Source organism: Ralstonia sp. AU12-08 (genome assembly GCF_000442475.1).
GTDB lineage: Bacteria > Pseudomonadota > Gammaproteobacteria > Burkholderiales > Burkholderiaceae > Ralstonia > Ralstonia insidiosa.
The window spans coordinates 1-57671 of the sequence record NZ_ASZV01000018.1; the positions used below are offsets into that span (position 1 = coordinate 1).

The following is a 57671-nucleotide window of genomic DNA, read 5'->3' on the forward strand; positions in this document are numbered from 1 at the left end:
TTTCTTTTGCTTACTTTTCTTTGGCAAGACAAAGAAAAGTGAGTCGGCCCCGGCAGGGGACGATACCGGGGATGGACCACCGCACCCAGCATCGCGCGGGGACCTATCAAAACATCGCCGCAAGGACCCCAAACCTCGACCCATAGACCTTTTAGCTCCACAGCCGACGGTCTGATCTCCATCATTGAACCTCAGACCCTCACAAGCGCACCTTTTAGGTGCACCGTTGGGCCTCCCGACCTCCACCGTCGGACCTTTGAGGTCCAGCGTTGGCGCTCGGAGCCCCAACGTCGGACCTCCAAGCTCGGCGCATGGGCTTTTTTGCTCCATCAATGGACCACTAGACGTCCAGCGGTGGACCTCTGAGACCCGAGAATGGACCTCGGACCTCCACGCATGACAGTTCGAGGTTCTTACAGGAACATCCCACCCGAAGCCTCGATGCGCTGCGCATTGATCCAGCGGTTATCCGGCGACAGCAGCGACGCCACCACACCACCAATATCATCCGGCACGCCCGCGCGGCCCAGGGCCGTGTTGGAGGCCACCATGGCGTTGAGATTCGCGTTGTCACGCACTGCACCGCCACCAAAGTCCGTCTCGATGGCGCCCGGCGCGACCACGTTCACCGCAATGCCCCGCGCGCCAAGCTCCTTCGCCAGGTACTTGGTCAGCACCTCGATCGCGCCCTTCATCGCCGCATACGCGCCGTAACCCGGCAGCGCAAAGCGCGCCAGCCCCGACGAGATATTGACGATGCGTCCACCGTCGGCCATGAGCGGCAGCAGGATCTGGGTGAGGAAGAACACGCCCTTGAAGTGCACGTTCATCAGTTCATCGAACTGGGCTTCGGTCGTCTCGGCCACGGCGGCGTGCACGCCGACGCCTGCGTTGTTGACGAGGTAATCAAAGCGCTCGGCCTTCCATTGCACCAGCACACCGCGCACGGCATCCGCAAAGGCCGGGAAGGTGGCGATCTTGCCGGTGTCGAGTTGCAGCGCGGCGGTGCGACGGCCCTGGGCGGCGAGCTCGGCGACCAGCGCGTCGGCCTCGGCTCGGTTGCTGCGGTACGTGAAGATCACGTCGGTGCCGCGCTGGGCCAGTTTCTGCACCATGTTCTTGCCGAGGCCGCGGCTGCCGCCGGTCACGATGGCGATGGGGGTGTGGGATTGGGTCATGTCGCTCTCCAGTGAGTTAGTGGTGCGGGTTGTCGTACTGCGCACCGTGAGAGCATGGTATTGGGCGATCAAAGCAGAATAAATCTCGCCTATCCTATTGCTGTGTTTGCCCACAAATAACAATCCACCCGCCACTGCCATGTCCACCAACCGACTCGAAGCCATGCAGATTTTTGTGCGCGTGGCGGAACTCGCCAGCTTCACGCGCGCCGCCGAGGCCCTGAGCATCCCCAAGCCGGCCGCCTCGGTGGCGGTGCAGCAGCTGGAAACGATGCTCGGCACGCGCCTGCTGCATCGGACCACCCGCAAGGTGCAACTCACGCAAGACGGCCAGACCTTCTACGAGCGCTGTCAGGACCTGCTGGCCGACATGGACGAGCTGCAGACCATGTTCCGCCAGAGTCCGCAGGCCCTGCGCGGCCGCTTGCGTGTTGATATGCCGGTGGGCGTGGCACGCCGCATCGTCATCCCTGCCCTGCCCGACTTTCTGGACGCGCATCCCGATCTGGAAATCGAGCTCTCCAGCACCGACCGCCGCGTGGACCCGGTGCGCGAAGGCTTCGATTGCGTGCTGCGCATCGGCACCCTCACCGACAGCAGCCTGATTGCCCGCCCGCTCGGTCAACTGCATCAGGTCAACTGCGCCAGCCCCGGCTATATCGCGCGCTACGGCACGCCAAGAACGCTGGAAGACCTCGACCACCATCGCATCGTGCATTACGTGCAGACGCTGGGGACGAAATCGCCGGGGTGGGAATACACGGTGGATGGCCGATCCGCTTTCCGCCCGATGCAGGGGGCGGTGACGGTCAGCTCGGCAGAGAGCTATGACGCAGCGTGCCGCGCGGGGCTGGGGATGATTCAGGCGCCGGTATATGCGGGGCTCTCATCGGCCATTGCAGATGGCACGCTGGTGGAGGTGATGCCCGATTTCCGCCCGCCGCCGATGCCGGTGTCGCTGGTGTATCCGAACCGGCGAAACCTGCCCGTACGGGTACAGGTGTTCATGCATTGGATGGAGGGGTTGTTGGGGCCGTTTCTGGAGGCGCGGCCTTCGGGTTCGTTGTAAGTCGCCCGTCAAATGACCTGTTTGCTTCGAACAGGTCAGTTCCTTTCCATTTGAGACGCCGCTGAACCTATAAAATACGGCTTCGCCGCGATTCCCGTGGCAACCGCACTCAGCACCCATGTTACGTTTAAGCGAAGTCAAACTCCCTCTGGACCATGCCGAAGACGATCTTGACGCCGCAGTTCGCGCGCGCCTCAAGGATCTCGGCGTTGCGGCAGATGGGCTCGTCCGTTACACCGTATTCCGCCGTGCCCACGATGCACGCAAGCGCTCGGATATCAAGCTGACCTATATCGTCGACGTCGAAGTCAAGAACGAGGCGGCCGTGCTCAAGCGGATCGCCGGCAAGCCGCATTGCGGGGTGACGCCGGACATGACCTACCGCTTCGTTGCGCAGGCACCCGAGCACACGACGCGCCCGCGTCCGGTGGTGATCGGCATGGGGCCGTGCGGCCTGTTCGCAGGGCTGATCCTCGCGCAGATGGGGTTCCGCCCAATCATCCTCGAACGTGGCAAAGCCGTGCGCGAGCGCACCAAGGACACCTTTGGCCTGTGGCGCAAGAGCGTGCTCAATCCCGAATCCAACGTGCAGTTCGGCGAAGGCGGGGCCGGAACGTTCTCTGACGGCAAGCTGTACAGCCAGATCAAGGATCCGCACCACTACGGCCGCAAGGTGCTCGAGGAGTTCGTCAAGGCGGGCGCACCGGAAGACATCCTGTATCTGAGCCGGCCGCACATCGGCACGTTCCGCCTCGTCAGCATGGTGGAAAAAATGCGCGCCACCATCCACGAACTGGGTGGCGAAGTGCGCTTTGAAACCCGGGTGGACGATATCGAAATCGATCAGGGCAAGGTGCGCTCGCTCAAGCTCTCGAACGGTGAAACGCTGCGGTGCGACCACGTCGTGCTGGCCGTTGGCCACAGCGCCCGCGACACATTCCAGATGCTGCACGATCGCGGCGTTTATATGGAAGCGAAGCCGTTTTCACTGGGTTTTCGCATCGAACATCCGCAGGGGCTGATCGACCGTGCCCGCTTCGGCAAGTTTGCGGGCCACAAGCAACTCGGCGCGGCTGACTACAAGGTGGTCCACCACTGCAGCAATGGCCGGGCGGTCTACAGCTTTTGCATGTGCCCAGGCGGCACGGTGGTGGCGGCAACCTCCGAGCCGGGCCGCGTCGTCACCAATGGCATGAGCCAGTATTCCCGGGCCGAGCGCAACGCGAATGCAGGCATCGTCGTCGGCATCACGCCGGAAGACTATCCCGGCGGGCCGCTGGCGGGCATCGCGTTCCAGCGCAAATGGGAAGAGCGGGCATTCGAGCTCGGCGGCGGCAACTACCAGGCGCCCGGTCAACTGGTCGGGGACTTCATCGCCGGCCGGCCGTCGACGTCGCTTGGCTCCGTCATCCCGTCGTACAAGCCGGGCGTGCACCCGACCGATCTCAGCACCGCGCTCCCGGACTATGTGATCGAAGCCATCCGTGAAGCACTCCCCCAGCTCGATAAGAAGATCGCAGGCTTCGCGCTGCACGATGCCGTGCTCACCGGCGTGGAGACGCGTACTTCTTCACCGCTTCGGATTCGGCGCAAAGACAATTACCAAAGCATGAACGTCGAAGGTCTGTATCCGGCCGGCGAAGGTGCCGGGTATGCCGGTGGTATCTATTCGGCAGCTATCGACGGCATCGAAGTGGCGCAAGCGGTGGCACTCAATCTGACATCGACGCACGCGTCCTAATGTGTGGGAGTAAGGGCGGCTGGTGAGCCGCCGCACGACGTGAACGCGCAGTCTCCTGAAGCCAGCAAATCATGCATGCGTGCGCTCGGCAATCAGTCGACGTCGTCCGAGTTGCTTCTTGCCTTGCGTGCGATCGTGTCGTTGACCCGGTGCGCGAAGGCTTCGATTGGGTGCTGCGCATCGGCACCCCCACCGACAGTAGCTTGATCGCCCGCTCGGCCAGTTTGCTGCAGATCAGCTGCGCCAGCCCCGGCTATCTCGCGCGCTATGGCGCGCCGCAGCTCGGCAGCGTAGGAATGTCGCCTCGTCAGAGGATCTGCCTGCCGACAAGAAGCACGGCAAGTACCCAGAAAACCATGCCAAGTATGGCGACGCCGCTCTGCCCCACCTCCCGTGGGTTGCGACGGTTGAAGGTGAATATCTTGATCAGGATGGCACCGGTTCCCCATAGGAACCCCCAGAGAAAGGCCTCCAGAATAAAATCTGCGATCAGTTCGAGCATATGTGGTCTCTCTTTGGTGCCACCATTATCGTGTGCTGTTTGTACAGATCGCAGACCTTATTGTTGGGTTCCGAATCTCGCTGTTATCTTTTCGAAATCGGACACTTAACTACCAAGCCGCGCGATGTATTACTGGAACAAGGACAACTTTGAAGGACTACTCCAGCTTGCGGAGAGCTTTGAGGCACAGGACCAACTCCAGCCGCTCGCGGCCTACTGCCGTTTTCGCGAACTTGGGCTACGCCGCGACGCTTTCAACGCGCTGGAGCAATACCTTGATGCAGCCCGCTCGTTCGAGCGTGCAACGGCTCGCTCTGCGGCAGTGCAGATACTGGAGGCAAACGCACGAACCAAGGGCGTACACCAGTTTCTGACGCAACCCCTGATAAACCGATTTCTATTGCCGACACTCACTGCGTGGATGCACGAGGATGGCAACGCCAACGTCCCTGTTCGCTGGCTTGGGATTCTGGGCCACGACCGCGATCTCCTGGCTAAGGCGCTCGCTATGTGTCCCGAAGACACTCCCGTGCGAAAGCGATTGATTGATTACGCGCTCGGCGACGTAGAGTACGCAACCCATCACCTCGATGAATCCCGATTCATCGGCAGCGTTGAAGGGGCCATCTCAGCTTTGGAGCGCGCCAAACACCTCATTGCTCACGCACCGAACCAGGAAGGGTTAGCTCAGCTCGCGGCTGAGTTGATGCACTTCGATCGTCTCATCGAAGATTGGAAAGCTTACTTGGAAGACAGGGTCGGCTCGTTCCCCGAATGGTGTGCATTGCGAGGTCGGAACTACCGCTACCCCATCAAGGTGTATTACGGATAAGCCAATGCCCCCCGCCGCAGCCCGAGTCAACGACGGTGTGCGTGCAGCAATGCGCCCGCAAATGAAAACGGCGCCGAGGTAACCCCGGCGCCGTTTGCCATGCTGCCCGCGAGTGCTGGGCCAGTCCGCATCGTGATGCGCCTGCGGCTCACGCGCTGGCGTTGCCCTCACCGACCTCGCGCCAACGACGTAGCGACACCAACGGCGCAGGCACCCAACGGTCCAGCCCCTTGAACAGCAAGACCAGGACACCCGCCCCACCCAACACCGCCACCGTATTCGCCAGCGCAGCCGGATACCCGATCTTCGCCACGTTCAAGAACGGATAGGGATACCATCCACTCAGCGCGCCGTGCACGAAGGTGTACGCCAGCCACACCGCCGGCCACATCAGCGACAGCGCGACGGTCGACCACCCGATGCGTGGCCGGGGGCCGAACAGCAGCCAGCCGACAAGCGCCATCCACGGCGAGACGTAGTGAAAGCCGTTTGACGCCAAAAACGCCAACCCCGTTGCCTTCGAGATCGGCGCAAGCACGATGTGAAACACTAGCCCCGTCGTCGCGATGCCGAGCAAACCATCCAGCCTGAGTACGCGCCACCATGTGCTATCGCGCGCAGGGTCCATCACGAGAGAGATGGCAGCCGCCGCAACCAGCAGGTTGCTTTGGATGGTGAAGTAGCTGAACAGCCGGACAAGCCGCGTGACAAGCGAGACCTGGCTACCCACACCGCTGACGGTCACGCTGAGCTGCACGATCAGTGCAACGACAATGACGGCGGCCAACAGGGCATGCCATGCCCGTGCCGGCCGCATCGCTGATGCATCGATCGGCTCAGCCATGCATCAGGCCATCCACTTGCGTGCGTTGCGGAACATGCGCATCCACGGGCTGCTGCCGTCACCGGCGGCTTCCCATTCCTTCGGATGCCAGCTCATCTGCACCGCACGGAACACACGTTCCGGGTGCGGCATCAGCGCAGTGAAACGACCGTCGTGCGTCGTCACCGAGGCAATGCCTTGCGGCGAGCCGTTCGGGTTCAGCGGATACGTCTGCGTGACTTCGCCACGGTTGTCGACGTAGCGCAGGCCCACGGCCACCTTGTCGATGTCACCTTGCTGCGAGAAGTCGGCATAGCCCTCGCCGTGCGCGACGACGATGGGGATACGGCTGCCTTCCATGCCCGCGTAGAAGATCGACGGGGACGCTTCCACCTGCACGGTCACCAGACGGCCTTCGTACTGCTCTGACTGGTTACGCGTGAATTTCGGCCATGCGCCAGCGCCCGGGATGATCGGGGCAAGGTTCGCCATCATCTGGCAGCCATTGCACACGCCCAGCGCGATCGAGTCGGTGCGATTGAAGAAGGCTGCAAACTGCTCGGCCAGCATGCTGTTAAAGAGAATCGTCTTCGCCCAGCCTTCGCCTGCACCCAGCACGTCCCCATAGCTGAAGCCACCGCAGGCGACGAAGCCTTTGAAGCCTGCCAGGTTCGTGCGGCCAGCCAGCAGATCGCTCATGTGGACGTCGTAGGTGTCGAAGCCAGCCTTGTCCATCGCATAGGCCATTTCGATCTGCGAGTTGACGCCCTGCTCGCGCAGGATCGCCATGCGCGGGCGAGCGCCCGTGGCGATGAACGGCGCGGCCACGTCTTCTGCAATGTCAAACGTGAGCTTGGGCGAGATGCCCGGGTCTTCGGCATCCAGGAGGATGTCGTATTCGCTCTGCGTGCACTCGGGGTTGTCGCGCAGGCTGGCGATGCGCCAGGAGACGTCCGTCCAGGTGCGTTGCAGTTCGATGCGCGAGGCGCTGAAGACCTTCTTGGCGTCGCGCCAGATTTCGATGTGGCCGTTGGCGTTGGGGGCGCCGATCACGTGGCTGCAGCCGGACAGGCCGTGCTCGCGCAGCACTGCAAACACAGCATCGCGCTGGGCCAGCGGCACTTGAATGACGGCACCGAGTTCTTCGGAGAACAGTGCGCGCAGCGTCAGATCGGCACGACGACCGGAGACTTGCTGTGCCCAGTTCTTGGCGTCGCCATGATCGGCGGCATCGTCCAGTGTGAGCATGTCGACGTTGATCGACACGCCGCAGTGGCCGGCAAACGCCATTTCGCAGACGGTCGCCCACAGGCCGCCGTCGGAGCGGTCGTGATACGCCAGCAGCGAACCTCTGGCGTTCAGTTGCTGGATGGCTGCGAAGAAGCGCTTGAGGTCTTCCGCGTCGTCGACGTCCGGCACGCTGTTGCCAATCTGCTGCGTGACCTGCGCCAGGATGCTGCCGCCCATGCGGTTCTTGCCGCGGCCCAGGTCGATGAGGATCAGCGTGGTGTCGGCCGGCGCATTGGCCGATTCGACTTGCTTCAGTTGCGGCGTGAGCGTCTTGCGCACGTCCGTCACGGGCGCGAAGGCCGAGACGATCAGCGACACCGGCGCCACGACTTCCTTAGCCTGACCGTCGTCTTCCCACTTGGTGCGCATCGACAACGAATCCTTGCCGACCGGAATGCTGATGCCCAGCGCCGGGCACAGGTCCATACCGACGGCCTTGACGGTGTCGTACAGGCGGGCGTCTTCGCCGTTCACGCCGCAAGCGGCCATCCAGTTGGCCGACAGCTTCAGCTGCGTGAGCGAGTCAATCGGTGCGGCAGCGATGTTGGTGATGGACTCGCCAATCGCCATACGGCCCGATGCCGGTGCGTTGATGACGGCCAGCGGCGTGCGCTCGCCCATCGTCATCGCTTCGCCGGTATAGCCCTTGTAGTCGAGCGTGGTGACGGCCACGTCCGCCACCGGCACTTGCCACGGGCCGACCATCTGGTCGCGCGTGTTCAGGCCGCCGACGGTGCGGTCGCCGATGGTGATGAGGAACGACTTGCTGGCGACGGTCGGGTGGCGCAGCACGTCGCGCGCAACAACTTCCAGATCCAGGCCGGTGACATCGACTTCCGGCAGTTCCTGCGAAACGCGGCGCACGTCGCGGTGCATGCGCGGCGGCTTGCCGAGCAGCACGTCCATCGGCATGTTGACCGGGAAATGGTCGGCGCTATCGACCGGGGCATCGCTGTCGACCACTTGCAGTTGCTGTTCGTCGGTGGCGAAACCGACCACCGAGAACGGTGCGCGCTCGCGCTCGCACATGGCCTGGAAGCGCGGGAAATCGCCCGGGGCGATGGCCAGCGTATAGCGCTCTTGCGATTCGTTGCACCAGATTTCGGCGGGGCTCAGGCCCGACTCTTCCAGATGCACCTGGCGCAGGTCGAAGCGTGCGCCCTTCTCTGCGCCGTCCACGATTTCCGGGAAGGCGTTGGAGATGCCGCCCGCGCCCACGTCGTGGATCGACAGGATCGGGTTGTCTGCGCCCAGCGCCCAGCACGCGTTGATGACTTCCTGCGCGCGGCGCTGCATTTCGGGGTTACCGCGCTGGACGGAGTCGAAGTCCAGGTCAGCGGTGTTGGTGCCGGTGGCCATCGAACTGGCGGCGCCGCCGCCCATGCCGATGCGCATGCCGGGGCCGCCCAGTGCAATCAGCAGCGTGCCGGCCGGCAGGCCGTGCTTGTGCGTGTGGCCGGCGTCGATGTTGCCGATGCCGCCGGCAATCATGATCGGCTTGTGATAGCCGCGCACCGTGCCGCCCACGTTCTGCTCGTAGACGCGGAAATAGCCGCCCAGGTTGGGCCGGCCGAATTCGTTGTTGAACGCGGCGCCGCCGATCGGGCCTTCGATCATGATCTGCAGCGGCGAGGCGATGCGCTCCGGCTTGCCGATGGGGCCAGCGGCAGCTTCGTCGGGATTGCGGTGTGCCACGGGCTGTGCGGTGTCGCGGGCGTTTTCCCACGATTGCACGGCTTCGGGCAGCAGCAGGTTCGACACGGTAAAGCCAGTCAGGCCCGCCTTCGGCTTGGCGCCACGACCGGTCGCACCTTCGTCGCGGATCTCACCGCCCGCGCCAGTCGATGCACCCGGGAATGGGGAGATGGCCGTCGGGTGGTTGTGCGTCTCCACCTTCATCAGCGTGTGCGTGAGCGCCTCGCGACGGTTGTATTGCGGCACGCCCGTTGCGGCTTCGGTGCCAGCGTGCGGGAACCAGCGCTCGGCCATGCCGCCTTCCATCACGGCGGCGTTGTCCGAATACGCGACGATCGTGCCCTGCGGCGCGAGCTGGTGCGTGTTGCGGATCATCGCGAAGAGCGACTTGTCCTGCGTTTCGCCGTCGATGGTCCAATCGGCGTTGAAGATCTTGTGGCGGCAGTGCTCGCTGTTGGCCTGCGCGAACATCATCAGCTCGACGTCGGTCGGGTTGCGTTCGAGCTTGCGGTAGGCGTCGACCAAGTAGTCGATTTCGTCGTCGGACAGGGCCAGGCCCATTTCGACGTTGGCGGCTTCCAGAGCCTGGCGGCCACCGGCAATATCGACAAAGCGCAATGCCTTGGCGGGCAGCACGTCGAACAGGCCATAGCCGGCTTCGCGCGAGTCGATCACCACTTCGGTCATGCGGTCGTGCAGGTGTTCGGCCACGGCGGCGCGGGTGGCGTCGTCCAGATGTTTGCGGCTGCCGGTGAGCGCCCCCAGGAGGCCCTTCTTGCGGGTGACGGTGAACTCCACGCCGCGTTCGATGCGGTGGATCTGCGGCAGCGCGCAGTGGCGGGCGATTTCGGTCGCCTTGCTGGCCCACGGCGAAATCGTGCCGAAGCGCGGGATGACCACGAAGCGGTCGCCCTCGACATCCGTCGGTGCGGGCGAGCCGTAGGTCAGCAGCGCCTGCACACGGGCAGACTCATCGGCCGACAGCGGCGTGTCGGCAGCGACGAAGTGCAGGTACTGGGCACTGACGGCTTCGATCTCCGGATCGATGCGCTTGAGGGTGGAAAGCAGGCGTTGCTGGCGGAAGGCGGACAGCGCGAGAGCGCCGGGAAAGCACGAGAAATGCGCCATGGTGGGCAAGGCAGGCAGTAGCTGGAAGGAGGGTTTCCCGGCATGCGCGGGAAAACCGCTATTGTACCTTGCTCAGCCCGTCTTACCGAGCCTCAAAGCGCCTGGAAATGCCCTTGCCGAGGCTGAAACCAGCGCTTTACAGCGAAGTTGCCGAGCGGGCGGCTTGCTCATACAGCCCCGTCAGCACGCGCAGCAGGCGCGCCAGCTCGCCAATCTCAGCATTTTCTTCGCCACTGGGCGAAATATTGCTGGTCAGGCACTGCTCGCGGATCTCGCGGTAGCGGGCGCAGGCCTTTTCGCCAGCAGCCGTGGTGGTATAGGTGACTTCCTTGCCGCTGCGCGTGCCCTCCACCAGCTCCATTCCCTGCAGTTTCTTAAGGGAATACGTCACCAGATGGGTGTCTTCCACATTCAGCACGAAGCAGATGTCGGCCAGCCGCTTGGCGCGGCCCCGATGGTTGACGTGATGCACCACCAGCACATCGAGGAAGGTCAGGTCGCGCACGCCGGCGGCGGCCATGCAGCGCACGCACCAGCGGTTGTAGGCGTTGTAGGCGGTGTTGAGCGCAAATTCGAACTCCGACAACTCCGGGCTGCGCGCCGACACCAGATGCGACGAAGACACGATCGGCCCGCCCTTGCTTCCTTCATTGGCAGCGACTTCCGGCAGATCGGCTTTCGGGGTGGAGGGCGATTTAGACATGCGCAACTCGGGGAAAAAGGATCGAAAACAGTCGGAGACGCGGGCTATTGTAAGAGAATAGATCGTCATGTCTGCCCTGGTTAGACCCATCATGTCCGCACATCCGACCTGGCGCGAAATCCTCATCAACGGCACCTTAGCCGCGCACCACGGCGCCGACCTGCTCTTCGGCACAGCAGGCGTTCGCGCACTGGAAGCCGCTGCTTACCGCTCCCTCGCCCCGTTCACCCTGATGGCCCGCGCCGGCGAGGCCGCCGCCGACTGGCTTCAGACCCGGGCGCCACACGGCCACCTGCTCTTTGTCGCCGGCCCTGGCAACAATGGCGGTGACGCCCTGGTCGCAGCCACTGTGCTGCACCTGGCGGGCCGCGCCGTCACCGTGTGGCTGGCAGCCGATCCAGCCAAGTTGCCCGACGATGCCCACCGCGCGTGGACCGAGGCGCGCGCTGCCAACGTGCCGATCGAACTTCTGCACACACCGGCCTCCGTGCCAGCTACGACCACGGCCATCGTCGATGGGCTGTTCGGCATCGGGCTGGCGCGGCCGCTGACTGGGCTGCATGCAGCGCTGGTCGACACGCTCAACGCCAGCGGCCTGCCGGTGTATGCGCTCGACATTCCCTCTGGGCTGAATGGCGATACGGGCCAACCGCCGGCACCGGGATCGCCCGTCGTGCGTGCACGTACCACGCTCACGTTCCTCGCGGCCAAACCGGGCTTGCTGACCGGCTGCGGTCGCGATGTTGCCGGCGACATCGCACTGGCTGACCTGCAGGCCGCGCAGCCTGCGTACGACGGTGTGATTGAAGCAGAAGCGCTCGTCAACACGCCCGCACGCTGGCTCGCCCATCTGCCGCGTCGCAGGCACGATGGTCACAAAGGGTCGTATGGCAGCGTGGCGATCATCGGGGGCGCACATGGCATGGTGGGCGCCCCACTGCTGACTGCACGTGGGGCGCTATACCTGGGTGCGGGCAAGGTGCACGTCGTGTCGCTGGCGGCGGATGCACCGCGCGTGGATTCCGCCCAGCCCGAACTGATGCTGCATACGTGGGGCACGCTCGACCTGGGCAGCATGCAAGCGCTGGCGGTGGGCCCAGGCATGAGTACCGCCAAGGATGCCGAAGCGGCGCTCGACCATCTGCTGGATCGGATGCTGTCGTCGCGCATCCCCGCGGTGTTCGATGCCGACGCACTGAACCTGTTTGCCAAGGTGCCCGCGCTGCTCGCACATCTGACGCAGTTGGCGCAGAGCGGCGTGCCCGTGGTGCTGACACCGCATCCGCTTGAGGCCGCGCGCCTGCTTCAGCTCGACGCACCGACCGTCCAGCGCGACCGTCTGGCCGCCGCCAAGGCACTCGTCAACCGGACGGGTGCCGTCGTCGTACTTAAGGGTTCAGGCACTGTGATTGCTGCCCCAGGCATGACACCCGCCGTCAACCCGACGGGCAACGGCGGTCTGGCCTCGGGTGGCACGGGCGACGTGCTCACTGGCATGGTGGGCGCATTGCTTGCGCAGGGCGTGCCTGCACGCGAGGCGGCGCTGTCCGCCGTCTGGCTGCATGGCCGGGCGGCGGACGATCTAGTCGCCTCGGGCGAGGGCCCGATCGGCCTGCACGCAAGTGAACTGTGCGCCCCGGCGCGGCGCGCACTCAACGCACTGCTGGCGTCAGACACGCGCGGATAGAAAAACGCCATGTTGCGCCGTTATACTGCACATTCGTTTTTGCTACTCAATGTCATACCGCATGCCCACAGCCTTTCCTGCCTGGCAATCCCTGACGCAACATGCCCAAACCATCCGCGCCGCGCATATGCGCGACTGGTTTGCCGCGCCGGACGCCGAGGAACGGGTACGCGCCTTCACGCTTGAAGCCGCAGGCCTGACAGTCGACTACTCAAAAAACCGCATCACCTCCGACACGCTCGCCCTACTGCTGCAATTGGCCGATGAAGCGGGCGTGCTCACATTGCGCGACGCCATGCTGCGCGGCGACTGCATCAACAACACCGAGCACCGCTCTGTCCTGCATGTTGCCCTGCGCGGCCGCGCAGAAGACGGCTACCGCGCCGACGGCGAACCCGTCATGCCCGAGGTGCTGCGCGTGCGCGCCCAGATGCATGACTTTGCCAACCGCGTACATAGCGGCGCCTGGACGGGCCACTCCGGCCAGCGCATCACGGACGTTGTCAACATCGGCATTGGCGGCTCGGATCTTGGCCCCCGCATGGTGTGCCGCGCGCTCGAACACCTGGCTGTGCCGCAGGTGCGCGTGCATTTCGTCTCGAACGTCGACGGCACGGATCTGGCTGAGACGCTCGACCACCTGAACCCTGACACCACGCTTGCAATCGTCTGCTCCAAGACGTTCACCACGCTTGAGACGATGGCCAACGCGCACAGCATGCGCCGCTGGTTTGTCGAGCACGGCGTGGCGGAAGATCAGCTCAAGCACCACTTCGTCGCCGTCTCCACCAACCGTGAAGCCGTCGCCCAGTTCGGCATTGACCCAGACCACATGTTCACCTTCTGGGACTGGGTGGGCGGGCGATTCTCGCTGTGGTCTGCCGTGGGCCTGTCGATCGTGCTGGCGATCGGGCCGCAGCAGTTCGAAGCGATGCTTGACGGCGCGCGCGCAATGGACCGCCATTTCGCCACGGCAGCACCGCGCGAGAACCTGCCGCTCATTCTCGGGATGCTGTCGGTCTGGTATCGAGGCTTCTTCAATGCGGCGAGCGCCTGCACGGTGCCCTACTGCGCGCCGTTGGAGCTGCTGACCGATTTCATGCAGCAACTGGAGATGGAGAGCAACGGCAAGTCGGTCCAGCGCACCGGTGCTGCCATTGATACCGACACCGGCCCCATCGTCTGGGGCACGGCGGGCACCAATGGCCAGCATGCGTATTTCCAACTGATCCACCAAGGCTCGCAGATCGTGCCGGTGGATTTCATCACCACGCTGGAGCCGGTACGCAATCTGCCCGGCCACCATGCCAAACTGCTCGCCAACTGCTTTGCCCAAGGCGAAGCACTGCTGCGGGGCCGCACCGCGGATGAAGTCCGCGCGGGCGGTGTGACCGACGAGGCGTTGGTGCCGCACATGGTGTTTGAAGGCAACCGCCCAAGCACCACGATCCTGATGGAGCGACTCGACGCCGCATCATTTGGCGCGTTGATCGCCTGCGCCGAGCACCGCACCTTCGTGCAAGGCGCGGTGTGGAACATCAACTCGTTCGACCAGTGGGGCGTGGAGCTTGGCAAGAAGCTCGCCAAGCCGATTCAAGCAGAATTGGAAGGCGCACCCGCCTCGGTGGCACATGACGCATCGACGGCCGCGCTGATCCGTCGCGCCAAGACAGCGCTCTAAACGATCAAAGCTCGGTGACGGTTTCGTCGCCGACCAAGTGACCCGCTTCAATGGTGAGGATGCGGTTGCAGCGCGCCGCCACAGAGCGGTCATGCGTGACCAGCACGAGCGTGGAACCTGCACTCTGATTCAGCTCGAACATCAAGGCGATCACAGCCTCGCCGGTAGCGGTGTCTAGGCTACCCGTCGGTTCATCTGCAAAGAGGATGTCCGGCTCGGTGACGAACGCCCGAGCCAACGCCACGCGCTGCTGCTCACCACCTGACAGTGTCTTCGGATAGTGGGAAAGCCGCGCGCCAAGACCAACACGTTCCAGCAGCGTTGTGGCGCGACGGCGCATCTCTGCAGTGCTTACATCGCCCTGCAGTTCGAGCGGCAGCATCACGTTCTCCAGCGCGGTCAGATGCGGCAGCAACTGAAACGACTGAAACACGAAACCCACGTGACTGCCACGGACGGCTGCACGGCCATCCTCATCCAGCCCAAACAAGTCGTGACCCAGCAGTTTGACCTTGCCGGCGCTCGGCAGGTCCAACCCTGCCAGCAGCCCAAGCAACGTCGATTTGCCCGAGCCCGACGCGCCGACGATGGCCAGCATCTCGCCCGCTTCCACACGGAAGCCAACATCGCTCAGAATAGGCAACTCACCGGTGGCATCGCGCACGGTCTTGTGCAGCGAATCGACTTCAATCACCCAGGTAGCGGAAGACGACATGATTGGACAGGTAGGTAGTAGAAGGCGCAGCTTGAAGGCACTGGCAGCGGCACTCGGCTGCGCCATGATCGGCATGCTGCTCGTCACGCAGGCCGCGGCACAAGGCACGCCCGCTGCGCATCGCGTGGTGGTGCTGGGCGATAGCCTATCGGCGGGATACGGCCTGGCGCAAGGCACCGGCTGGGTCGCACTGCTCGACAAGCGCCTCAAAGAACGGAAGCCCGATTATAGCGTCGCCAATGCAAGCATCAGCGGCGATACCACGGCCGGTGGCCGCTCACGCCTGCTCGCTGTGCTGGCGCGCGAGAAGCCCTCCGTGGTGATCCTGGAGCTGGGCGGCAACGACGCATTGCGCGGTCTGTCACTCGCCGCCAGCGAGGCCAATCTGAAGGCGATGATCGATGCATCGCAGGCAGCGGGAGCCAGGGTGCTGCTGATCGGCATGCGCATCCCGCCCAACTATGGCCCCGACTACAGCGACCGGTTCTTCGCCATGTACGGCAAGCTGTCGCAGCAGTACAAGCTGCCACTGGTGCCCTTCCTGCTTGAAGGCGTGGCCCAACGTCCTGACTGGTTCCAAGAAGACCGCATCCACCCGATTGCCGCGGCCCAACCGACGATGCTGGATAACGTGTGGCCCAAGCTGGAGCCGCTACTCAAACAACGCACAGGCAGTTAATCGACATCGCCGTCATCGACAAAAAAGCCCGTCGCGATGACGGGCTTTTTTCATTCAAACACGCGATCCATCAGGACCCATCGTCTGCCGTGTTGGCGGGCTTGCTGGCGTCAATCACGCTGCTGTTGATCTTCACCTTTGCACGGGCCTTCAGCGCTTCGTAGTAAGCGTTGAACTCGGTCTGGCCTGCAGCTTGCGCCAACTGCTGAGCATCGGCGGTACGGCGGGCTTCATCCACGTTGGCCGGCGGCAGCATCTTGTTGATGCGATACAGCGCATAGCCTTGGGCGCCCAGGTCGACACCAATGGTGGTCGGCAGCTTCGTGGCATCGGCACGCAGGATGGCCGTGAGCGCCGGCACCGGCGTGCCCTGAGCCTGCTGACGCGACACCGTCTGCGCAGCGCCGAAGCCATCGGCACTGTTGCTCTGCTTCACCGCAGCCAGCTTCTCTTCACCGGCCTTCTTGGCCAGCGCAGCCGCTTGCTCAGCAATCACCTTGGCCTTGACCTGCTCACGCACGTCGGCCAGCTTCTTTACCGTCGCCGGGCGATATTCCGCCGCACGCGCTGCCACCAGGGTGGTCGGACCAACCTGGATGGCCGCCGTATTGCGATGGTTCTTGATGACGTCATCGGCAAACAACGCCTTGAGCACCTTCTCGTTGCCGATCGGGCTGTTGGCCAGCGCCGGGTTCAGCGTGCGCGTCACGTTGTCGATGGTCTGGATTTGCAGCTTCAGCTTGTCGGCCACCGGCTTCAGGCTCTCAGACTGATCTTCAACCGCGTTAGAGAACGCGTCGGCCAACTCGGTGTACTTCTTGTTGGCCAGCTGGGTGCGCACTTCGCGTTCCAGTTCGGGCTTGACGGCTTCCAGCGGTTGCACGCCACCACCCTTCACTTCCTCAAGCTTGATGATGTGGAAACCGAAGTCGCTCTGCACGACATCGCTGATGTCGCCCGGCTGCTTGAGCGCAAACAGTGCATTCTCGAACGGCGGAACGGTCGCGCCTTTGCCCAGGAAGCCCAGTTCACCGCCCTGCGCTGCCGAGCCCGGATCGCCCGAGTACTTCTTGGCCAGCTCAGCGAAGCTCGCCGGGTTCTTTCGCACCTCGGCCAACACTTCTTCAGCCTTCTTCTTGGCGGCGTCCTTGTCGGCAGGCTTGGCGTTGTCCGGCAGCTTGATCAGGATGTGCGCGGCGCGGCGTTCTTCCTGGGTCTTGAAGCGCGCGGCGTTCTGATCGTAGTACTCCTTGATCTGCTCGAGCGTGACCGGAATCTGCTTCATCATGTCTTCGCCCGAGAACACTACGTACTCGGCCTTGACCTGCTCTGGCACCGAGAACTCTTGCTGGTGCGCGTCGTAATAGGCCTGGATGGCCTTGTCGTCGACGTTGACCTTGGCAGCGTAGTCAGTCGGCTTGAACACCAGGGCCTGCACTTCGCGCTGCTGGTCACGTACCTGGATCAGGTGGTCCACCAGCGACTTCGGCACAAAGGCCGTCGACACGATTGACTGCGGAATTTGCTGCTGCGCGAGCTCAAAGCGCAGGTTGTTTTCCAACTGCTCCGGCGTCATGTTCTGCGCGGCCAGCAGTTGCACATAGGCTTGCTCGTCGAACGAACCATCCGGCTTGCGCAGCGCGGCCACGGCCGGGATCTGCAAAATCGTGTCGCGAACCTTGTCGTTCGAGACGTTCAGGTTGGCATGCGCGACTTCATTGGAGAGCACGCGCTGCTGAATGATGCCGTCGAGCACATCACGACGCATCTGCGGACCTTCGAACTGGCGCGGATCGTACTGCGCGCCCAGCATCTGGCGCAGGCGGTCAGTCTGCTCGCGCACGCGATTGTCGACCTCGGCGGTAGTGATGACCTTGCCGTCGACCTTGGCTGCGTCGTGCGAGCTGTCCATGAAGCTCGAATAGCTCTGCACGCCAAAAAACACGAACGAAGGGAACACCAGAATCAGCAGCACCAGAAACATCAAGCGCCGATGCGTACGTACGAAATCAAGCATGCTGAACGGAGTGAGGATGAGATGGAAAATCCGTTGATTCTATCAGGGCTGGTGATCACCCCGGTCAATCGACCAAGTGATTCATTTCGTGCCGCCGATCCAGGACGTACTGCCGCAGCGCGTCCAGCGCATCACGCAACGTCGCTGCCAGCACAGAATGGCGTGCAATACCAAGGGCATCGAGCCCGCTGCCAAGCACCCGCAGCGTGACCGAAGCCTCCGGCACGAGGTCCGCGGACATGACCGACAGCGTCTCTTTGAGCGCCGCATCGGCGTGTACGGCACGCGGTGATGCATTGAGAACAGCCGTCGGCTTGTGGACAAAGGCCTCGCAACCGACGACCCAATCCAGCGCGTTCTTGATCACGCCAGTCACACCGTGTGCATATTCCGGGCTGGCAATCAACACGGCGTCCGCCGCATTGAGCTGCTCTCGAAACGCTTGCACCGGGGGTGGGAGCGGATATTCGGTATCGGGATTGAACAGCGGAAATTCGCCGAGGTGCGCAAACGGCACGACGTCGATTCCAGCAGGCGCCACTGCAGCGGCGGCCGTCAGCACGGCGGTATTGATGGACGCGGCCCGCAGGCTGCCGGAAATGGCCAACACTCTGATGGTTTGCATTGCCTCGCCTAACGAGGGTCGCCAGAAAAGCGCGCGCCGCCGTGTCAGTCGCAGAAAAGACAAAGGCCCGAACAAGTCGGGCCTTTGCTATGTTTTGGCGGAGCGGACGGGACTCGAACCCGCGACCCCCGGCGTGACAGGCCGGTATTCTAACCGACTGAACTACCGCTCCAGATTGGGTCGGACTGCACGACGCACGGAGCGGCATTGCGAACGATGGTGGGTGCTGAGAGGCTCGAACTCCCGACCCGCGCCTTGTAAGGGCGCTGCTCTACCAACTGAGCTAAGCACCCGTTCGCATTGCCGGCACAGGCCGGACTGTCCGGCGCTCACATTCGTTGTCACCCGAATGTTTTGTGAGCACCAAAGCCCACTAGTTTAGCGCATCTTTTAGCGCTTTGCCAGGTTTGAATTTCGCAACCTTGCCACCTTCGATTGTGATGGTGGCTCCGGTGCGCGGATTGCGGCCGTTGCGCGAAGATCGCTTGCCGACCAGGAACGTGCCAAAACCGACCAGCGTGACTGACCCGCCATCGCACAAGGCATCTTTGATGCCGCCGATCAGCGCGTCGATGGCGCGCCCCGCTGCGGCTTTTGACATGTCGGTCTGCGCCGCCACATGGTCGATGAGATCTGTCTTGTTCATCGCGCCACCTCCCCGAACACCCGCTTAGTGTGGGATTTATTAAAGTGGCCGCCAATCGACGTGTCAAGGCGAAGAGTCCAACGCCGAACACATCAGCCGTATCGCTGCAACCCAAAGAAAAAGGGCCCGAACGATGTCGGGCCCTCTTCAACTCAAGCAAGCTGTGGCATCAGTGATGCACCATCTCCTGCGCCTTGCCGTCGTCAGTCTTGGCGGCTTCAGGCGCGGGCTTGGCTTCCTCTTCCGGCAGCGGCTCGGGCTTGCGCACCAGCGCGAGTTCCAGCACCTTGTCGATCCAGCGCACCGGCTGAATCTCAATGCTGTTCTTCACGTTGTCCGGAATGTCCGTCAGATCCTTGACGTTCTCCTCCGGAATCAGCGCCAGCTTGATGCCACCGCGGTGAGCGGCCAGCAGCTTTTCCTTCAGGCCGCCGATCGGCAACACTTCGCCGCGCAGCGTGATCTCACCAGTCATCGCCACGTCGGCACGCACCGGAATACCGGTCAGCACCGACACCAGCGCCGTCGTCATCGCAATACCCGCTGACGGGCCGTCCTTGGGCGTCGCGCCTTCGGGCACGTGGATGTGGATGTCGCGCTTCTCAAACATCTCATCCTTGATGCCCAAGCGGGCTGAACGAGAACGCACCACTGAACGTGCGGCCTCGACCGACTCCTTCATCACGTCGCCCAGCGAACCGGTGCGGGTGATGTTGCCCTTGCCCGGCATCAGCGCAGCTTCAATGGTCAGCAGATCGCCACCCACTTCCGTCCACGCCAGACCGGTCACCTGGCCCACTTGGTCTTCCTTGCCCGCCAGGCCAAAGTCGAAGCGACGCACGCCGAGGAACTTGTCCAGGTTATCCGAATCGACCTTCACGGACGTGCCGGCTTCCTTCTTCAGCAGCAGTTGCTTGACGACCTTGCGGCAGATCTTCGAGACCTCGCGCTCCAGCGAGCGCACGCCAGCTTCCCGCGTGTAGTAGCGAATGATGTCGCGCAGCGCGCCTTCGGCCACCTCGATCTCACCTTCCTTCAGACCATTGTTCTTGATCTGCTTGGGCAGCAAGTAGCGGCGGGCGATGTTGACCTTTTCATCTTCCGTGTAGCCCGACAGGCGAATCACTTCCATCCGGTCCAGCAACGGCGCCGGAATGTTCAGCGAGTTCGACGTCGCCACAAACATCACGTCCGACAGGTCGAAGTCCACTTCGATGTAGTGGTCCTGGAACGTGTGGTTCTGTTCCGGGTCCAGCACTTCGAGCAGCGCCGACGACGGGTCACCACGGAAATCCGCGCCCATCTTGTCGATCTCGTCGAGCAAGAACAGCGGGTTGCGCACGCCAACCTTCGTCAGGCTCTGCAGGATCTTGCCCGGCATCGACCCGATGTAGGTACGACGGTGGCCGCGAATCTCAGCCTCGTCACGTACACCGCCCAGCGCCATGCGCACGAACTTGCGGTTCGTTGCACGTGCCACCGACTGCCCCAGCGAAGTCTTACCGACGCCCGGCGGCCCCACGAGGCACAGGATCGGCGCCTTGAGCTTGTCGACGCGCTGTTGCACCGCGAGGTACTCAAGAATGCGTTCCTTGACCTTCTCGAGACCATAGTGGTCGGTGTCCAGCACCTGCTCGGCGTTGGACAGGTCATTGTTGACCTTGCTCTTCTTGCGCCACGGCAGGCCAACCAACGTGTCGATGTAGTTGCGCACGACCGTTGCTTCGGCCGACATCGGCGACATCAGCTTGAGCTTCTTGAACTCGGCGTCGGCCTTCTTCTTGGCCTCCTTGGGCATGCGAGCGGCCTTGATCTTCTTGTCCAACTCTTCAAGATCGGCGCCCTCTTCGCCTTCGCCCAGTTCCTTCTGGATGGCCTTGACCTGCTCGTTCAGGTAGTACTCGCGCTGACTCTTTTCCATCTGGCGCTTCACGCGACCACGGATGCGCTTTTCCACCTGCAGGATGTCGATCTCGCCTTCCAGCTGCGACAGCAGGCTCTCCAGACGTTCAGTCACATTGAACATCTCGAGAATCTTCTGCTTCTGCTCAAGCTTGATCGGCAGATGCGCGGCGATGGTGTCGGCCAAGCGACCCGGCTCGTCGATACCCGACAGCGAGGTCAGGATCTCCGGCGGGATCTTCTTGTTCAGCTTCACGTACTGATCGAACTGCGACACGATGGCACGACGCAGCGCCTCGGTCTCGGCCGATTCAGTCGGTTCCGGGCCGACGGGCACCGCTTCGCAGAAGAAGTGCGATTCGTCGTCGGTCACGGTCAGGATATTGGCGCGTTGCGTGCCCTCGACCAGCACCTTCACGGTGCCGTCCGGCAGCTTCAGCATCTGCAGGATGTTGGCGACACAACCGACCTCGTAGAGATCCTTGTCGGTCGGCTCATCCTTGGCCGCTGTTTTCTGGGCGACCAGCATGATGCTCTTGCCCGCTTCCATCGCGGCTTCCAGCGCCTTGATGGACTTGGGGCGCCCCACGAACAGCGGAATCACCATGTGCGGGAACACCACCACGTCACGCAACGGCAACAGCGGCAGGCGAATCTGCTCAGCGGGTAAAAGTTGGGTTCCGGACATTATTTTCCCCAGAAAGTCATGTAAGGGCTAAATTGGGCGCAGTGGCGGTTTTACAAGACCGCTGCTGCAAGTCGCATGCCGGCCCGGTTTCCCGAAGCAAAAAAGCCGCTCGCGAGCGAACGGCTTCCTGCATGGGATGCATACGGCGCATCCCGGCCGGGCATTCGCGTCAGTTGGAACCTGCAACCTTGGGTTGCTCTTCGTACATCAGCAAGGGCTTGCCGTCACCGGAGATCGTACTTTCGTCGATCACCACCTTCTGCACACCCTTGTGGTTGGGGAGGTCATACATCACATCCATCAAAGCGTGCTCGACGATGGAGCGCAGACCGCGCGCCCCCGTCTTGCGCTTGATCGCCTTGCGGGCGATCGCCGTCAGCGCGCTCGGACGGATTTCCAGCTCCACCCCTTCCATCGCCAGCAGTTTCTGATATTGCTTGACGATTGCATTCTTAGGCTCGACCAGGATTTCCATCAGGGCGGCCTCGTCGAGCTTAGCTAGTGTTGCTACCACCGGCAGACGACCGATCAGTTCAGGAATCAGACCGAACTTGATAAGGTCTTCCGGCTCCACCTGCGGCAGCACTTCATTGACGTCGCGCTCCTCCTTGCTCTGCACCTCTGCACCGAAACCGATCCCGGTCTTATCGGAGCGCTGGCGGATGATCTTTTCCAGACCATCAAAGGCACCGCCGCAAATGAACAGGATGTTGGTGGTGTCGACTTGCAGGAAGTCCTGGTTCGGATGCTTGCGGCCCCCTTGCGGCGGCACGGACGCCATCGTCCCTTCGACCAGCTTGAGCAACGCCTGCTGCACACCTTCCCCAGAAACGTCTCGGGTGATGGACGGGTTGTCAGACTTGCGCGAAATCTTATCGATTTCGTCGATGTAGACGATGCCGCGTTGGGCCTTGTCCACTTCGTAATTGCAGTTCTGCAGCAGCTTCTGAATGATGTTCTCGACATCTTCGCCCACGTAACCGGCTTCGGTCAGCGTAGTGGCGTCAGCGATGACGAACGGCACGTTCAGGAGGCGAGCCAGCGTTTGTGCGAGCAGGGTCTTGCCCGAGCCGGTCGGCCCGATGAGCAGGATGTTGCTCTTGGACAGCTCGACATCGTCCTTCTTGCCGAGGTGCTTCAAGCGCTTGTAATGGTTGTAAACCGCAACCGCCAGGATCTTCTTGGCCTGCTCCTGACCAATCACATATTGGTCGAGGCTTTGGCGAATCTCATGTGGCGTGGGAAGGTCGGACTTGACCGCAAGACCACCTTCCTTTTCGGAGATGGCGGCTTCGTCCCGGATGATTTCATTGCACAGGTCGATACATTCATCGCAGATGAAGACCGAGGGGCCGGCAATCAGTTTCTTGACCTCATGCTGACTCTTGCCGCAGAACGAGCAGTACAGCAGCTTTTCGCCAGTCGAGCCTTTCTTGTCCGCCATAACGATTACCAGTAGTTCCTGGCAGCATCATACGCCAAATTATCTGGCGACGATCCGCAGGTGTTGTACAAAGCAAAAACGAGGCGCGAAGCCTCGTTTTTGACACCGCTTGACATGTTTGGTGCAGCCAACCGGTGTGCAACGGGGGTGACCCGAAACGCACCGACTACCACGCACTTCAGCGCTTGCTGATGACCTGATCGATCAGGCCGTATTCCTTGGCCTGCTCGCTGCTCATGAAATTGTCGCGATCCGTATCGCGCGCAATCTTGTCGACCGGCTGGCCAGTCGCCTCAGACAGCACCGTGTTCAGGCGTTCACGCAGGTACAGGATTTCGCGCGCCTGGATCTCGATGTCAGACGCCTGACCACGGGCACCACCCAGCGGCTGGTGAATCATGATGCGCGAGTTCGGCAGCGCCAGACGCTTGCCCTTGGCGCCAGCGGCCAGCAGGAACGCGCCCATGCTGGCCGCCATGCCCATGCACAGCGTCGACACGTCCGGCTTGATGAACTGCATCGTGTCGTACATCGCCAGACCAGACGACACCGAGCCGCCTGGCGAGTTGATGTACAGCGAGATGTCCTTGTCCGGATTCTCGCTCTCCAGGAACAACAGCTGTGCCACCACGAGGTTGGCAGTCTGGTCGTTGACCTCGCCTACCATGAAGATCACGCGCTCCTTGAGCAGGCGCGAGTAGATATCGTAGGCGCGTTCGCCGCGGCCCGACTGCTCGACCACCATCGGCACCAGACCGAGCCCCTGCGTTTCGAGCGCAGAAGCCTGGGTACGGGCAAGTTGGTCGATCAGTTCATTGCGGATCATGCGGTTCTCCGGTGCGTGGATCTATCGAATCAGCCTTGCGCCGGGGTGGCGGTCAGCTCTTCGAACGACACAGCCTTGTCAGTAACCTTGGCCTTGTCGCACACAAAATTTACCACGTTGTTTTCGAGCACGTAGGCTTCCATTTCAGCCAGGCGCTGTTGGTCACCGTAGTACCAGCGGATGACTTCCTTCGGATCTTCGTAGCTCTTGGCGAACTCTTCGATCTCGGCCTTGATCTGCTCCGGCTTGGCTTCCAGGTTGTTGGCCTTGACGACTTCAGCCAGCACCAGACCCAGCTTCACGCGGCGCTCAGCCTGTTGCGTGAACATTTCAGCCGGGATCGGCATGTTCTTGGCGTTCGGCATGCCGCGTTGCTCGAGGTCACGACGGGCCATTTCGACCAGGCGCTCCTGGTCTTGTTCGACCAGCGACTTCGGCACGTCCAGCTCTGCCACCTTCAGCAGCGCTTCCATGACTTGGTCCTTGAGCAGCGCGTGCGTGCGGCGCTTGACTTCACGCTCGAGGTTTTCGCGGATGTCGGCGCGCATCTTGTCGAGGTTGCCATCGGCGATGCCCAGCGATTGTGCGAAGGCTTCGTTGACTTCCGGCAGGTGCGCCCACTCGACTTGCTTGAGCGTCACGGTGAACTCAGCGGTCTTACCGGCCACGTCCTTGCCGTGGTAGTCCTCGGGGAAGGCCAGCGGGAATTTCTTCGACTCGCCTTGCTTCAGGCCCAGCGTGGCTTGTTCGAACTCGGGCAGCATGCGGCCTTCGCCCAGCACGAAGCTGAAACCTTCAGCCTTGCCGCCGGCAAATTCCACGCCGTCGATCGTGCCAACGAAGTCGACCGTCACGCGGTCGCCGTTTTGTGCAACGGCAGCGCCGCCGTCACCGTGCTCACCAGCCTCGCCACGCGGGTGGTAGTGCACACGCTGCTTGCGCAGAATGTCGAGGGTCTTGTCGATTTCCGCGTCGGTGATCTCGGTCTTGGTACGGGTCAGTTCCGCGCCGGCCAGATCGCCCAGCTTGACTTCCGGATACACCTCGAAGGTGGCATCGAATGCGACTTGGTCGTCGGCCACGCCTTCGGTCTTCAGCTCGAAGCGCGGTTGGCCGGCAACCTTCACGCCTTGCTCATTGGTGATGTCGAAGAACTGACGGGCAGCCTTGTCGTAGCGGACTTCGAATTCAACTTGTTGGCCGTATTGCTTCTCGACCATCTTCATCGGGACCTTGCCCGGACGGAAGCCCGACATCTTGACGGTCTTGGACAGACGCGCCAGACGGCTTTGCTTCTCTTGCTCCACTTCGGCCTTCGGGACAGCCAGGGTCACTTTGCGATCAAGCTTGCCGAGGTTTTCGATAGTCGACATGGTCGTAATTCCAGATTCAGATGAAAGTTGCGTCGAACGGCGCAGCGCCAGCAGCAGCCGTGGTTCAAAGTTCTTGGTGTTGCCGGGCTTGCGCGGATGCGACGCGAGGGCCGCTCAGGTGACACTTCGGCGGCTTAAACGGGTGCAACAGGCGCGTTCGGGCTGGCAAACGCAAAACGCATATTATGGCATGGAACGCTCGCCGGCCCTGATTTTTTGGGTCGGAACGCTTGGAAACCCTATCAAACAGCGGGTCAGTCGAGCGTATCCGCCGCTTCAGTTTCAGCGAGTGCAGCACCCTGCCCGCGCCCGTGTCCATGCTGTAATGCACGCAAGACAAAGCGCCCCGGATCCAGCGCCGCAGCAAGGTCAACTTCCAGCGGCAACGGACCGCCGTCGATTTGCGCGGCGAGCAATTCCGCACCCAAGACCGACCATGTGAGGCCGCGCGAGCCGTATGCAAGTGCGGCATACAGCCCCGGCACGCGAGGCAGTTGCGCATGCGGCCCGCGCAGGCGGAAACCCGGCGCCATGGCCACCGCCTCATCGACCACCGAGCCAATCAGCGGCAAGCGGTTGGCGGACACGCAACGCACCCCGACGTACCCATGCAACTGCGCCGGGTCCAGCCGCGCCAGCGCCTGCGATTGCTGCGGCTGCATGCTCGCCAGCCGCTTGAGGTTGGCGCCGTGATCGCTGGCGCGCTCGGCTAGATCAGAATCGCCCGGCTGGAACGACGAGCCGATCCGCACGGATTTCGCATCGGGTTCCGCCGGCAACAGGTAGCCATCACCGCACACCACGGCCTTCGGCCAAGCCGCTCCCGGCTCAAGGCTGACGAGCGGCACATCCGTAAGCTGGCCGCGCACCGGCTTGAGCGACGCAGACGACAGCGGCGCCAGCCGGGCCGCATCCAAACTATTGGCAAGGATGACGACCGGCGCGCTGGCAATCACGCCACCGTGTGCGCCGAGCGCTTGCCACCGGCCGCCTGCTTCGCGCAGCGATTCGACGCGGGTGTTCCAGTGCACATGAGTTGCGTTGGCGGCTGCGGCGAGGTTCGCTCGACAGACATCGGGCGGCGCCACCCAGCCAGCCTGTTCGAACCACCAGCCACCCTGGGGCACGCTCGCGCCGACGCGTTCGGCGGCCTGGCTGGCACTCAGCCAATCGATGTAGCCGGTGGGGTACCCGAGCGCCTGCACGACGCGCTGCTGCTCGGCGGCATCGTCCTCGTGTTCGGCGAGCTGCAACACACCGGTTGGCTGGAAGCCGGTGGCAAAGCCGGCGCGATCGAGCGCATCCCAGTGACGGCGCGCGAGCAGATTGCCAGCGCGCGACAGACGTGAGAGCACGCTGTCATCAATGGACACATGTGGATGCATGGCTGCGGCACGGTGCGCTGATGTGCCGCGAGCGGGCCCCTCGTTCGCATCGATGAGTGTGATGCGCCAGCCGCGCGCGGCAAGGCGTTCCGCGACGGAGCAGCCGGCAAGCCCCGCGCCAAGGACGATGGCATGGCGCTCAGACCAAACGGGCGCTTCGACAGGGCCGCGTCGCGTCTTCCAGTGCGTTGGAAACTGCGCGACGGTCATATCGCGCTTGGTGCCGAAGCCCGGTGCCTTGCGTGCCTCGAAGCCGGCTTCCTGCAGGCCGCGTCGAACAAAGCCTGCCGCTGTGTACGTTGCCAGCGTGGCGCCAGCGCGGGCGACACGCGCAAGCTGCTTGAAGACGCGCGGCTGCCAGAGGTCCGGGTTCTTGGCGGGCGAGAAGCCGTCCAGATAGAACGCGTCGGCGGCGCAGGACAGTTGCGGCAGCATCTCCATCGCATCGCCAAACAGCAGTGTGAGCGTGACACGACCCTCATCGAAGACGAGACGATGCACGCCGGGCACCGGTACGGGCCATGACTCCCGCAACGTTTCGCCGAGCGGCGCAAGCACGCCGTCTTTCGGGTGCACGACAGACAAGCCCGCCCGGTCGAACGGATGCTTTTCGATGGAAACGAAATCGAGCCGTGCGCAACGCTGCGGATCGTCACGCCACGCGGCCCACGTCGCCAGGAAATTCAGGCCTTGGCCGAAGCCGGTCTCAACGATCGTGAAGGCGCCCTTGCCCTGCCACGCGCCCGGCAACCCGTTGCCGCCCAGGAAGACGTGCTGCGCCTGTGCGAGCCCCCCTTCGGTGCTGTGATAAACGTCGTCGTATTGCGCGGAGAACGGCGTGCCGTCCGACGTGAGCTGGGGCGTGGCGAGAACGAGGCCGCGTGGCATGGAACACCTGGGAGAGAAGCGACGGATTGTACCGCCGCCCTCCCCGCACGCCTTGATCTGACGCAGGTGCGCGCGGCTATACGTCGGCGACCGGTAGGGTGCCCATGATGCGGCGATACCACGCGTGAAAATGCTGCATGCCGTCTTCTAATGGCGACTGGTATGGGCCGGCTTCCGACACACCGCGCACCATCAATGCGCGGCGGCCCGCGTCCATGCGCTCCCCGATCTCGTCATCTTCGATGCAGGTTTCCATGTAGGCCGCGCGCTGCGCCTCCACGAACTCGCGCTCGAACGCGGCGATCTCTTCCGGGTAGTAGAACTCGACTACGTTGACGGTGTCCTGTGGCCCTTTGGGATACAACGTGGAGAGCACCAGCACGTGCGGATACAACTCGATCATGTGGGTCGGGAAGTACGTCACCCAGATCGCGCCGAAATCCGGCGATGTACCGGAGCGATAGTCGAGCAGCCGGTCATGCCAGGCGCCGTACGTGTCCGAACCCGGCTGGCTGAGCGCCTGGTGGATGCCTACGCGCTGCATGCTGTACCAGTCTGCAAACTCCCATTCGAGGTTGTCACACGTGACGAAGTGGCCGAGGCCGGGGTGGAACGGCGCGACGTGATAGTCCTCCAGGTAGACCTCGATGAAGGTCTTCCAGTTGTAGTTGCATTGGTGGACTTCTACGTGGTCGAGCACGTAATCACCAAAGTCGAACTCGGGCCGCGCAAACAACGGTGCCATGTCGTGCGCCGGGTCACGTGGGCCTTCGAACAACAAGCCGTGGCAGTTGCGCAGGGTGAAGCGCTGCAGGTTCTTGCACGGCGTGCTGGTGAACTGCGGCGCGCCAATCAGTTCACCGCGATCGGTGTACGTCCAGCGATGCAGCGGACAAACGATGTTGCCGCCTGCCGCGCCCAGGTTGCCGGTGGCATTGGCAGGGCCAGTCACGTTGCCGGCCTCCCCGCCAAGAATGAGCGCTTGCCGGTGGCGGCAGACGTTGGACATCAGTTCTACGCCGCCGGCATTGCGCACCAGTACGCGACCGCCGTCTTCCTGGGCGAGGCGGCGCCAATCGCCGGATTCGGGCACGGCTTTTTCATTGCCGATATAGCAGGCGGATTGCTTGAAGATGGTTTCGAGTTCGCAAGCGAACAAGGCGTCGTCGAAGTACGCGGCGACGGGCAATTGGGTATGCGCTGGCATCACATGCGCCAGGCGTCCGACATCGGTCATCGGGGTCTCCAACACGGTGCGGCGGGCGGTTCAGTGTTCACGCTGAACCCGCATCCGCCCCATCAGGTATCGGGGGAGAGGAAAAAGCGCGCGCTACGACGCTTCGGCCAGCAAGCGGGCGATACGCACGTCGAGCGAGAGCTTCGGGCAGGTGCTGCATTTCTCGCCGTCGTGGCGGCGGAAGTGGTGGCAGCAGACCTTGCGGTCAAGCGCGAGTGCGGACGTGCCGTCACGCGCACGGTAGGCGAAGAAGCCGCAGCCGCCGGCAACGCCAAGGGCGGCCAGCCACGCCTCTCCTATGGCGGTCATGTCTGCATCTGACAATGACGTGTGTGGACGCACTGCCATCAACGCGCCGAGCACGCACTCGGCCTGCAAGCGATCTGCAGCGCGATCATGCAAGGCGACCATTGGCTTGAGCGCCCGGCGGATTGCGCCACAGAACGCTCGCAACTCAGCGGCAGCGGCCTCCATCCGCCCAACGAACGTGCCGCCAACCGGCGCGTGCACGGGCACGTGGAAGCCACTGGGAAAGCCCGCCTTCACTGGCTGCGCGAGACCCGCCAATCGGGGAACCAATCCATCCAGATGCACGGCAATCACACACAGATAGATCGGCTGCCAGATCGCCAGCCCCCAACAGCGCAGGGCGAGGTAATGCGCGCCCGCCTCCGGATAGGCCTGCGCCCAGTGATCGCACAGCGCCTGCAGTGCAGCGTCGTCGCCCAGCCGCAGCGCATTGGCGGGCGATACCCCACCCTGCTCGCCGCGCAGGCTGGGAATGACACGTTGCCCCAGCAGCAGCGCGTGAGCGAGATCCGGGTTCGGTGTTGGCGCCGGGCGCCAGGCTTGCGGCAAGGCAAAGCCCGACCCCGCTGCGTCTTCAACGAAGGCGCGCATGCCGTCTGTCATGCAGCTGCTTCCACCACGTCCGTCGCTTCGGCTTGCACGGCAGATGCCGCACGACGGAACTTGGCGATGGGGTTGACCAGGTTGCCCGCGATTTTCAGGCTCGATGCCGGGTCGGCCAGGTTCACCATCTGCACGTTGTTGCCGAGCTGCAAGCGGTTCAGGCACGAGTGCAGAAACTCGGGCACGAACATGTCGTAGTGCGCGTATTTGGCGGCGTGCTCCGGATGGGCTTCCTGATAGTCGTAGACGCAATCGGCCACAGCGCCCCAGAACTGGTCTTCGGTGCAGCAAGCGTTCTCCACCAGCACGTGGTTGATGTGGCGCAGCACGCCATCGAACACGTCGATGAAGATGCCGAGCAGCTTGAAGTTGTCCGGTACCTCCACCGCCAGACGCTGCACACGCTCGGGCAGCCATTCGCGTGCCTTGATGTCGAGGATGGCGCATTCCTCGGCAATGTCTTTCATGATGGCGCGCACGGGCACGTGGTTGTCCATCACGAGGATGAGGTTCTCGCCGTGCGGCATGAAAGTCAGCTCGTAAGCGTAGAAGCAATGCAGCAGCGGCGTGAGATACACCTGCAGGTACTGGCGCACCCACGTGAGCGCAGGCAGCCCCGAGCGGCGGATCAGCTCGGGCATCAGCGCATGGCCATCTTTATCGACATGCAGCAGCGCCGCCATCGTCATCAGGCGTTCGCCCGGCTTGAGCAGCGGCAGAGGGTTCTCGCGCCACAGCGCCGAGAACTGCTTTTTGTACGGCGTATCCACCGGAATGGCCGCCTCGTAGTAGAAGTTGCGGAAACCGATGGCCGCCACTTCCTGCAGGATGGTGAAACCGTTCTCGCGCAGGAAACCATCTTTCGAGACCAGCTCCTTGATGAACTCGTTGATGGCCGGCGTGCCCGACATGTAGTACGGCGAGAGCCCGCGCATAAAGCCCATGTTCAGGATCGACAGCGACGTCTTCACATAGCGCTTGGTGCGATCGCTCGTGTTGAAGAACGTGCGGATGGATTGCTGGGCGATGTAGTGGTCGGCGCTGTAATCCAGGCAGATGATCTTGCGCTGAGCAACGTAGCCGGCAAACGCGATGGACAGCTTGTTGAACCACTGCCACGGGTGCGCAGGCATGAAGTGGTAGTCGGCCGGATTCACGCCCTTGGCGGCAACCTGGCGCGTGAAATCGTCCACCGTGTCCTGGCCGAGTTCTTCCACCAGCATTTGCGCGTAGTTCAGCGTGGAAAGCGTTGACGGCGTGGCGTGATCCTTGTGTACAGCCAGCCAGATCACGCGGATGTCGGTACCCGCCTCAGGCGCGTAGGCCTGGTAGTCGACGGACGTAAAGCCCAGGCGCCCATTGTTGGCGACGAAACCGGGGTGCCCTTCGATCATGGCAACTTCGATGGCCTGGAAGTCGGTGGCATCCGCCAGTTGTGCACTGCTGGGTGCGTCGGCCTTCATGCGTTTGAACGCGCTGCCGAATAGCGTGCTGCTGATCTCGTCGAGGTAGATGGGCAGCAGCTCGTCACGAATACCAAGCCGCTGACGGCATTCGATGATGAATTGCAGCGCGTCGAGCGGTTGCTGGGCCCCCTCGACCAGACGGCGAATCGATTCCGGTTGGATAAACCAGTGACGCAGCGCGAGTTGCTGCGCTTCAAACTGGTAGCAGACCTTACCGTCATCAGAGCGCACCTGGTACAGCGCGAAGCCGCCAGTGGTGGCATGCAGGTGCTCGGGCTCCAGGATGAGTTCGTGCGCATATTCGGCAATCGCCTTGCGCAACAGCAGTCGGTTGGCCTGCGCCCAGACTTCCGGCGTGAGGTGGGCGGCCGCCTGGGCCGGGTGTTGCGAGAGCTGGTTGTGGATCGTGACGTTCATAGTGAATCCTTTGGTTTAAGCAATGGCGGTTGCGCTGGTGGCTTGTTCGAAATCCCGCCGGGTGCAGAAGGCGAGACTGGCGATCTTTTCGGTAAAGGCGACGTTGCGGTCGTAGACGAAACCGGCGGCGCGGTTGATGGCGTGAATGCGTATGTTGTTGGCGTCGGGTTCGACCACGATGCGTGCCGCGCCCAGGCTTTCGAACATGAAGCGCATGAGTGCGAAGAACACCGTGCGCGTGTAGCCGGCAATGCGCACATCCGATGGCCCGATGAAGATATGCATGCCGAGGTCGCCCGGCTGCACGTCGTAGAACGTGCGGATGCGATCGTGGGCGGGGTCGTAACACTCGGCCAGGAAGACCGGGCGACCGCCTTGCCACACGAGATACGCGGTGGCGTGGCCGGAGTCCATCAGGTCCTGATAGATCAGACCGATTTCGGCTTCCGTCTTGTCACGCATCAGCCAGAACGAGGCGCGCTCCGGCTGAAACCAGCGGTGCAGCATCGGGATGTCTTCCGGAATGCGCAGCAGGTGGAAGGTGAAACCGTCCGCATCGGTGTAAGGCGCGCTTTCGGCATCGGCGCGGCGGTGGATGGTGTGGGCATCGGCATCAATTGGCATGGGCCGGCGCCTTCAGGTTGGTGGGTACGTCTGCCCTGCCCTCTTTGTCCACTTTGTCCGCATGGCCAGCGCTGGGCACATTCAGGATCAACCGATCGAGCAGCGCCGTCAGCACAAAGCCCCCAGCGGCCAGCAGGAACGGCAGATGCAGCCCGTAGCGATTCACGATCGCCCCCGCTGCAAACGACGACAGCAGCACTCCCATGTTCTGGAAGAAATTGGTGATGCTGTAGTCGTGCGCATAGCGCTGCGGCGTAGAAAGCCGGAACAGGTTCACCTCCAGCTTCACGATGATCTGGAAGAGCGCCCAGCCGTACAGCACGCGCCCGAGCACGATCAACATCGGGTTGGGCGCTGCATGCAGCAGCAGCCCCACCATGCCCAGCAGCAGATTGCCAACCGTGTGGTCCGGCAACTGACCGCCGCGCGTACGAATGCTGGCATGCAGGCGCAACGCCGCGATGGCGACGACGCCCGGAATGGCAAACGCCATGCCCGAGACGAACTCGCTGTCGAGCCCCGACACCTGCTGCCAGTACACCGAGAAGAACGGGCGGATCAGATACGCGCTGAAGTCGAACACCAGCATCACCAGTGCCAGGCGCAGGATCGGCAGACGGTCACGCCAGCCGGTGCGCGGCACCCGCGCTGCTTCAGCGGCGGCCGCCTCGGCATGCTCGCCCGAGTTGACGCGCACGATCTTGCCGCTGCGGATCAGGTGCATGCACACGCCCATCTGGAAGAAATCGCCTGCGGCCATGGCGACGATGCTGGCGCGCGGTCCCCACGCCTGCAACACAAGACCGCCCACCACCGCCCCGAAGATGGCGCCAAAGTGCACCACCACCGAAAGCGTGCCCACCGTGGCAGCGTGCTGCTCCTTGGGCGTGAGCCGCATCATGTACGGATACATCAGCAGGTAGCTGCTCTTGCACATGAACATCAGCATCGACAGCACCCAGTACGTCACCACGTTGGGCGCCCAGTCGCTCAGCAGGCTGAAGGTGCCGGCTGCGAATTGCGTGTAGACCAGCAGGTACAGTGGCTCCACGCGCTTGGCCACACGCGCCCAGATGGGCAGCGTGCACATGACGGCAATCGAGATGGCGGCCACGTACGCACCCACGTGCACAGGGCTGTCCAGCCCATAGCGCGACGCGAAGAACTGCGGGTAGAACGGGATCAGGATCGCATCGCTGATGACGGCAAACACCGTCATCAGAATGATGGTGTTGCGCAGCGTCATACGGCTTCCTCGACAGGCGCCTTCACGCGCTCGGTGACGCTCTTCTCAGCCGCCAGCGGGATGAACTCCGGTGTGGCCGGAATCGCAAAATCCTGGATGGCCACACGCGGCTCGATCTTGTAGTGCTCAACGCCGGTCAGCTCTCGAATGATGTAGGAGTTGCGATAGCAGCTCATGCCAATGTCCTGATTGGTCACGCCGTGCGTGTGCAGGCCCGCGTTCTGCACGTAGACCTCGCTGCCATTGACGTCTGCCGCGTAGTTGCGGGAGAGCTGGTAGCGGCCCTTGGCATCCCAGCGCAGACGGTGGCGAATGCCATCAAGGAACGCCGGGATGTTCTGCTCGTAACCCGTGGCGAGCACGAGCTCTTCTGTGCGATGGGCGTAGCGCGCACCGCTGTCGACCTGCTGGAACTCGATCTCGTAGGTGCCGGTGGCAGCGTCGTGGCGACACGCCTGCAGCTCGCAATTGGTGATCAGGTGCGTGCGCAATTCGCCCACCTTGCGCTTGTCGTCGAGCAGGTCGTAGATCTGGTTGATCAGGCTGGTATTGACGCCCTTGTACAGGCTGTCCTGCGCACGGACGATGGCATCTTTGCGGCCGTCGGGCAGGCTGTAGAAGTGGTCGATGTAGTCCGGCGAGAACATCTCCAGCGTCAGCTTGGTGGTCTCCATCGGGAAGAAGCGCGGAGAACGTGTGATCCAGACGAGGCGGTAGTCGTGCTTGTCGCTCTCCTTGAGCAGGTCAAAATAGACCTCCGCCGCGCTCTGCCCGCTGCCGACGATGGTGATGGAGCGTTTCTCGTGCAGCGATTCACGCACGTCGATGTAGTCCGCAGTGTGCAGATAGCGGTGGCCATCACGCCGCACGCACGCCGGGAACGACGGCGACGACCCCACGCCCAGCACCAGCTTGCGCGCACGGAGCACGAACGGCTCGCACTCCGCGCCGCGAAAGCCCGAGACCACGTAGCAGCCGCGCTGCGCGTCATAGGCCAGCGCCTGCACGTCGTGGTGGAAGCGCGCACAGGTGAGCTGCGCGACGACCCACTTGCAATAGCGGTTGTACTCCGCCCGGCTCAGGTAGAAGTTCTCGCGGAAGTAATACGAATAGATCTTGCCTTCCTGCTTGCAGTAATTCAGGAAGCTGAAGCGGCTTTTTGGATCGGCCAAACTGACGAGATCCGCCAGGAATGGGTTCTGCAATGTCGTGTTATCAATCAGCATGCCAGGATGCCAATTGAATTCCGGCGACCGCTCCAGAAATATCCCATTCAAATCGGCAATGGGTTCCGCCAGACAAGCCAGGCTTAAATTAAACGGACCCAACCCAATGGCAATAAAGTCATGAACTTCTGATTCCATTACGTTTGAACCTCCTGATTTACAAAAGCGATGACAACAAGACTCCAGCCGTAGAACACGCGTTTACGCGCATACGCTTCCCGTTGGCTGGCGGCATCAGGCCGCGCCTAGACTGGGTAAATTCAGGTGGGGAGCAGATCACGACCGATGCGTGCCGGCCGCTGAAGGATCATGGAATATCGCGGATGCGATATCGGGATAGATGCTGACTGGCCCGGCGACTTCAATAAAAAGCCGCCGGGCAACAAGCTAAGTCACAATACTATACAAGCAGGATGATGCTTGCGTGAATAAATCTTAATTACCATTGATACGAAATGGTTGCCATTGCGCTGCGCGCATCACCCCAATAGCAGTAGTTGCTGTTCATGCAAGATGCCACATACGCTTTATTAAAGAGATTCTTTGCCGACAATTGCAACTTTGCACCCTTGAGCGATGGGTCCCAGCGCGCGAGATCGATACGCAGCATCAAGTCGACCAGCGTGTACGGCGGCACCTTGAAGCTGTTCGCGCTGTCGCCATAGCTCGTGCCAACGTAGCGCACCCCCACACCCGCCGTGTAGCCGGGCATGAAGGTCCAATCACCCCACACCGATGCCATATGGCGCGGCGCCTGATACGGCGTATTCCCGACAAAGCCTTCGGTGGACTCGACAAACTTCATGTCGGTGAACGTGTAGTTGGCCAGCAGCGAAACGTTGTCCGCGATCTGTGAACGCGCCTCCAGTTCCAGCCCGCGCGTACGCACCTTGCCAGTGGGCACGTAGTAGACCTGGGCAGATGGCCGGTTGGCGATGTTCTCCTGTTCCAGGTTGAACACGGCGGCCGACAGCATCGTGCTCGAGCCCTTGGGCTGATAACGCACACCCGCCTCGAACTGCTTGGCCGTGGCCGGTTGCAGCAGATTGCCCCGCTGATCCGTCCGGATGCTCGGGTTGAAGCCATCGGCATAGCTGAAATACGGGGCGATACCGTTGTCGAACAGGTAGACCACGCCCGCACGCTTGGTGAACTTCGAGCCGCTCCATTCCGACGGGGTGCCCGTGCCATACAGGTTGGATGCCTTGGCGTGGTCTTCACGCACGCCCAGTGTGAAGCGCCAGCGGTCGATGGCGATCTGGTCCTGCAGGTACACACCGGTCTGCTCAAGCCAGCGGTCTATCGGCGTCGCCGTCACACCTGTCAGACCCGGATTGCCATAGACCGGGTTGAATGCGTTGATCGGGTCCGCACTGCCGGATTCCCAAAAGCCATCGACGTGGCGCTTCTGGTAGTCCAGGCCAACCAGCAGCGTGTGCTTGACGGGGCCGGTCGTGAACTTGCCTTCGAGCTGGTTATCGACCGTGTAGGCGTGCGTGGCCTCCTTGGCGCCAGCGTAATAGCGCGTGAGGTTGTTCGCATCGGCCCAGCCGTAGCCGTAGATCTGGCGCATGCGCACGTCACCGTAGATGTATCGGAAGTTCTGGCGCGCCGTCCACGCGTCATTGAACATGTGCTCGAACTGGTAACCCAGCATGCGCTGGGTGCGGCGGAATTTTTCGACTGTCGGGTCGCCGTCGAAGAAGTAGCGCGAGATGGTGCGGCCGTTGTGCGGGAACAGGCTGCCCTCCGCCGGCACGCCGCTATTGAAGCTGCCTTCCGGATCGTGCTGCAGATAGGCCTGCAGCAACAGGTGCGTGTTAGGCGTGAAGTTGATGGCCAACGACGGCGCGATGGCAAAGCGCTCTTCCCGCACATGCTGGAACTGCGAATCCATGCCGCGTGCCAAGCCGGTCACGCGAAAGGCCATCACGCCGTTCTGATCCACCGGGCCAGAGATGTCGAACGCCCCTTCAACACGGTTGCGGTTGCCCACCGTCAACTCGACTTCGTGATACGGCTGGAACAGCGGCTTCTTGCTGACGAGTGACACGACGCCCCCTGGCGAAGCGCGCCCGAACAACACCGAACCCGGCCCCTTGAGCACGTCAATGCGCTGCAGGAAATACGGATCGATCTGGAACGAGCTGTAGCTGCCCTGATCGCCCTGAAGGCTCAGGCCATCAAGCAGCGCGTTGTTGACGCTGGCGTCATTGAAGCCGCGCAGCGCAACGTAGTCATAGCGATTGGCCGCCCCGACCAACCCAGTGAACGCGCCCGTCGTGTAGTTGAGCGCTTCCGACAAGCCGCGCGGCCGCTGGTCTTCCAGCTGCTGTTGCGTGATCACCGAGATCGACTGCGGCGTCTCGATGATCGGCGTATCGGTCTTGGTGCCTGCCGAGCTTTGCTTGGCGACAAAGCCCTTGCCGGGGCTCTGCGCTGTCTCGCTGCGGCCGACGACGGTCGCGGTGGGCAGCGTGGCATTCACCTCTGCGGTGGTACTCTGTGCCATCACTTGCGCGGGTAGCGCTACCCCCAGCAGCACTGCGCAAGTCAGCCGTGCAGCAAGCGCCAGCGGGCGCAGCGTCGGGCCGGAAATCGGGCAAGTCGTTTCAGATGGAAAAACCGTTGTTGTGTTGATGTGCTTTGGCATGGTGTGTTGGAAGATGCGTGTGGTTTCCACACCCATCGACGATCCACACGGCAAAAGCGGAACTCGATCTGGAACTTTTTTTGATCAGGCCCTCGTGCACGTCGCGCAACGCTCAACCGCTTGCACGAGGTACTTGCGCACCATGCGCGTTGATTTGCCAAGCTGCTCGGCAATGCACGCATGAGATTGCCCTTCGATGTAACGCAAGCGAACGGCTTCGCGTGCGCTGGGCGACAGCGTTTCCAGCATCGTGCTCGTGTGCTGCAGCGTCTGCGCCTGTGCCATGCGCTGCTCGGGCGATGGTGCATGACCAAACTGCTCGCATCGCAACGTCAGCTCATCCAGGCAGGCACACTCGACACGCCGCCGGCGCGCACGATCGATCATCAGATGCTTGGCGGTGGTGGTCAGGTAAGCGCGCGGCTCCCGCACCTCGCTCAACGCATCCGGCACGGCCGGTACGCGCATGAAGGTGTCGTGCAGTACATCCGCCGCCTCCTCCGGACACGCGAGCTTCCTGCGCAGCCAGGCGAACAGCCAATCGCTGTGGCACATGTAAAGCGCGTCGATGTCGTGCAGCGGGTTGGGCTGAACGGCCGGCATGCGGGCTCCCGGAGATGGGCCGGACGCGCGCACGCAACTACGTACACATGGCGCCCATGCAAATGAGAATCATTCGCATTGTATGGGTCGAGCAACCCTGTTCGCAAACGGGGATTCGAAAGGGAGTACTAAGAATTGGCGTGCGGCGGCAAGACGCCCTTAAGCCGCACTGTCCGTTGAGCGATGCCGCCACGCCATCAGGGCAACGGCCAGGGCGGCCAGCGACAAACCGATCGCCAGCCCGGTCATGCGGCCGGAGCGGCGCGCTTCATCGGCCTGCTCGCGCGCTTCGATGGCCTGGCGCACGGTTTCCCAGAAGGCCTCGCGGTGCTCGTTCTCGTCAAAGATGGACATGGCACGCTTCCCGGTTGTCTGCACAGTGCTTTGTGCTGCTTGCCTTGTCATCGTAGGGAACGTGCGGCAGGCGCGCCACCGCACGTTTCGCGTAGGCGCCCGCGTTCAGGCCGCGGCAGCAGGTTTGCCGGCCGGTGAAGCAGGTGCCCCGGGGGCACCAATACGTGCATCGGCGTCACCCTGCCCCAAGTCCATCGCATCCGCGCGCTCGGCAGTGGATAGCTCGTCTGCGCGATAGCCCGTGCGGTTGAGCAGCACCAGTGTGCACGCCAGCGACACCAGCGCATACAGCGCCGACGATGCAGCCACGCCCACGATGTTGCCGGTGCTGTTGAGCATCCACTGCGCAAACACCGGCGTGCCACCGCCCACCACCAACGAGCACAGCTGATACGCCAGCGACAGGCCCGTGTAACGGATGCGCGTCGGGAACACGCGCGCCAGAATGCCGCCGATGGCGCCGTAGAACATCGAATGCGGAATCGTCGCCAGGCACATGCCCAGCAACGCAATCCAGACCACCTTGGTCTCGATGGCGAAGAACATCACCGGCATGAGCAGAAACTCGGGCAGCACCATCAGGCAGATCGCGCGGCGCATGTCCATGCGCGAGACCAACCACGCGCCCAGCGGCTGCGTGATGAACTGCACCACCAGCGCAATCGCGATGATGCCGAGGAAGGTGTCCTGCGCGTAGCCGAGTTCCTTCGTGGCCCACGCCAACGCGAAGTTGCTCTTCAGGTACGTCACGTGGATGAGCGGCAACGTACCCGCGCCCAGTAGCACTAGGCCCCAGTGGTCGCGCACCACATCCTTGAGCGGCAACTTGACGGTCTTCTTCTGCGCCAGCACGCGCTTCATGTCGTCGGACTCTTCCAGCTTCAGGCGGATGACCATGCCCACGATCACCAGCAGCGCCGACAGCAGGAACGGCACGCGCCAGCCCCACAACATGAACTGCGGTGTGGGCAGCGCGCTCAACGCAAAGAACACCACCGTTGCCAGCAGGTTGCCTGTGGGGGAACCCTGCTGCGCAAACGCGGAGTACAGAATGCTCTTGCGCTTGGGCGCGCTTTCGCTGGCGATCAGCACCGCACCGCCCCACTCGCCGCCCACGGCCACGCCCTGAATCACGCGCAGCACCACCAGCCCCACCGGCGCCCACATGCCGATCTGCGCATAGCTGGGCAGCAGGCCGATACCCATCGTCGCGAGCCCCATCAGGATGAGCGTGACGATGAGCGTAGTCTTGCGGCCGATCTTGTCGCCCAGGTGGCCGAAGATGATGCCGCCGATCGGCCGCGCGGCAAAGCCAGCCCACAGCGTCACGAACGACAGCAGCGTGGCGATGCCCGGGTCCAGCGTCTTGGAGAAGAACACCTTGCCGAAGACCAGCGCGGCGGCAAGACCGTAGATGTAGAAGTCGTACCACTCGATGGTGGTGCCGATGAACGCGGCAACCGCGGCGCGGCGCGGCTGCAGGTTCGCGGCCTGGGGCGCGGACTGGTGAGGCATGTTGGTCTCCTTGGTGGTACTGCCGGTTCGGTGCGGCCTCTGTCGGGCCGTCTGCCGTGTTGTGGTGAAGCTGCCTTAGTTCATTTCAGAACGCCTGCCTCAAACAGGCGCTGCCGGGTTTCCATATCGATACCGAGCGAAGCCAGCACGGCATCGGTATCGGCACCGAGCGCAGGTGGCGCATTGCGATACGTGGCCGGCGTGCGCGACAGCTTGATCGGCGAGCCCGTGCCACGGTAATCGCCCAGCTCGACCACCATCTGCCGATGCAGGGTGTGCGGATGGCGCGCCACCACGTCGACGCTCAGCACCGGCCCGCACGGCACACCACCCTGGATCAGGTCTTGCGCGAGCGTCTCGCAATCGAAGCGCGCCAGTTGTGCCTCCAGCGCCTGCTTGAGCTCCGGGCGATGCGCGCAACGGCTGCGGTTGTCGGCAAAGCGAGCATCTTCCACCAACTCGGGCACACCGATGTGCGCGCATAGCTTGGCGAACTGACGGTCGTTGCCCACCGCCAGAAAGATCGGCGTGGTGCCGGTCTGATAGCTGTCGTACGGCGTGATGTTCGGGTGTGCATTGCCACTGCGCTGCGGCACCTTGCCCGAGCCAAAGTAGTTGGGCAGATGCGGATGCAGTAGCGACACGCCGCAGTCGTACAGCGCAATGTCGATGGATTGGCCGCGCCCGCTTTTCTCGCGCTCCGCCAGCGCCAGCAGGATGCCGGCCAGCGCGTTGAGCCCCGTCACCATGTCGACGATCGGCAGGCCGACACGCATCGGTCCACCCTCGCGCTCGCCATTGACGCTCATGAGGCCGGCCATAGCCTGGATGGCGGCGTCGTAACCGGGCAGCCCGCCCAACGGGCCATCGGGGCCGAAGCCGGAGACGGCGCAGTGGATCAGGCGCGGAAAGCGCGGCTGCAGATCGCGCTCGAAATCCATGCCCCAGCGCGCCAGCGTGCCGGGCTTGAAGTTCTCGACCAGCACATCGGCGTCTTCCAGCAGTTGCCAGAGCACCGCGCGGCCTTCGTCGCACGACAGGTCGACCGAGATGCCGAGCTTGTTGCGATTGACGCCGTTGAAGTACCAGGCGGTGTCGCTCTCATCGAACGGCGGGCCCCAGGTGCGGGTCTCGTCGCCGACGGGGGGTTCGAGCTTGATGACCTGTGCGCCGTGATCGGCCAGGGCCTGCGTGCAATACGGGCCGCCGAGCACGCGGCTCAGGTCGATGACTTTCAGGCCGTGCAGTGCGCCATTGACCGCGCTCATTGCGCATCTCCGGCCGGCAGCGCCTGCATGGCCAGCGCGAGCGAAACCTCACGCTGCTTGACGAGCGCCTCGAACAGCGGAGCATCGTCGCTCTCGGGCAAGGCCAGCGGATCGACAGGCAGCAGCTTGTGCCGCAACACCAGATGCGCAAGCGCCAGACGCCGATGATCCGGCGCCAGACGCACGCCTTCCACCGCCATGAAGATCGCCGTGGTGATGTGGTACAGCGCTGAACCGGCTTGACGCACAAGTTCGTCGCTGCCCTCTTCGGCCACCTTGGCGATGGTGCGGCAGACGCGGTCGAGCGTGGCACGCAGCAGCACATCGCTCTGCGCCGGCAGCGTAGCGCCATCGAGCAGCTCCAGCAGGTATGCACGCAGCGGCTCCAGCGCGCCTTCACGCTTCACGGCGCGAGCGATGTCGAGTGCGACGATATTGCTCGTGCCTTCCCAGATCGAGCCGAGATGCGAATCACGCACGAGGCGCGCATCGCTCCATTCTTCGATGTAGCCGGTGCCGCCACGCACCTCCATCGCATCGCCAGTCACGCGGCGGGCATCGCGGCAAGCGCGGAACTTGATCAGTGGCGTCAGGATGCGCACGCACTTGGCAGCCTGTTCGTCGCCGGCATCGGCCAGCGGCAGCAGCTGCGCGATCTGCATGAACATCGAGCGTGCCTGCTCGGTCGGCAGCAGCATCTTCAGGAGCTGACGCTGCATCAACGGCATGTCGATCAGCTTGCGGCCGAAGGCTTCACGGTTGCGCGCAATGTGCAGAGCCTCGGTGGTGGCGCGGCGCATCAGGCCAGCGGCACGTACACCGTTCGACAGGCGTGACATGTTGATCATGTCGGCCATCTGGTGGAAACCACGGCCGATCTCGCCGATCAGGTGGGCGGTGGCGCCTTCGAGGGTGATCTCACCACTGGCCATGGAGCGGGTGCCGAGCTTGTCTTTCAGGCGGATGATCCGGTAGTTGTTGCGTGCGCCATCCGGCAGCGTCTTGGGCAGCAGGAACAACGCCAGGCCGTTGATACCCGACGGCGCACCGTCCGGACGGGCCAACACCATGGCGAGGTCCGCATCGGCGTTGGAGCAGAACCACTTGTCGCCGTATAGGCGCCAGGTTTGTGTGCCGTCGGGTGCGGTTTCCAGCGCGGCGCGCGTGGCGATGCGAGCGACGTCCGAGCCGGCGGCCTGCTCGGTCATGAACATCGCGCCCTGGTACAGCACATCAAAGTCGCGCGAAGCCAGCATCGGTAGATAGCGCGCCACCAGTGCCGGATCGCCAAACTTGCGCAGCGTGCGCGTAAGCGAATCCGTCATGCTGACGGGGCAGCACAGGCCAAATTCGGCCTGCACGAACAGATACGTGAGCGCGTATTTGACCAGCGGCGGCGGCGCGCTGCCGACATGGCTCATCGATGCAAGACCGAGTTCCGCATACGCCACACGTTCCAGCGCGACGTAATCGGGGTGCTTATCGATGCTCTGCAGCGCCTCGCCGCGGCGCGTACGGTGGCGTAGTTGCGGCGGGTTGTGGTCGGCACTGGTGGCCCAGGCATCGAGCTCGTCCGAAGCGCGCAGGCCCAGCGACTTGAGCTGCGGCTCCAGCTCACGGTATTGCGCGTCACCCAGGTACAGCCGCAGCAGGCGTCCGAGATCCAGATCGACATGGAAGAAGTTGATGCCCCGGCTGTCGGGGATGTTCTGGTGGCCAACGGGCTGGCCAATGATTGGTTCGCGGGCGATGTCGTTCATGCGGGTGGCCTCGCTGTCTCCTGTGTTGTCCGGCCAGCATAGGAACACCATCGATAATCGTCCAATACAGGTTTTGTCCTGTACGATAAACAATCCTTATCGTTGAACGAACCCGCCATGGACCTCAAGCAGCTGCGCTATTTCGTTGCCGTGGCGGAAGAACTGCACTTCGGGCGTGCGGCACAGCGGCTGTTCATCTCGCAGCCGGCGCTGAGCTTCGATATCCGCAAGTTCGAGGAGCAATTGGGCGTGCAACTGCTCGCGCGCACCAACAAGAGCGTGGCGCTTACCAACGCCGGCCAGGTGCTGCTGGACGAGGCCCGCAAGCTGCTGCAGCAAGCGGCCGAGGTCGAGCGCATCACGCAGCGCTCCGCGCATGGGCTGGCTGGGCGGCTGCGCGTGGGCTTCGTCAATTCCATGCTGTATCGCGGCCTGCCCCGTGCGGTGGAACGTTTCGAGGCCGATCACCCGGCGGTGGAGATCATCCTGCGCGAGATGAATACCGGCGAGCAGGTCCAGGCCATCCAGCGCCAGCAGATCGACCTGGGCTGTGCGTACTGGGGCACCTTCCCTGCCGAAGTCGTTTCCACGCCGATCTTCTCCGAACCCTTTGTCGCGTGCCTGCCCGTCGGCCACACGCTAGCTCGCCGCAAGAGCCTGGCACTGGATGCGCTGGCACAGGAGCCGTTCATCCTCTTCCCACGCACGGTGTCACCGCACTATCACGACCTGATCATCGCGTTGTGCGTGGATGCCGGTTTCAGCCCGGTGATCCGCCACGAGGCGCGGCTCTGGCAGACCGTGGTGACGATGGTGGGGTTCGGGATGGGCGTGGCGCTGGTGCCCAAGACACTGCAGCACGCAGGCGATGCGCGCGTCAGCTTCGTGCCGCTGGCAGGCGACAAAAAAGAATCGCCCGTGCTGTCATTGCGACGCACGGGCGATGCAGAGCCGGTGGCGAGCCGCTTTCTCGAATACCTGGAAGCGGCCGCGCGGGAGAACGTGAACCCCTGAACGCTCAGGGCTGGCTGGTCAGCTTGAACTTGGTCAGGCAGACATGCTTGGTCAGCTTCTCCTTGCCGATCACCACGGCATCGGTCTTGCCATAGGGGTCACCAGTCTGCACATCCTCCTCATCCGTGTAGCTGCCCTTCACGTACTTGGTATCGCACTGGTCGTACTTGTTGCAGACCTGGAGCTTGGTGCAGATGGTCTGGCCATCGCGCTCGTAGATGTAATACGTGGCGCCGGAGTATGGCGGGCGCGGATAGTTTTCGGTACGGACGGTAGTATCAGCGGCGTGGATGGCGCCAGATGCGAGCGCAAGCGTGAGCGCTGCGAATGCCTTGTACATGGATGAGTCCCTTTCCTGGTTGGGCGATGCGTGCGAGACGCATTGTGCTGGAGTTTCCCGCCCAGCCGTTCAGGCCATCACCGATGATCTTGACGTCGTCGTCGGCCTTGTTCGTGACGATGATCTCTGGGATGAGCATCCACCGCCCTACTGGCTCCGCGGCGGCAAGATCGCACTGCCCGAGCCTGGCATGGGCCGCATGTGCGGCATCATGTTGGTGTTCAGGTGATACATCACCCAGAGCGAACCGCTGAGCGTGATGACCACCAGCACCAGCGTGAACATCAGCGACAGCATGTTCCAGCCGCCCTCCGACTTGGCGTTCATGTGCAGGAAGTAAATCATGTGCACCACGATCTGCACCGCGCCAATCAACAGGATCGCCACCGCCGTGGTCGACGACTTGTCGAACACGTTGCCCATCACCAGCCAGAACGGAATCGCCGTCAGGAAGACGGACAGAACGAAACCCGTCAGGTAGCCACCCAGTGTGGCATGCGGCCCGACCTCTTCTTCGTGATGCTCGTGGTGATGACCGTGGCCATCGCCGTGTCCGCTGATCGTTTGGTCGTGCGCGCTCATGGCAGCGTTCCCATCAGGTAGACGAAGGTAAAGACACCGATCCAGACGACGTCCAGAAAGTGCCAGAACATCGACAGGCACATCAGCCGCCGCTTGTTGGCCGTAATCAACCCGTGCTGCGACACCTGCAGCATCAGCACGATCAGCCAGATCAGGCCAAACGTCACGTGCAACCCGTGCGTACCGACCAGCGAGAAGAACGATGTCAGGAAGGCGCTGCGCTGCGGCCCTGCCCCCTCGTGGATCAGGTGTGCGAATTCGTAGAGTTCCACTGCCAGGAACGCGGCACCGAAGAGCCAGGTGATGGCCAGCCAGAGCTGCATGGGCCGGACCTTGTTCTGCTGCATCTGCAGCATTGCAAAGCCATACGTGATCGACGATAGCAGCAGGAACGACGTGTTCAGCGCCACGAGCGGCAGCTCGAACAGCTCCGCCCCGGTCGGCCCGCCCGCGTATTCGCGGCCCAACACGCCATAAGCGGCGAACAGGCACGCGAATATCAAGCAATCACTCATCAGGTAGATCCAGAACCCAAGCAGCGTGCCGTTGGGCACGTGATGCTCTCCGGTGACGTGGAACTGGTAGCCGCCGGGCGGGACCACATCCGCCCCGGCGGTACTGTTCGCATGCAAGGGTACGGTCGTATCAGCCATGGCTTGCCATCAGTTGGGTACGTGATGCTTCAGTCCGGACCACATCTTCCGCCGGGATGTAGTAGTCGCGTTTGTAGTTGAAGGTGTGGATGATGGCCGAGAAAATCGTGGCCGCGAACGATGCAATGGCCAGCCACCAGATGTGCCAGATCAACGCAAAGCCGCACAGCGTGGACAGCCCCGCCAGCAGGATGCCCGCCGCCGTGTTCTTCGGCATGTGGATCGGGACGAAGCCCTCTTGTGGACGCTTGTAGCCGTACTGCTTCATCTGCCACCAGGCATCGGAGTCATGCACGAGTGGCGTGAGCGCGAAGTTGTACTGCGGCGGCGGCGACGAGGTCGACCACTCAAGCGTACGGCCGTTCCATGGGTCACCGGTCGTATCACGCAGTTCTTCGCGGCGCAGGAAGCTCACCACCAGTTGGATCAGGAAGCAGGCAATGCCAATGGCAATCAGCAGCGCGCCGAATGCAGCAAGCTGGAACCAGATCTGCAATGACGGATCGTCGAAATGGCTCATCCGACGGGTCACGCCGCGCATGCCCAGCCAGTACAGCGGCATGAACGCAAAGTAGAAACCGATGAACCAGAACCAGAACGAGGCCTTACCCCACGACGACACCAGCCGGTAGCCGAACGCTTTGGGGAACCAGTACGAAATGCCCGCCATAAGCCCAAACAGCACACCGCCGATGATCACGTTGTGAAAGTGGGCGATCAAGAACAGGCTGTTGTGCAGCGAGAAATCGGCCGGCGGCACCGCCAGCAGCACACCGGTCATGCCGCCAATGGCGAAGGTGACCATGAACCCGATGGTCCACAGCATCGGCGGCTCGAAGCGGATCTTGCCGTGGTACATCGTGAACAGCCAGTTGAAGATCTTGGCGCCGGTCGGGATCGAGATGATCATCGTTGTGATCCCGAAGAACGAGTTGACGCTCGCACCCGACCCCATCGTGAAGAAGTGGTGCAGCCAGACCAGATACGACAGCACCGTAATCACGACCGTCGCGTAGACCATCGACGCGTAGCCGAACAGGCGCTTGCGCGAATACGTGGCCACCACTTCCGAGAACACGCCAAACACCGGCAGAACCAAGATGTAGACCTCGGGGTGGCCCCAGATCCAGATCAGGTTCACGTACATCATCGCGCTGCCGCCCTGGTCGATCGTAAAGAAATTGGTGCCGGCATAACGGTCCAGGGCCAGCAACGTGAGCGCGGCCGTCAGCACCGGAAAGGCAGCGACGATCAGCGTGTTGGTGCACAGCGCCGTCCAGGTGAAGATCGGCATACGCATCAGCGTCATGCCCGGCGCACGCATCTTGACGATGGTCACCAGCAGGTTGATGCCCGATAGCACGGTGCCAACCCCGGCCACCTGCAATGCCCAGATGTAGTAATCGACCCCAACGTCGGGGCTCGCCAGGATGCCCGACAGCGGCGGATACGCCAGCCAGCCAGTGCGCGCGAACTCGCCCACGAACAACGACATCATCACCAGGATGGCGCCGCCCGTGGTCATCCAGAAGCTGAAGTTGTTGAGGAACGGGAACGCCACGTCGCGCGCGCCGATCTGCAGCGGCATGACGAAGTTCATCAGGCCGGTCACCAGCGGCATGGCCACGAAGAAGATCATGATCACGCCGTGCGCAGTGAAGATCTGGTCGTAGTGATGCGGTGGCAGGAAACCAGTGCTATCGCCAAACGCGACCGCCTGCTGCATCCTCATCATGATGGCGTCGGCAAAGCCGCGCAGCAGCATCACGATGCCCAGCACGATGTACATGATGCCGATCTTCTTGTGATCGATGCTGGTGAACCACTCACGCCACAGGTAGCCCCAAACGCGGTAGTAGGTCAGCAGCCCCACCACTGCGAGGCCGCCAATCGCAACCACCGCGAAGGTGGCCAGCAGGATCGGCTCGTGGTACGGAATGGCCTCCCACGACAGGCGGCCAAAGATCAGATTGGCGAGTTCGGAACGCTCGGGCATGGTTGTCACCTGGGCCTGGTTTGATCAATCGTGGCCGATCAACATTGGCGAAAAGCGTCAAAGGGGCGCAGGGTCGTGCGCTACTGCAACAGCCGTCGGTTGTCGTTGCTGGCGACATCCGGCGCAAAGATTGGCATGGCATCGGCCGTGTTGCTCGCGGTGCAGATTTCCGCCGTCGGATCGAACCGGTCACTACCGCGATTACTGTTGCGCACGCCGTCACGATTGCGCGCCATGACCTTCGGCTGGCACGTCTGGGCATCTACACAACGGGTCAGGATGAGGTCGTAGAGGTTCGGTGCCACGCTGGCATAGCGTTGTACCGGTTCGCTTTCGCTGGGCTGGGCCAGCTTCTGGTAGGTGTCCTTCGACAACTGCGTGCCAGACGACTTGACCTGCTGGACCCACCGATCGAAATCCTCGTTGGACAAGCCATGGAACTTGAACCGCATGTGCGAGAAGCCCGCGCCGCTGTAGTTGGATGAGAATCCGTCGTAGACGCCCGGCTGGTTGATGACCGCATGCAGCTTGGTTTCCATGCCCGGCATGGCATAGACCATGCCCGCCAGCGAAGGCACGAAGAACGCATTCATGACCGAGGTGGCCGTAATCTTGAACGCGATCGGCCGATCCACCGGCGCAGCCAGTTCATTGACGGTGGCGATGCCCTGCTCGGGATAGAGGAACAGCCACTTCCAGTCCAGCGCCACCACTTCCACGATGAGCGGCTTGCTCTCCACAGCGACCGGGCGATGTTGATCAAGCCGCGTCAGCGGCCGGTACGGATCGAGCTGGTGGGTGCTAACCCAGGTGATGGCGCCCAGTGTGATGATGATCAACAGCGGCGCGGCCCAGATCGCCAGTTCCAGCACCGTGGAATGGTCCCACTCCGGGTTGTAGGGCGCGTCTTTGGCGCCCTCCCGGTATCGCCATGCAAACAGCAGCGTGAGAAAGATCACGGGCACGATGATCAACAGCATCAGGCACGTGGCGATGATGATCAGGTCCCGCTGTCGCAACGCCATGTCGCCAGCGGGCGACAACAGCACCGCATTGCTACATCCCGCAAGGATCGCCAATGAGGCGATTGCGGCACTTCGCAAAAGCGATCTTCCCGTAACGCTGAGGAGTGTCACCGCTGCATCGAAGCGTGGCATGGTCTCGGAAGTGGCGTCTGGTTAACGTCGCGCTGGGAGACGCCCAGCGATCTTTCGATTTGCTGTTGCAGTTTAGGCGCTATTCTTGGACTTGTGCTTGCCGAGTTTGTGTTCAGTACGACACCTACCCTTCGATGGAGACTCCACGATGGCCAGTCTGACCCACCAGCATCGCGCCTCTCCCACTGCGCCGCCCGCCCCTGGGCACCATGAAGTGGCACCTGCCGAGATCGCCACAGGCGTGGTGATCGGGCGAGCGTCGGAGTACTTCGACTTCTTCGTCTACGGCATCGCCTCGGTGCTCGTCTTCCCGACGGTCTACTTTCCGTTCACTGGCGAACTGGCTGGGCTGCTGTTCAGCTTCACGATCTTTTCGTTTGCCTTTATCGGGCGCCCGTTCGGCACGGCGCTGTTCATGCGTATCCAGCGCCGGTGGGGGCGCGGCATCAAGCTGACCGCGTCGTTGTTTCTACTGGGCACCGCCACGGTGGGCATCGCGTTCCTACCGCCGTACGCGTCGATTGGTCATTCGGCAATTTATCTGCTGGCGCTGTTTCGCTTCATGCAGGGCATCGCGTTTGGCGGTTCGTGGGATGGCCTGCCTTCACTGCTCGCACTGAACGCGCCCGAGAACAAGCGCGGCTGGTACGCCATGCTGGGGCAACTGGGCGCGCCAACCGGCTTCATCATCGCGGGAGCGTTGTTCCTGTTCCTCTACTCCAGCCTGACCTTCCAGGAATTCATCGACTGGGGCTGGCGCTATCCGTTCTACGTGGCGTTTGCCATCAACGTCGTGGCACTGTTTGCACGGCTGCGGCTGGTGGTGACGCACGAATACACGCAGCTGCTCGAAGAAGGCGAACTAGAGCCGATCAGCACCTTGCAGATGGTGAACGCGCAGGGTTTCAACATCTTCCTGGGGGCCTTCGCGGCGCTGGCCAGTTATGCGCTATTCCACCTGGTGACGGTGTTCCCGCTGTCTTGGGTGGTCCTGCGCAAAACACAGAGTGTGTCCGCCGTCCTGGCGGTGCAGATTGTCGGCGCTGTGATCGCACTCATCGGCACGCTGATCTCCGGCTTGATTGCGGACCGCATCGGCCGGCGCACCACGCTGGCGACCATGGCCGTGCTGATCGGCATCTTCAGCTTGGCCACGCCCTGGCTGCTCGACGGCGGTGTCGCGGGACAGGACACCTTCATCCTGGTGGGTTTTGGTCTGCTGGGGCTGTCGTACGGCCAGGCGGCCGGGATCGTGACATCGAACTTCGAGCGTAGGTTCCGCTATACCGGTGCTGCCCTGACCACGGACTTCGGCTGGCTGTTTGGCGCGGCATTCGCGCCGCTGGTGGCGCTAGGGCTATCGTCGCTGTTTGGCCTTGCGGCGGTCAGCCTGTATTTGCTGTCAGGCGTGGCGGGTACGTTGATTGCCCTGCGGATCAACCAGGCGCTGGGCACGCCTGATGCGTGAGCCTTTCCCGCCAGGCGAACCCCGCTGGGCTAGGTGAAGCGCCAAAAAAAACGCCGCAGACATACAGCCCGCGGCGTTTTTCATGCCACTACGACGGAAACAACCCGCCGTAGCCCGACAACCCGATTACATCTGCACGGTGTCGGCGACTTCCTTGAAGTCTTCGATCTGATCGAAGTTCATGTACTGGTAGATCTTGTCGCCGTTGGCGGTGAGCACGCCCATATCGGCCATGTACTCTTCCTTGGTCGGGATCTTGCCCAGACGCGAGCAGATCGCCGCCAGTTCCGCCGAGCCCAGATACACGTTCGTGTTCTTGCCCAGACGGTTCGGGAAGTTGCGGGTTGACGTCGACATGACCGTCGCGCCTTCGCGCACCTGAGCCTGGTTACCCATGCACAGCGAGCAGCCCGGCATTTCGGTGCGCGCACCGGCCGTGCCGAACACGCCGTAGTGGCCTTCTTCGGTCAGTTGCTTCTGGTCCATCTTGGTCGGCGGGGCCACCCACAGCTTGACCGGAATGTCGCGCTTGCCTTCCAGCAGCTTCGACGCGGCACGGAAGTGGCCGATGTTGGTCATGCACGAGCCGATGAACACTTCGTCGATCTTCGCGCCTGCGACGTCCGACAGCGTCTTCACGTCGTCCGGGTCGTTCGGGCATGCGACGATCGGCTCATGGATGTCGGCCAGGTCGATCTCGATGACGGCGGCGTATTCGGCGTCGGCATCCGGTTGCAGCAGTTGCGGATCGGCCAGCCAGGCTTCCATCGCCTTGATGCGGCGTTGCAGGCTGCGGGCGTCCTGGTAACCCTGCGCGATCATCCACTTGAGCAGCGTGATGTTGCTGTTCAGGTACTCGATGATCGGTTCCTTGTTCAGGTGCACCGTGCAACCGGCAGCCGAACGCTCAGCGGAGGCATCCGACAGTTCGAACGCTTGCTCGACCTTCAGGTCAGGCAGGCCTTCGATTTCGAGGATGCGGCCCGAGAAGATGTTCTTCTTGCCTTGCTTGGCGACCGTCAGCATGTCTTGCTTGATCGCGTACAGCGGGATCGCGTTGACCAGGTCACGCAGCGTGACGCCCGGCTGCATCTTGCCCTTGAAGCGGACCAGCACCGATTCCGGCATGTCCAGCGGCATCGTGCCGGTGGCGGCCGCGAATGCGACCAGGCCCGAACCTGCCGGGAAGCTGATACCGATCGGGAAGCGCGTGTGTGAGTCGCCGCCGGTGCCGACGGTGTCGGGCAGCAGCATGCGGTTCAGCCACGAGTGGATCACGCCGTCGCCCGGACGCAGCGCAATACCGCCGCGCGTGCTGATGAAGTTCGGCAGCGTCTGGTGCGTCTTCACGTCGACCGGCTTCGGATACGCGGCGGTGTGGCAGAACGACTGCATCACGAGGTCGGCCGAGAAGCCGAGGCACGCGAGGTCCTTCAGCTCGTCGCGGGTCATCGGGCCGGTGGTGTCTTGCGAGCCGACCGAGGTCATCTTCGGTTCGCAGTACGTGCCCGGGCGCACGCCCTGGCCTTCCGGCAGACCGCATGCGCGGCCGACCATCTTCTGCGCGAGCGAGAAACCCTTGCCGCTGTCGGCCGGCTGGTGCGGCAGGCGGAACAGCGTCGACGGCGCGAGGCCGAGCGCTTCACGTGCCTTCGCGGTCAGGCCGCGGCCGATGATCAGCGGAATGCGGCCGCCGGCGCGCACTTCGTCAAACAGCACGTCGGACTTGACCTGGAATTCAGCGATCACGGCGCCGTTCTTCAGCGCCTTGCCTTCGTACGGGCGCAGCTCAACCACGTCGCCCATTTCCATTTGCGACACGTCGAGCTCGATCGGCAGTGCGCCGGCATCTTCCATCGTGTTGTAGAAGATCGGGGCAATCTTGCCGCCCAGGCACACGCCGCCAAAGCGCTTGTTCGGCACGAACGGAATGTCTTCGCCCGTGAACCACAGCACCGAGTTGGTGGCCGACTTGCGCGAGGAGCCGGTGCCAACCACGTCGCCCACGTAGGCGACCAGGTGGCCCTTTTCCTTCAGCGATTCGATGAACTTGACCGGACCGCGCTTGCCGTCTTCTTCCGGCGTGATGCCGGGGCGCGCGTTCTTCAGCATCGCCAGTGCGTGCATCGGGATGTCCGGGCGGGTGGTGGCGTCCGGCGCCGGCGACAGGTCGTCGGTGTTGGTTTCGCCCGTCACCTTGAACACGGTGATGGTCAGGCTTTGCGGCACTTCCGGGCGGCTCGTGAACCATTCGGCATCGGCCCAGCTCTGCAGCACGGCCTTCGCGTGCACGTTGCCCTTGTCGGCGAGTTCCTTGACGTCGTGGAACTGGTCGAACATCAGCAGGGTTTTCTTCAGCGCGTCAGCGGCCGTGGCGGCGACGGCTTCATCCGACAGCAGCTCGATCAGCGGCTGGATGTTGTAGCCGCCCAGCATCGTGCCGAGCAGCTCAGTGGCGTGCGCACGCGAAATCAGCGCGCAGGCGGTCTCGCCCTTGGCCACGGCAGCCAGGAAGCCGGCCTTCACGCGGGCGGCTTCGTCCACGCCTGCGGGCACACGGTGGGTAATCAGGTCGACCAGGGTCTGCTCTTCGCCTGCGGGCGGGTTGGTCAGCAGTTCGACCAGTTCGGCGGTCTGTTGAGCCGTCAGCGGCAACGGGGGAATACCGAGCGCGGCGCGAGCGGCCACGTGAGCGCGATAGTTTTCAAGCATGGGGAGACCTGCTGGGATTGCGTTTCAGAGGACGGTTTTTCCGGCACGCCGAGTGCTACCCCGGGCGCCGCTTCGGCGCGATTCTAATCGCAACACTCGGCGAGGTCAAATGTCTTATATCTTATATAAGAGTGAGAAGGCAAAATGACCGCGTTCAGGGCTGATTCGCCGGCTCGGCCAGTGCCCTGCCCCTAGGCCGCACGACGTTCGCATTTGGCAAGCGGCTTGTCTGGGCTTATCTGGATACCGCAGCGGATTCGGCGCACGTGACGTGAACAGCGGCGAGAATGCCCTCAGGGATCTCTCGCAATTCGTACGCAGTACCGGCGGAAATTCAGGCAACTCGGGCGCAAAACCGGCAAAACCCCACAGGATTCTTGCCGGCCAGAGAACTTACTGGCCCGATGGATAAGGGAATGCTGGTGCGAGGGAGGGGACTCGAACCCCTACACCATTGCTGGCGTCAGGACCTAAACCTGGTGCGTCTACCAATTTCGCCACCCTCGCTGGATGGATCGCGGCGCCCGTTGATGGGGCGCCGGAAAGGAAGCCCGCGATTATATCGCAGTCATTCGTAGGTTTCCATCCCCGCCCCGACATGATTGGCCGGGGCGGCTTTCGGATGGATGCGAACCTCAGGCAGTCGGCGCGGGCGCGTCGGCTTCGGGCCGCTTGACGCGGAACCACGCCGCATACAGTGCCGGCAGGAACAGCAGCGTCAGCACCGTGGCGACGATCAGGCCACCCATGATAGCCGCCGCCATCGGCCCCCAGAACACGCTGCGTGAGAGCGGGATCATCGCCAGCACCGCCGCTGCCGCCGTCAGGATGATCGGGCGGAAACGCCGCACAGCAGCCTCGACGATGGCTGTCCAGGTGGGCACGCCGGCCGCCACATCCTGCTCGATCTGGTCCACCAGAATGACCGAGTTGCGGATGATCATGCCGATGAGCGCGGTGATCCCGAGTTGCGCCACGAAGCCCATCGGCGCACGCAGTAGCAACAGCGTCGCCGCTGCACCGATCAACCCGAGCGGACCGGTCAGGAACACCATCACCGAGCGCGAGAAGCTGTGCAGTTGAAGCATCAACAGCAGGAAGATGATGAAGATGCACAGCGGCATCTGCGCGGCAATCGACGCACCTGCGTTGGCGCTCTCTTCTTCCGCGCCGGCGATCTTGATCTGGTAGTCGGGCGGCAAGTCCGCACGGATCTTGTCGAGCAGCGGGTTGATCTGCGCGGTCACGGTCGGGCCCTGCACGCCATCGACCACGTCGGACTGCACGGTGATGCCGTAGTCGCGGTTCTCGCGCCAGATCACGCCCGGCTCCCACGCAAAGCCCACGCGCGCCACCTGCGTGAGCGGCACGGTGCGGCCGCTGGCGGTCGGTACCTGCGCGCGTTGTAGTGCGTCGAGCGTGTTGCGCTCGTCTTCCTGCGGGCGCATGACGATATCGAGCAGCTTGTCGCCATCACGGTATTGGGCGATCGGCGCACCCGACATCACCGTCTGCGTGACCTGCGAGATCGAACCCGTCGACACGCCCAGCACGCGTGCCTTGTCCTGGTCGATGTCCAGGCGCAGCACCTTGACGTTCTCGTTCCAGTTGTCGTTCACGCCCACGGTGTTCGGGTTGGCGACCATGATCGCCTTGACCTGATCGGCAATCTTGCGCACGCCGCCCATGTCCGGGCCCATCACGCGGAACTGCACCGGATACTGCACGGGCGGGCCATTGGGCAGCAGCTTCACGCGACCGCGCAGGTGCGGGAATTGTGATTTGAGCAAGCCGATGACGTGCTGCCGCACACCGGCACGCGCCTCCAGTGACGTCGGCATGATGATGGCTTGCGCCACGTTGGTCTGCGGCAGGATCTGGTCCAGCGGCAGGTAGAAGCGCGGCGCGCCGGAGCCGATGAACAGCGTCACGCTGTCGACGTTCTGCTCCTTGCGCATCAGCGTTTCAAAACGCTTGGCCTCAGCCTCGGTCTGGCTGAAGCTGGAGCCTTCCGGCAACCACAGTTCCACCATCAACTCGGGGCGGCTGGAATCGGGGAAGAACTGCTTCTCGATGAACTTGAAGCCAAACACACCCAGCCCGAACGTCACCAACGTCACGACGATCACCGTCTTGCGGTATTCCACGCACCAGTTCACCCAGCCGCGGAAGCGGTTGTAGAACGGCGTATCGAACAGCTCATGGTGGCCGCCGTCGCCCACGTGCGACTTGGTGCGCAACAGCAGAAAGCCGAGGTACGGCACAAACACCACCGCCGCAAACCACGACAGCACCAGCGCCAGCGCCGTCACCGCAAAGATGCCGAAGGTGTACTCACCCACCGTCGAACGCGCCAGCCCCACCGGCAGGAAGCCCGTGGCGGTGATGAGTGTGCCGGTCAGCATCGGCATGGCCGTGGAGCTATACGCAAAGGTGGCGGCTTCCATCTTGGAGAAGCCCTCTTCCAGCTTGCGCACCATCATCTCGACCGCGATGATCGCGTCGTCCACCAGCAGGCCCAGCGCAATGATCAGCGCGCCGAGCGATATCTTGTGCAGGCCGATGTCGAAGATGTTCATGAACAGGAACGTCACCGCCAGAACCAGCGGGATCGTCAGGCCCACCACCAACCCCGGCCATACGTCGATGCGCAGCTTCGGCTTGGTGTGCAACCCCAGCGAGAGGAAGCTCACGCCCAGCACAATCACCACGGCCTCGATCAGCACGTGCACAAATTCGCCCACCGAGTTCTGCACCGATTTCGGCTGGTTCTGCACCTGCTCCATCTCAATGCCCATCGGCAGCTTCGCGCGGATCTTGTCGACCGTGGCGCGCAGGTCCTTGCCCAGCTGGATGATGTCGCCACCCTTGGTCATCGAAATGCCCAGGCCGATGACTTCCTTGCCGTTGAAGCGCATCTTGGCGTGCGGCGGGTCGATGTAGCCGTGCTTGACGGTGGCGATGTCGCCCAGGCGGATGTTGGTCGTGCCGCCGGGGCCGCGCAGCGTGAGGTTCTCCAGATCACGAATGTCTGAGAACTGGCCGGACAGCCGAATCTGCACGTTGTCGGTCGGCGTCACCAATACGCCGCTGGGGCCGATGTTGTTCTGCTGGCCAATCTGCGTGGCGATGCTGTTGATGTCCAGCCCCATCTGCGCCAGCTTGGCTTGCTGGAATTCGATGTAGATCTTCTCGTCCTGATCGCCCAGCGTTTCCACCTTGGCGACGTTGGGCACGCGCAGCAGTTGCTGGCGGATCGAATCGGCGTAATCGTTGAGCTGGCGATAGGTAAAGCCATCGGCGGACAGCGCGTAGATCGAGCCGTACACATCGCCGAAGTCGTCATTGAAGTACGGCCCGCGCACACCTTGGGGCAGCGTGGGCGCGATGTCTCCCACCTTCTTGCGCACCGTGTACCAGAGCTGCTTCGTCTCCTTGGCGGGCGACGTATCGGCCAACTGGAACGTGACCAGCGTTTCGCCTGGCTTGGAATAGCTGCGGATCTTCCAGGCGTACGGCACTTCCTGCAGCGCCTTCTCGATCTTGTCGGTCACCTGGCGCGACATCTGCTCGGCCGTGGCGCCGGGCCAGAAGGCCTGCACCACCATCGCGCGGAAGGTGAAGGGCGGGTCTTCATCCTGCCCCAGTTTGGAATACGCAAAGATGCCGCCGAGCAACAGCGCCACCAGCAGAAAACGCGTGAGCGGTTGATGCTCAAGCGCCCAGCGTGACAGGTTGAAACGGGAATGTTCCATGCGCGCGAAGTTTGGCGTGTTGGGGCGAAAGCCGACTTAGCGGCGCGGCGTGATGGCGGACTGGGCCGACGGCTGATCCGCCGGGGCCATCGGCATCACCTTCTGGCCAGGCTTGAGCAGGTGCACGCCGGCGGTCACGATGGTCTGGCCGGGTGTCAGGCCGCTGGTGACGAGCAGCACGTTGTCGCGCGGCTCACCCACCGTCACCGGCACGGGCTTGACCGTTTGCGATGCGGCGTCATACAGCCACACCACGTTCTTGCCCTGCTCCTGCAGCAGCGCGCTGATCGGCACGCGCACCCCCATGCCGCCACTGTCCGCACCACCCGATGTGCCAACTGCAGGGCGCACGAACCTGGCCACTGCCGTCATGCCCAGCTTCAGTTCGGGCGGCGGGTTCGGTACCGAAATCTTCACGGTGTACGTACGCGTGAGCGGGTCGGCCGCTGGCGCAATCTCACGCACCTTGCCCGGAATGCTGCGCGACTGGTCTGCCCACAGCTTGACGCTCACGTCGGGCGATTTGCGCAGTGTGTCCACCTGGTCTTCGGGAATGCCAACCACAACCTCTTTCTCGGCCGTCTGCGCCACGCGCACGACCGGCTGACCGGCAGACACCACTTGCCCGACTTCGGCGTCGACGCCCGTCACTACGCCATCTGCATCGGCTTCGAGCGTGGCATAGGCGGCTTGGTTGGACTGATTGCGATAGCCGGCAGCGGCCTGCTCGTAGCGAGCCTGCGCGCCGTCGTAGTTGGCTTGATGACGTTGCTGCTCAGCCGCGCTGATGAAGCCCTTGGCAAAGAGCTCAGAAAAACGTTTGAGATCGGCCGCAGCCAGATCGCGGTCAGTCTTGGCGGCCGACAACTGGGCCTGGGCCGACTGCTGCGCCAACGCCAGATCGGCAGGGTCCAGGCGAGCCAGCACTTGCCCTTTCTTGACCGTAGCCCCCACGTCGACCAGCCGCGCGACGATCTTGCCCGGCACGCGGAAGCCCAGGCGCGATTCAATGCGCGGGCGCACATCGCCGGAGAATTCTGCGGTGCCGGCGCCCTGCTCGCTGGTGACCGTCAGGGTGCGTACGGGGCGGACTTCTGGCGCCTTGGGCTGTTCTTTGCTGCAGCCAGCCAACAGCACTGCGCCAGTCAGCAAGACCGTTGATATGGCCAGAGACCAAGAGCGCCCTCGCGACAGCG

42 protein-coding genes, 3 tRNA genes and 1 pseudogene (1 of these 46 running past the window's edge) are annotated in these 57671 nt (G+C 62.9%); 9 read left to right on the forward strand and 37 right to left on the reverse strand.

Features of this window, described 5'->3' with window-relative positions; genetic code table 11:
• Window positions 1-413: 413 nt before the first annotated feature.
• Window positions 414-1178 (reverse strand): SDR family NAD(P)-dependent oxidoreductase, encoded by a 765-nt coding sequence (locus C404_RS40830; protein WP_021194557.1) that lies wholly within the window; start codon window positions 1176-1178, stop codon window positions 414-416.
• A 139-nt stretch (window positions 1179-1317) separates the two neighbouring features.
• On the opposite strand from C404_RS40830, the gene C404_RS40835 reads away from it, so the two are divergent.
• From C404_RS40835 to C404_RS60650, 3 genes and pseudogenes are all read left to right on the forward strand, one after another.
• Window positions 1318-2247, forward strand: coding sequence for a LysR family transcriptional regulator (locus tag C404_RS40835; protein ID WP_021194558.1), 930 nt, complete (start codon window positions 1318-1320; stop codon window positions 2245-2247).
• A 118-nt stretch (window positions 2248-2365) separates the two neighbouring features.
• Entirely contained in the window at window positions 2366-3988 is a 1623-nt protein-coding gene (locus C404_RS40840) for an NAD(P)/FAD-dependent oxidoreductase (protein WP_021194559.1), read from the forward strand.
• Window positions 3989-4119: 131 nt separating this feature from the next.
• Window positions 4120-4269, forward strand: a pseudogene (locus C404_RS60650) (LysR family transcriptional regulator); the annotation flags it as partial.
• Between the two features lie 26 nt (window positions 4270-4295).
• Here C404_RS60650 and C404_RS60275 read toward each other — a convergent pair.
• Window positions 4296-4490, reverse strand: coding sequence for a hypothetical protein (locus C404_RS60275; protein WP_021194560.1), 195 nt, complete (start codon window positions 4488-4490; stop codon window positions 4296-4298).
• 124 nt (window positions 4491-4614) lie between these two features.
• Between C404_RS60275 and C404_RS40850 the strand changes: the two genes are divergently transcribed.
• Entirely contained in the window at window positions 4615-5322 is a 708-nt protein-coding gene (locus tag C404_RS40850; RefSeq protein ID WP_021194561.1) for a hypothetical protein, read from the forward strand.
• A gap of 148 nt (window positions 5323-5470) precedes the next feature.
• On the opposite strand, the gene C404_RS40855 is transcribed toward C404_RS40850, so the two are convergent.
• The 3 genes from C404_RS40855 to C404_RS40865 all read right to left on the reverse strand — a co-directional run bounded on the left by C404_RS40855 (window position 5471) and on the right by C404_RS40865 (window position 10961).
• Window positions 5471-6166, reverse strand: coding sequence for a Pr6Pr family membrane protein (locus C404_RS40855; RefSeq protein WP_021194562.1), 696 nt, complete (start codon window positions 6164-6166; stop codon window positions 5471-5473).
• Between the two features lie 3 nt (window positions 6167-6169).
• Entirely contained in the window at window positions 6170-10258 is a 4089-nt protein-coding gene (purL, locus tag C404_RS40860) for a phosphoribosylformylglycinamidine synthase (RefSeq protein ID WP_021194563.1), read from the reverse strand.
• 136 nt (window positions 10259-10394) lie between these two features.
• Window positions 10395-10961: a winged helix DNA-binding protein gene (locus C404_RS40865; RefSeq protein WP_021194564.1), complete on the reverse strand. Its 567-nt coding sequence runs from the start codon at window positions 10959-10961 to the stop codon at window positions 10395-10397.
• A gap of 91 nt (window positions 10962-11052) precedes the next feature.
• Between C404_RS40865 and C404_RS40870 the strand changes: the two genes are divergently transcribed.
• Together C404_RS40870 and pgi are read left to right on the forward strand one after the other, a co-directional pair.
• Window positions 11053-12648: an NAD(P)H-hydrate dehydratase gene (locus tag C404_RS40870; protein WP_031329267.1), complete on the forward strand. Its 1596-nt coding sequence runs from the start codon at window positions 11053-11055 to the stop codon at window positions 12646-12648.
• A 61-nt stretch (window positions 12649-12709) separates the two neighbouring features.
• Window positions 12710-14329 carry a glucose-6-phosphate isomerase gene (gene pgi, locus C404_RS40875; protein ID WP_031329268.1) on the forward strand — a complete coding sequence of 540 codons (1620 nt, stop codon included), beginning with the start codon at window positions 12710-12712 and terminating at the stop codon, window positions 14327-14329.
• Between the two features lie 4 nt (window positions 14330-14333).
• Here pgi and C404_RS40880 read toward each other — a convergent pair whose 3' ends face one another.
• Window positions 14334-15044, reverse strand: a complete 711-nt coding sequence (locus tag C404_RS40880) for an ABC transporter ATP-binding protein (RefSeq protein ID WP_021194567.1) — start codon at window positions 15042-15044, stop codon at window positions 14334-14336.
• Window positions 15045-15108: 64 nt separating this feature from the next.
• Between C404_RS40880 and C404_RS40885 the strand changes: the two genes are divergently transcribed.
• Entirely contained in the window at window positions 15109-15723 is a 615-nt protein-coding gene (locus C404_RS40885; RefSeq protein WP_031329269.1) for an arylesterase, read from the forward strand.
• 70 nt (window positions 15724-15793) lie between these two features.
• Here the strand turns inward: C404_RS40885 and C404_RS40890 are convergent, their stop codons facing one another.
• The 22 genes from C404_RS40890 to C404_RS40995 form a co-directional block, all read right to left on the reverse strand.
• On the reverse strand, window positions 15794-17740 hold the full coding sequence (locus tag C404_RS40890) for a SurA N-terminal domain-containing protein (protein ID WP_021194569.1): 1947 nt from the start codon (window positions 17738-17740) through the stop codon (window positions 15794-15796).
• A gap of 64 nt (window positions 17741-17804) precedes the next feature.
• A complete protein-coding gene (locus C404_RS40895; RefSeq protein ID WP_021194570.1) occupies window positions 17805-18365 on the reverse strand; it encodes an NADPH-dependent FMN reductase in 561 nt (186 codons plus the stop codon).
• A gap of 95 nt (window positions 18366-18460) precedes the next feature.
• Window positions 18461-18537 (reverse strand) — tRNA-Asp (locus tag C404_RS40900).
• Window positions 18538-18582: 45 nt separating this feature from the next.
• Window positions 18583-18658 (reverse strand) — tRNA-Val (locus C404_RS40905).
• Window positions 18659-18738: 80 nt separating this feature from the next.
• A complete protein-coding gene (locus C404_RS40910) occupies window positions 18739-19011 on the reverse strand; it encodes an HU family DNA-binding protein (protein WP_021194571.1) in 273 nt (90 codons plus the stop codon).
• A gap of 169 nt (window positions 19012-19180) precedes the next feature.
• Complete coding sequence (gene lon / locus C404_RS40915; protein ID WP_021194572.1) at window positions 19181-21601, reverse strand: endopeptidase La; 2421 nt, start codon at window positions 21599-21601, stop codon at window positions 19181-19183.
• A gap of 169 nt (window positions 21602-21770) precedes the next feature.
• Window positions 21771-23045 carry an ATP-dependent Clp protease ATP-binding subunit ClpX gene (gene clpX / locus C404_RS40920; RefSeq protein ID WP_021194573.1) on the reverse strand — a complete coding sequence of 425 codons (1275 nt, stop codon included), beginning with the start codon at window positions 23043-23045 and terminating at the stop codon, window positions 21771-21773.
• 178 nt (window positions 23046-23223) lie between these two features.
• Window positions 23224-23871, reverse strand: a complete 648-nt coding sequence (gene clpP, locus C404_RS40925; RefSeq protein ID WP_021194574.1) for an ATP-dependent Clp endopeptidase proteolytic subunit ClpP — start codon at window positions 23869-23871, stop codon at window positions 23224-23226.
• 29 nt (window positions 23872-23900) lie between these two features.
• A complete protein-coding gene (gene tig, locus C404_RS40930; protein WP_021194575.1) occupies window positions 23901-25244 on the reverse strand; it encodes a trigger factor in 1344 nt (447 codons plus the stop codon).
• A gap of 254 nt (window positions 25245-25498) precedes the next feature.
• A complete protein-coding gene (gene mnmC, locus C404_RS40935; protein WP_021194576.1) occupies window positions 25499-27517 on the reverse strand; it encodes a bifunctional tRNA (5-methylaminomethyl-2-thiouridine)(34)-methyltransferase MnmD/FAD-dependent 5-carboxymethylaminomethyl-2-thiouridine(34) oxidoreductase MnmC in 2019 nt (672 codons plus the stop codon).
• A gap of 76 nt (window positions 27518-27593) precedes the next feature.
• Window positions 27594-28754, reverse strand: coding sequence for an aromatic ring-hydroxylating oxygenase subunit alpha (locus C404_RS40940; protein ID WP_021194577.1), 1161 nt, complete (start codon window positions 28752-28754; stop codon window positions 27594-27596).
• A 93-nt stretch (window positions 28755-28847) separates the two neighbouring features.
• Complete coding sequence (locus tag C404_RS40945; RefSeq protein WP_021194578.1) at window positions 28848-29666, reverse strand: siderophore ferric iron reductase; 819 nt, start codon at window positions 29664-29666, stop codon at window positions 28848-28850.
• Window positions 29663-31549 (reverse strand): IucA/IucC family protein, encoded by a 1887-nt coding sequence (locus C404_RS40950; protein WP_021194579.1) that lies wholly within the window; start codon window positions 31547-31549, stop codon window positions 29663-29665. Before C404_RS40950 ends, C404_RS40945 begins: the two co-directional genes overlap by 4 nt.
• 15 nt (window positions 31550-31564) lie before the next feature.
• Window positions 31565-32173 carry a GNAT family N-acetyltransferase gene (locus C404_RS59940; RefSeq protein WP_021194580.1) on the reverse strand — a complete coding sequence of 203 codons (609 nt, stop codon included), beginning with the start codon at window positions 32171-32173 and terminating at the stop codon, window positions 31565-31567.
• The gene (locus C404_RS40960; protein WP_021194581.1) at window positions 32163-33419 is read right to left on the reverse strand and encodes an MFS transporter; all 1257 of its coding nucleotides are present in this window, start codon (window positions 33417-33419) and stop codon (window positions 32163-32165) included. The genes C404_RS59940 and C404_RS40960 overlap by 11 nt, the downstream gene beginning before the upstream one ends.
• A complete protein-coding gene (locus tag C404_RS40965) occupies window positions 33416-34783 on the reverse strand; it encodes a lysine N(6)-hydroxylase/L-ornithine N(5)-oxygenase family protein (RefSeq protein ID WP_049285543.1) in 1368 nt (455 codons plus the stop codon). The genes C404_RS40960 and C404_RS40965 overlap by 4 nt, the downstream gene beginning before the upstream one ends.
• Window positions 34784-35084: 301 nt before the next feature.
• Entirely contained in the window at window positions 35085-37157 is a 2073-nt protein-coding gene (locus C404_RS40970) for a TonB-dependent siderophore receptor (RefSeq protein ID WP_232317477.1), read from the reverse strand.
• Between the two features lie 225 nt (window positions 37158-37382).
• On the reverse strand, window positions 37383-37901 hold the full coding sequence (locus C404_RS40975; RefSeq protein ID WP_021194584.1) for a sigma-70 family RNA polymerase sigma factor: 519 nt from the start codon (window positions 37899-37901) through the stop codon (window positions 37383-37385).
• Window positions 37902-38060: 159 nt separating this feature from the next.
• Window positions 38061-38255: a hypothetical protein gene (locus tag C404_RS40980; protein WP_021194585.1), complete on the reverse strand. Its 195-nt coding sequence runs from the start codon at window positions 38253-38255 to the stop codon at window positions 38061-38063.
• Window positions 38256-38360: 105 nt separating this feature from the next.
• Window positions 38361-39770, reverse strand: coding sequence for an MFS transporter (locus tag C404_RS40985; RefSeq protein WP_021194586.1), 1410 nt, complete (start codon window positions 39768-39770; stop codon window positions 38361-38363).
• 80 nt (window positions 39771-39850) lie between these two features.
• Entirely contained in the window at window positions 39851-41038 is a 1188-nt protein-coding gene (locus tag C404_RS40990; protein WP_021194587.1) for a CaiB/BaiF CoA transferase family protein, read from the reverse strand.
• Entirely contained in the window at window positions 41035-42798 is a 1764-nt protein-coding gene (locus C404_RS40995; protein ID WP_021194588.1) for an acyl-CoA dehydrogenase family protein, read from the reverse strand. Before C404_RS40995 ends, C404_RS40990 begins: the two co-directional genes overlap by 4 nt.
• 117 nt (window positions 42799-42915) lie before the next feature.
• Here C404_RS40995 and C404_RS41000 point away from each other — a divergent pair, with 117 nt between their 5' ends.
• Complete coding sequence (locus C404_RS41000; protein WP_021194589.1) at window positions 42916-43812, forward strand: LysR family transcriptional regulator; 897 nt, start codon at window positions 42916-42918, stop codon at window positions 43810-43812.
• 4 nt (window positions 43813-43816) lie between these two features.
• On the opposite strand, the gene C404_RS41005 is transcribed toward C404_RS41000, so the two are convergent.
• The 5 genes from C404_RS41005 to cyoA form a co-directional block, all read right to left on the reverse strand.
• Window positions 43817-44152 (reverse strand): hypothetical protein, encoded by a 336-nt coding sequence (locus C404_RS41005; RefSeq protein ID WP_021194590.1) that lies wholly within the window; start codon window positions 44150-44152, stop codon window positions 43817-43819.
• Window positions 44153-44299: 147 nt separating this feature from the next.
• On the reverse strand, window positions 44300-44734 hold the full coding sequence (cyoD, locus tag C404_RS41010; RefSeq protein WP_021194591.1) for a cytochrome o ubiquinol oxidase subunit IV: 435 nt from the start codon (window positions 44732-44734) through the stop codon (window positions 44300-44302).
• Window positions 44731-45387 (reverse strand): cytochrome o ubiquinol oxidase subunit III, encoded by a 657-nt coding sequence (cyoC, locus tag C404_RS41015; protein ID WP_021194592.1) that lies wholly within the window; start codon window positions 45385-45387, stop codon window positions 44731-44733. The genes cyoD and cyoC overlap by 4 nt, the downstream gene beginning before the upstream one ends.
• Window positions 45380-47383: a cytochrome o ubiquinol oxidase subunit I gene (gene cyoB, locus C404_RS41020; RefSeq protein WP_021194593.1), complete on the reverse strand. Its 2004-nt coding sequence runs from the start codon at window positions 47381-47383 to the stop codon at window positions 45380-45382. Before cyoB ends, cyoC begins: the two co-directional genes overlap by 8 nt.
• Window positions 47384-47463: 80 nt before the next feature.
• On the reverse strand, window positions 47464-48540 hold the full coding sequence (gene cyoA / locus C404_RS41025; RefSeq protein ID WP_031329277.1) for a ubiquinol oxidase subunit II: 1077 nt from the start codon (window positions 48538-48540) through the stop codon (window positions 47464-47466).
• A 148-nt stretch (window positions 48541-48688) separates the two neighbouring features.
• On the opposite strand from cyoA, the gene C404_RS41030 reads away from it, so the two are divergent.
• A complete protein-coding gene (locus C404_RS41030) occupies window positions 48689-50008 on the forward strand; it encodes an MFS transporter (RefSeq protein ID WP_021194595.1) in 1320 nt (439 codons plus the stop codon).
• Between the two features lie 126 nt (window positions 50009-50134).
• On the opposite strand, the gene acnB is transcribed toward C404_RS41030, so the two are convergent.
• From acnB to C404_RS41050, 4 genes are all read right to left on the reverse strand, one after another.
• Entirely contained in the window at window positions 50135-52720 is a 2586-nt protein-coding gene (gene acnB, locus C404_RS41035; protein ID WP_021194596.1) for a bifunctional aconitate hydratase 2/2-methylisocitrate dehydratase, read from the reverse strand.
• A gap of 420 nt (window positions 52721-53140) precedes the next feature.
• A tRNA-Leu gene (locus C404_RS41040) sits at window positions 53141-53227 on the reverse strand.
• A gap of 128 nt (window positions 53228-53355) precedes the next feature.
• Complete coding sequence (locus tag C404_RS41045) at window positions 53356-56475, reverse strand: efflux RND transporter permease subunit (protein WP_021194597.1); 3120 nt, start codon at window positions 56473-56475, stop codon at window positions 53356-53358.
• A 36-nt stretch (window positions 56476-56511) separates the two neighbouring features.
• On the reverse strand, window positions 56512-57671 hold the 3' portion of the coding sequence (locus C404_RS41050; RefSeq protein WP_021194598.1) for an efflux RND transporter periplasmic adaptor subunit. It continues 70 nt past the right edge of the window; only the last 1160 of its 1230 coding nucleotides appear in the window; the start codon falls outside the window, past its right edge; its stop codon occupies window positions 56512-56514.

Coding starts and splice junctions, on each gene's coding strand:
- C404_RS40830 (WP_021194557.1), bottom strand. CDS start 1,178: ATGACCCAATCCCACACCCCCATCGCCATCGTGACCGGCGGCAGCCGC.
- C404_RS40835 (WP_021194558.1), top strand. CDS start 1,318: ATGTCCACCAACCGACTCGAAGCCATGCAGATTTTTGTGCGCGTGGCG.
- C404_RS40840 (WP_021194559.1), top strand. CDS start 2,366: ATGTTACGTTTAAGCGAAGTCAAACTCCCTCTGGACCATGCCGAAGAC.
- C404_RS60275 (WP_021194560.1), bottom strand. CDS start 4,490: ATGCTCGAACTGATCGCAGATTTTATTCTGGAGGCCTTTCTCTGGGGG.
- C404_RS40850 (WP_021194561.1), top strand. CDS start 4,615: ATGTATTACTGGAACAAGGACAACTTTGAAGGACTACTCCAGCTTGCG.
- C404_RS40855 (WP_021194562.1), bottom strand. CDS start 6,166: ATGGCTGAGCCGATCGATGCATCAGCGATGCGGCCGGCACGGGCATGG.
- purL (WP_021194563.1), bottom strand. CDS start 10,258: ATGGCGCATTTCTCGTGCTTTCCCGGCGCTCTCGCGCTGTCCGCCTTC.
- C404_RS40865 (WP_021194564.1), bottom strand. CDS start 10,961: ATGTCTAAATCGCCCTCCACCCCGAAAGCCGATCTGCCGGAAGTCGCT.
- C404_RS40870 (WP_031329267.1), top strand. CDS start 11,053: ATGTCCGCACATCCGACCTGGCGCGAAATCCTCATCAACGGCACCTTA.
- pgi (WP_031329268.1), top strand. CDS start 12,710: ATGCCCACAGCCTTTCCTGCCTGGCAATCCCTGACGCAACATGCCCAA.
- C404_RS40880 (WP_021194567.1), bottom strand. CDS start 15,044: ATGTCGTCTTCCGCTACCTGGGTGATTGAAGTCGATTCGCTGCACAAG.
- C404_RS40885 (WP_031329269.1), top strand. CDS start 15,109: ATGATCGGCATGCTGCTCGTCACGCAGGCCGCGGCACAAGGCACGCCC.
- C404_RS40890 (WP_021194569.1), bottom strand. CDS start 17,740: ATGCTTGATTTCGTACGTACGCATCGGCGCTTGATGTTTCTGGTGCTG.
- C404_RS40895 (WP_021194570.1), bottom strand. CDS start 18,365: ATGCAAACCATCAGAGTGTTGGCCATTTCCGGCAGCCTGCGGGCCGCG.
- C404_RS40910 (WP_021194571.1), bottom strand. CDS start 19,011: ATGAACAAGACAGATCTCATCGACCATGTGGCGGCGCAGACCGACATG.
- lon (WP_021194572.1), bottom strand. CDS start 21,601: ATGTCCGGAACCCAACTTTTACCCGCTGAGCAGATTCGCCTGCCGCTG.
- clpX (WP_021194573.1), bottom strand. CDS start 23,045: ATGGCGGACAAGAAAGGCTCGACTGGCGAAAAGCTGCTGTACTGCTCG.
- clpP (WP_021194574.1), bottom strand. CDS start 23,871: ATGATCCGCAATGAACTGATCGACCAACTTGCCCGTACCCAGGCTTCT.
- tig (WP_021194575.1), bottom strand. CDS start 25,244: ATGTCGACTATCGAAAACCTCGGCAAGCTTGATCGCAAAGTGACCCTG.
- mnmC (WP_021194576.1), bottom strand. CDS start 27,517: ATGCCACGCGGCCTCGTTCTCGCCACGCCCCAGCTCACGTCGGACGGC.
- C404_RS40940 (WP_021194577.1), bottom strand. CDS start 28,754: ATGACCGATGTCGGACGCCTGGCGCATGTGATGCCAGCGCATACCCAA.
- C404_RS40945 (WP_021194578.1), bottom strand. CDS start 29,666: ATGACAGACGGCATGCGCGCCTTCGTTGAAGACGCAGCGGGGTCGGGC.
- C404_RS40950 (WP_021194579.1), bottom strand. CDS start 31,549: ATGAACGTCACGATCCACAACCAGCTCTCGCAACACCCGGCCCAGGCG.
- C404_RS59940 (WP_021194580.1), bottom strand. CDS start 32,173: ATGCCAATTGATGCCGATGCCCACACCATCCACCGCCGCGCCGATGCC.
- C404_RS40960 (WP_021194581.1), bottom strand. CDS start 33,419: ATGACGCTGCGCAACACCATCATTCTGATGACGGTGTTTGCCGTCATC.
- C404_RS40965 (WP_049285543.1), bottom strand. CDS start 34,783: ATGGAATCAGAAGTTCATGACTTTATTGCCATTGGGTTGGGTCCGTTT.
- C404_RS40970 (WP_232317477.1), bottom strand. CDS start 37,157: ATGGCACAGAGTACCACCGCAGAGGTGAATGCCACGCTGCCCACCGCG.
- C404_RS40975 (WP_021194584.1), bottom strand. CDS start 37,901: ATGCCGGCCGTTCAGCCCAACCCGCTGCACGACATCGACGCGCTTTAC.
- C404_RS40980 (WP_021194585.1), bottom strand. CDS start 38,255: ATGTCCATCTTTGACGAGAACGAGCACCGCGAGGCCTTCTGGGAAACC.
- C404_RS40985 (WP_021194586.1), bottom strand. CDS start 39,770: ATGCCTCACCAGTCCGCGCCCCAGGCCGCGAACCTGCAGCCGCGCCGC.
- C404_RS40990 (WP_021194587.1), bottom strand. CDS start 41,038: ATGAGCGCGGTCAATGGCGCACTGCACGGCCTGAAAGTCATCGACCTG.
- C404_RS40995 (WP_021194588.1), bottom strand. CDS start 42,798: ATGAACGACATCGCCCGCGAACCAATCATTGGCCAGCCCGTTGGCCAC.
- C404_RS41000 (WP_021194589.1), top strand. CDS start 42,916: ATGGACCTCAAGCAGCTGCGCTATTTCGTTGCCGTGGCGGAAGAACTG.
- C404_RS41005 (WP_021194590.1), bottom strand. CDS start 44,152: ATGTACAAGGCATTCGCAGCGCTCACGCTTGCGCTCGCATCTGGCGCC.
- cyoD (WP_021194591.1), bottom strand. CDS start 44,734: ATGAGCGCGCACGACCAAACGATCAGCGGACACGGCGATGGCCACGGT.
- cyoC (WP_021194592.1), bottom strand. CDS start 45,387: ATGGCTGATACGACCGTACCCTTGCATGCGAACAGTACCGCCGGGGCG.
- cyoB (WP_021194593.1), bottom strand. CDS start 47,383: ATGCCCGAGCGTTCCGAACTCGCCAATCTGATCTTTGGCCGCCTGTCG.
- cyoA (WP_031329277.1), bottom strand. CDS start 48,540: ATGCCACGCTTCGATGCAGCGGTGACACTCCTCAGCGTTACGGGAAGA.
- C404_RS41030 (WP_021194595.1), top strand. CDS start 48,689: ATGGCCAGTCTGACCCACCAGCATCGCGCCTCTCCCACTGCGCCGCCC.
- acnB (WP_021194596.1), bottom strand. CDS start 52,720: ATGCTTGAAAACTATCGCGCTCACGTGGCCGCTCGCGCCGCGCTCGGT.
- C404_RS41045 (WP_021194597.1), bottom strand. CDS start 56,475: ATGGAACATTCCCGTTTCAACCTGTCACGCTGGGCGCTTGAGCATCAA.